The 57197-nt window shown below is 61.0% G+C and carries 50 protein-coding genes and 1 pseudogene (2 of these 51 only partly in view); 14 read left to right on the plus strand and 37 right to left on the minus strand.

Translation table 11 applies throughout. From position 1 onward, the window contains the following. The 16 genes from H6F58_RS03905 to H6F58_RS03980 form a co-directional block, all read right to left on the minus strand. On the minus strand, positions 1 to 193 hold the 5' portion of the coding sequence (locus H6F58_RS03905; RefSeq protein ID WP_309245032.1) for a CinA family protein. The gene continues 293 nt to the left of window position 1, outside the view; 193 of the gene's 486 nt are visible here — the first part of the coding sequence; its start codon is at positions 191 to 193; its stop codon lies off the left edge, out of view. Positions 194 to 203: 10 nt separating this feature from the next. Continuing rightward, entirely contained in the window at positions 204 to 806 is a 603-nt protein-coding gene (gene pgsA / locus H6F58_RS03910) for a CDP-diacylglycerol--glycerol-3-phosphate 3-phosphatidyltransferase (RefSeq protein WP_195181143.1), read from the minus strand. A gap of 5 nt (positions 807 to 811) precedes the next feature. Further along, complete coding sequence (locus tag H6F58_RS03915) at positions 812 to 3808, minus strand: DNA translocase FtsK (protein ID WP_195181144.1); 2997 nt, start codon at positions 3806 to 3808, stop codon at positions 812 to 814. A gap of 99 nt (positions 3809 to 3907) precedes the next feature. Next, the gene (locus H6F58_RS03920) at positions 3908 to 4159 is read right to left on the minus strand and encodes a hypothetical protein (protein ID WP_060701129.1); all 252 of its coding nucleotides are present in this window, start codon (positions 4157 to 4159) and stop codon (positions 3908 to 3910) included. A 173-nt stretch (positions 4160 to 4332) separates the two neighbouring features. Beyond that, positions 4333 to 5733 (minus strand): mycothione reductase, encoded by a 1401-nt coding sequence (mtr, locus tag H6F58_RS03925; RefSeq protein WP_195181145.1) that lies wholly within the window; start codon positions 5731 to 5733, stop codon positions 4333 to 4335. Positions 5734 to 5809: 76 nt separating this feature from the next. Beyond that, complete coding sequence (locus H6F58_RS03930; protein ID WP_195181146.1) at positions 5810 to 6607, minus strand: ABC transporter ATP-binding protein; 798 nt, start codon at positions 6605 to 6607, stop codon at positions 5810 to 5812. A gap of 28 nt (positions 6608 to 6635) precedes the next feature. Next, positions 6636 to 7742: an iron ABC transporter permease gene (locus H6F58_RS03935; protein WP_195181147.1), complete on the minus strand. Its 1107-nt coding sequence runs from the start codon at positions 7740 to 7742 to the stop codon at positions 6636 to 6638. Continuing rightward, positions 7739 to 9001, minus strand: coding sequence for an MFS transporter (locus H6F58_RS03940; RefSeq protein WP_244652307.1), 1263 nt, complete (start codon positions 8999 to 9001; stop codon positions 7739 to 7741). Before H6F58_RS03940 ends, H6F58_RS03935 begins: the two co-directional genes overlap by 4 nt. Beyond that, positions 8998 to 10293: an opine metallophore biosynthesis dehydrogenase gene (locus tag H6F58_RS03945; RefSeq protein WP_195181148.1), complete on the minus strand. Its 1296-nt coding sequence runs from the start codon at positions 10291 to 10293 to the stop codon at positions 8998 to 9000. The genes H6F58_RS03940 and H6F58_RS03945 overlap by 4 nt, the downstream gene beginning before the upstream one ends. Before the next feature lie 3 nt (positions 10294 to 10296). Further along, the gene (locus H6F58_RS03950) at positions 10297 to 11133 is read right to left on the minus strand and encodes a class I SAM-dependent methyltransferase (RefSeq protein WP_171919024.1); all 837 of its coding nucleotides are present in this window, start codon (positions 11131 to 11133) and stop codon (positions 10297 to 10299) included. Then, entirely contained in the window at positions 11126 to 12040 is a 915-nt protein-coding gene (locus tag H6F58_RS03955) for a diaminopimelate epimerase (RefSeq protein WP_146278057.1), read from the minus strand. Before H6F58_RS03955 ends, H6F58_RS03950 begins: the two co-directional genes overlap by 8 nt. Next, entirely contained in the window at positions 12037 to 13071 is a 1035-nt protein-coding gene (locus H6F58_RS03960; protein ID WP_195181149.1) for an ABC transporter substrate-binding protein, read from the minus strand. The genes H6F58_RS03955 and H6F58_RS03960 overlap by 4 nt, the downstream gene beginning before the upstream one ends. Positions 13072 to 13306: 235 nt before the next feature. Beyond that, entirely contained in the window at positions 13307 to 14209 is a 903-nt protein-coding gene (locus H6F58_RS03965) for an ABC transporter substrate-binding protein (protein WP_146278055.1), read from the minus strand. Continuing rightward, a complete protein-coding gene (locus H6F58_RS03970) occupies positions 14206 to 14937 on the minus strand; it encodes an ABC transporter permease subunit (protein ID WP_146278054.1) in 732 nt (243 codons plus the stop codon). The genes H6F58_RS03965 and H6F58_RS03970 overlap by 4 nt, the downstream gene beginning before the upstream one ends. Beyond that, the gene (locus H6F58_RS03975; protein WP_195181150.1) at positions 14934 to 15620 is read right to left on the minus strand and encodes an ABC transporter permease subunit; all 687 of its coding nucleotides are present in this window, start codon (positions 15618 to 15620) and stop codon (positions 14934 to 14936) included. The genes H6F58_RS03970 and H6F58_RS03975 overlap by 4 nt, the downstream gene beginning before the upstream one ends. Next, entirely contained in the window at positions 15617 to 16444 is an 828-nt protein-coding gene (locus tag H6F58_RS03980; protein ID WP_146278052.1) for an ATP-binding cassette domain-containing protein, read from the minus strand. The genes H6F58_RS03975 and H6F58_RS03980 overlap by 4 nt, the downstream gene beginning before the upstream one ends. Positions 16445 to 16726: 282 nt before the next feature. Between H6F58_RS03980 and H6F58_RS03985 the strand changes: the two genes are divergently transcribed. Next, on the plus strand, positions 16727 to 16948 hold the full coding sequence (locus H6F58_RS03985; protein WP_146278051.1) for a hypothetical protein: 222 nt from the start codon (positions 16727 to 16729) through the stop codon (positions 16946 to 16948). A 78-nt stretch (positions 16949 to 17026) separates the two neighbouring features. Here H6F58_RS03985 and H6F58_RS03990 read toward each other — a convergent pair whose 3' ends face one another. Further along, positions 17027 to 18733 (minus strand): ribonuclease J, encoded by a 1707-nt coding sequence (locus tag H6F58_RS03990; protein ID WP_146278050.1) that lies wholly within the window; start codon positions 18731 to 18733, stop codon positions 17027 to 17029. 19 nt (positions 18734 to 18752) lie between these two features. Continuing rightward, positions 18753 to 19664 carry a 4-hydroxy-tetrahydrodipicolinate synthase gene (gene dapA, locus H6F58_RS03995; RefSeq protein WP_195181151.1) on the minus strand — a complete coding sequence of 304 codons (912 nt, stop codon included), beginning with the start codon at positions 19662 to 19664 and terminating at the stop codon, positions 18753 to 18755. A 67-nt stretch (positions 19665 to 19731) separates the two neighbouring features. Between dapA and H6F58_RS04000 the strand changes: the two genes are divergently transcribed. Beyond that, positions 19732 to 20916, plus strand: coding sequence for a heparan-alpha-glucosaminide N-acetyltransferase domain-containing protein (locus tag H6F58_RS04000; RefSeq protein WP_195181152.1), 1185 nt, complete (start codon positions 19732 to 19734; stop codon positions 20914 to 20916). A 114-nt stretch (positions 20917 to 21030) separates the two neighbouring features. Here H6F58_RS04000 and H6F58_RS04005 read toward each other — a convergent pair whose 3' ends face one another. The 3 genes from H6F58_RS04005 to H6F58_RS04015 form a co-directional block, all read right to left on the minus strand. Continuing rightward, complete coding sequence (locus H6F58_RS04005; protein WP_195181153.1) at positions 21031 to 22035, minus strand: sugar phosphate isomerase/epimerase family protein; 1005 nt, start codon at positions 22033 to 22035, stop codon at positions 21031 to 21033. A 49-nt stretch (positions 22036 to 22084) separates the two neighbouring features. Further along, positions 22085 to 23233: a Gfo/Idh/MocA family oxidoreductase gene (locus tag H6F58_RS04010; RefSeq protein WP_195181154.1), complete on the minus strand. Its 1149-nt coding sequence runs from the start codon at positions 23231 to 23233 to the stop codon at positions 22085 to 22087. A 91-nt stretch (positions 23234 to 23324) separates the two neighbouring features. After that, the gene (locus tag H6F58_RS04015; RefSeq protein ID WP_060701110.1) at positions 23325 to 24368 is read right to left on the minus strand and encodes a substrate-binding domain-containing protein; all 1044 of its coding nucleotides are present in this window, start codon (positions 24366 to 24368) and stop codon (positions 23325 to 23327) included. 152 nt (positions 24369 to 24520) lie between these two features. Between H6F58_RS04015 and H6F58_RS04020 the strand changes: the two genes are divergently transcribed. The 4 genes from H6F58_RS04020 to H6F58_RS04035 all read left to right on the plus strand — a co-directional run bounded on the left by H6F58_RS04020 (position 24521) and on the right by H6F58_RS04035 (position 29555). After that, the gene (locus H6F58_RS04020; RefSeq protein ID WP_244652309.1) at positions 24521 to 26041 is read left to right on the plus strand and encodes a sugar ABC transporter ATP-binding protein; all 1521 of its coding nucleotides are present in this window, start codon (positions 24521 to 24523) and stop codon (positions 26039 to 26041) included. A 56-nt stretch (positions 26042 to 26097) separates the two neighbouring features. Then, on the plus strand, positions 26098 to 27126 hold the full coding sequence (locus H6F58_RS04025; RefSeq protein WP_348536373.1) for an ABC transporter permease: 1029 nt from the start codon (positions 26098 to 26100) through the stop codon (positions 27124 to 27126). Positions 27127 to 27135: 9 nt separating this feature from the next. Then, on the plus strand, positions 27136 to 28203 hold the full coding sequence (locus H6F58_RS04030; protein WP_195181155.1) for a polyprenyl synthetase family protein: 1068 nt from the start codon (positions 27136 to 27138) through the stop codon (positions 28201 to 28203). Between the two features lie 95 nt (positions 28204 to 28298). Beyond that, on the plus strand, positions 28299 to 29555 hold the full coding sequence (locus H6F58_RS04035) for an ROK family protein (protein ID WP_348536367.1): 1257 nt from the start codon (positions 28299 to 28301) through the stop codon (positions 29553 to 29555). Between the two features lie 117 nt (positions 29556 to 29672). Here the strand turns inward: H6F58_RS04035 and H6F58_RS04040 are convergent, their stop codons facing one another. The 8 genes from H6F58_RS04040 to H6F58_RS04075 all read right to left on the minus strand — a co-directional run bounded on the left by H6F58_RS04040 (position 29673) and on the right by H6F58_RS04075 (position 40342). Continuing rightward, on the minus strand, positions 29673 to 31799 hold the full coding sequence (locus tag H6F58_RS04040) for a PQQ-dependent sugar dehydrogenase (RefSeq protein WP_206693455.1): 2127 nt from the start codon (positions 31797 to 31799) through the stop codon (positions 29673 to 29675). Between the two features lie 303 nt (positions 31800 to 32102). Further along, entirely contained in the window at positions 32103 to 33521 is a 1419-nt protein-coding gene (locus H6F58_RS04045) for a nucleotide pyrophosphatase/phosphodiesterase family protein (RefSeq protein ID WP_146278042.1), read from the minus strand. A gap of 53 nt (positions 33522 to 33574) precedes the next feature. Further along, entirely contained in the window at positions 33575 to 34711 is a 1137-nt protein-coding gene (eboE, locus tag H6F58_RS04050; protein ID WP_195181157.1) for a metabolite traffic protein EboE, read from the minus strand. After that, a complete protein-coding gene (locus H6F58_RS04055; protein WP_195181158.1) occupies positions 34708 to 35589 on the minus strand; it encodes a TatD family hydrolase in 882 nt (293 codons plus the stop codon). Before H6F58_RS04055 ends, eboE begins: the two co-directional genes overlap by 4 nt. Before the next feature lie 11 nt (positions 35590 to 35600). Continuing rightward, positions 35601 to 37106: an EboA domain-containing protein gene (locus H6F58_RS04060; RefSeq protein ID WP_195181159.1), complete on the minus strand. Its 1506-nt coding sequence runs from the start codon at positions 37104 to 37106 to the stop codon at positions 35601 to 35603. After that, complete coding sequence (locus H6F58_RS04065) at positions 37103 to 38029, minus strand: SCO3242 family prenyltransferase (protein ID WP_195181160.1); 927 nt, start codon at positions 38027 to 38029, stop codon at positions 37103 to 37105. Before H6F58_RS04065 ends, H6F58_RS04060 begins: the two co-directional genes overlap by 4 nt. Further along, on the minus strand, positions 38026 to 39303 hold the full coding sequence (locus tag H6F58_RS04070; RefSeq protein ID WP_206693485.1) for an inositol-3-phosphate synthase: 1278 nt from the start codon (positions 39301 to 39303) through the stop codon (positions 38026 to 38028). The genes H6F58_RS04065 and H6F58_RS04070 overlap by 4 nt, the downstream gene beginning before the upstream one ends. An 88-nt stretch (positions 39304 to 39391) precedes the next feature. Continuing rightward, positions 39392 to 40342 carry a sugar phosphate isomerase/epimerase gene (locus H6F58_RS04075; RefSeq protein ID WP_195181161.1) on the minus strand — a complete coding sequence of 317 codons (951 nt, stop codon included), beginning with the start codon at positions 40340 to 40342 and terminating at the stop codon, positions 39392 to 39394. A 328-nt stretch (positions 40343 to 40670) separates the two neighbouring features. Here H6F58_RS04075 and H6F58_RS04080 point away from each other — a divergent pair, with 328 nt between their 5' ends. Both H6F58_RS04080 and H6F58_RS04085 read left to right on the plus strand, forming a co-directional pair. Continuing rightward, positions 40671 to 41870, plus strand: coding sequence for an ROK family transcriptional regulator (locus H6F58_RS04080; protein ID WP_060701101.1), 1200 nt, complete (start codon positions 40671 to 40673; stop codon positions 41868 to 41870). Positions 41871 to 42018: 148 nt separating this feature from the next. After that, complete coding sequence (locus H6F58_RS04085) at positions 42019 to 42951, plus strand: sugar phosphate isomerase/epimerase (RefSeq protein ID WP_195181162.1); 933 nt, start codon at positions 42019 to 42021, stop codon at positions 42949 to 42951. Positions 42952 to 43161: 210 nt separating this feature from the next. Here the strand turns inward: H6F58_RS04085 and H6F58_RS04090 are convergent, their stop codons facing one another. Then, entirely contained in the window at positions 43162 to 43614 is a 453-nt protein-coding gene (locus H6F58_RS04090; protein WP_195181163.1) for a tetratricopeptide repeat protein, read from the minus strand. Then, entirely contained in the window at positions 43611 to 44369 is a 759-nt protein-coding gene (dapB, locus tag H6F58_RS04095) for a 4-hydroxy-tetrahydrodipicolinate reductase (RefSeq protein ID WP_146278034.1), read from the minus strand. Before dapB ends, H6F58_RS04090 begins: the two co-directional genes overlap by 4 nt. A gap of 196 nt (positions 44370 to 44565) precedes the next feature. Here dapB and H6F58_RS04100 point away from each other — a divergent pair, with 196 nt between their 5' ends. Next, positions 44566 to 44976, plus strand: coding sequence for a hypothetical protein (locus H6F58_RS04100; protein ID WP_146278033.1), 411 nt, complete (start codon positions 44566 to 44568; stop codon positions 44974 to 44976). Between the two features lie 93 nt (positions 44977 to 45069). Continuing rightward, on the plus strand, positions 45070 to 45804 hold the full coding sequence (locus tag H6F58_RS04105; RefSeq protein ID WP_186468029.1) for an alpha/beta hydrolase: 735 nt from the start codon (positions 45070 to 45072) through the stop codon (positions 45802 to 45804). A gap of 69 nt (positions 45805 to 45873) precedes the next feature. On the opposite strand, the gene H6F58_RS04110 is transcribed toward H6F58_RS04105, so the two are convergent. From H6F58_RS04110 to H6F58_RS04125, 4 genes are all read right to left on the minus strand, one after another. Next, positions 45874 to 47238 carry a pitrilysin family protein gene (locus tag H6F58_RS04110; protein WP_244652344.1) on the minus strand — a complete coding sequence of 455 codons (1365 nt, stop codon included), beginning with the start codon at positions 47236 to 47238 and terminating at the stop codon, positions 45874 to 45876. A gap of 129 nt (positions 47239 to 47367) precedes the next feature. Further along, positions 47368 to 47571 (minus strand): helix-turn-helix domain-containing protein, encoded by a 204-nt coding sequence (locus H6F58_RS04115; protein WP_146278031.1) that lies wholly within the window; start codon positions 47569 to 47571, stop codon positions 47368 to 47370. Positions 47572 to 47811: 240 nt separating this feature from the next. Next, positions 47812 to 48195 carry a hypothetical protein gene (locus tag H6F58_RS04120; RefSeq protein WP_206693457.1) on the minus strand — a complete coding sequence of 128 codons (384 nt, stop codon included), beginning with the start codon at positions 48193 to 48195 and terminating at the stop codon, positions 47812 to 47814. 132 nt (positions 48196 to 48327) lie between these two features. After that, on the minus strand, positions 48328 to 48819 hold the full coding sequence (locus tag H6F58_RS04125; RefSeq protein ID WP_022875897.1) for an S-ribosylhomocysteine lyase: 492 nt from the start codon (positions 48817 to 48819) through the stop codon (positions 48328 to 48330). Positions 48820 to 48943: 124 nt separating this feature from the next. Here H6F58_RS04125 and H6F58_RS04130 point away from each other — a divergent pair, with 124 nt between their 5' ends. Both H6F58_RS04130 and H6F58_RS04135 read left to right on the plus strand, forming a co-directional pair. Further along, complete coding sequence (locus tag H6F58_RS04130) at positions 48944 to 49504, plus strand: purine-nucleoside phosphorylase (protein WP_195181165.1); 561 nt, start codon at positions 48944 to 48946, stop codon at positions 49502 to 49504. A gap of 270 nt (positions 49505 to 49774) precedes the next feature. Next, positions 49775 to 51095: pseudogene (locus tag H6F58_RS04135) on the plus strand (TIGR00366 family protein). Between the two features lie 81 nt (positions 51096 to 51176). On the opposite strand, the gene H6F58_RS04140 reads toward H6F58_RS04135, so the two are convergent. Further along, positions 51177 to 53408, minus strand: a complete 2232-nt coding sequence (locus tag H6F58_RS04140; RefSeq protein WP_146278028.1) for a polyribonucleotide nucleotidyltransferase — start codon at positions 53406 to 53408, stop codon at positions 51177 to 51179. Between the two features lie 346 nt (positions 53409 to 53754). Beyond that, the gene (locus H6F58_RS04145; protein WP_195181166.1) at positions 53755 to 54654 is read right to left on the minus strand and encodes a helix-turn-helix transcriptional regulator; all 900 of its coding nucleotides are present in this window, start codon (positions 54652 to 54654) and stop codon (positions 53755 to 53757) included. A gap of 133 nt (positions 54655 to 54787) precedes the next feature. Between H6F58_RS04145 and H6F58_RS04150 the strand changes: the two genes are divergently transcribed. Next, positions 54788 to 56038, plus strand: a complete 1251-nt coding sequence (locus H6F58_RS04150; protein ID WP_195181167.1) for an MFS transporter — start codon at positions 54788 to 54790, stop codon at positions 56036 to 56038. A gap of 244 nt (positions 56039 to 56282) precedes the next feature. After that, on the plus strand, positions 56283 to 57197 hold the 5' portion of the coding sequence (locus tag H6F58_RS04155; protein WP_195181168.1) for an NAD(P)-dependent alcohol dehydrogenase. Its footprint extends 132 nt past the window's final position; 915 of the gene's 1047 nt are visible here — the first part of the coding sequence; the start codon lies at positions 56283 to 56285; its stop codon lies beyond the right edge, outside the window.

A 57197-nucleotide genomic window follows, 5' to 3' on the forward strand; every position in this document is an offset into this window, starting at 1 on the left:
CATCCACCTTGAGCAGCTCTCGTTTCACATCAGAGGAATAGCTCACGACTCCCCCGCGCAATACGGCCGAGGCCCCGGGCACTTCAGCCAAGCGCGCGGCGATCATGCCGGCGGTGAGGGATTCTGCCGTGGCCAGCTGGACGCCTTGTCCGATGGCCGCGGCGATGACGGCGGGAGCCTGGGGCTTCATCATGCGCCGCGCCCTACTTCTGCTTCTTGGCGCTTGCGACCAGCTGGCCGGCCTTGATGAGGTATTCAACGCCCGTCACCACGGTCACGGCCACGGTCAGCAGCATCAGGTACCAGGCAACAGCGTGCAGCCATTCGATGGTGTGGGTGTATGGAAGCAGGTACAGGCCAATGACCACCGACTGCAGGACGGTCTTGATTTTGCCGCCCATGTTCGCGGCGATCACGCCATAGCGGATCACCACCACGCGCAGCAGCGTAATGCCCCATTCGCGAACCAGGATCACGATGGTCACCCACCACGGAAGCTCCGCCAAGATGGAGAAGCATACAAGGGCCGATCCGGTGAGCAGCTTGTCCGCAATCGGGTCGACGATCTTGCCGAAGTTGGTGATCAGCCCGCGGCTGCGGGCCAGGTCCCCGTCGAGCTTGTCGGTGTACATGGCCAGGACAAACAGCACCAGGGCAACCCAGCGCCACAGCCCCTGCTGCGAGCCATCGGCCAGCAGCGCCCAGACGAAGAAGGGCACCATGATGATGCGGATGCACGTGAGCACATTGGCGATGTTCAGTGTCGGAACCGGTGGCTGGGCGCCGTGGCCAGCTTGCTCGCTCATGGGTTCTAGTTTCTTCCTGTCAGGTCCCAGGCGTCTTCGCCCGGTTCGTCGGAGCCATCAAAGTAGTCAACGGCTTGCGGTCGATCATCCAGGTCCCTGGCCACCAGGTCTTCGGCGTATTCGGCCACTGGATCAGCGTGGTTCACGTTGGCTTCGGCCACCAGGGCCGCTTCGGTGGCCGATGGCGCGGTGGTTGCCGGGTCATCGCCGCGCATCGCGGCCAGAACCATTGGCAGGTCATCGGGCTGGATGAGCACATCGCGCGCCTTGGAGCCCTCGGAAGGGCCCACCACTCCGCGCGATTCCATCAAGTCCATCAGGCGGCCTGCCTTGGCGAAGCCAACACGCAGCTTGCGCTGGAGCATCGAGGTGGAACCGAACTGGCTGGTGACCACCAATTCGGTGGCCTGCAGCAGCAGGTCCAGATCGTCTCCGATATCCTCGTCGATCTGCTTCTTCTTTTCGGCGGCCGGAATCACGTCGTCGCGGTACTCCGGTGCCAGCTGCGTCTTGACGTGTTCGACCACGCGCTGGATCTCGGACTCGGTGACCCAGGCGCCCTGCACGCGCATCGGCTTGGAGGTGCCCATGGGCAGGAACAGCGCGTCACCCTGGCCCAGCAGCTTCTCGGCGCCGGGCTGGTCCAGGACCACGCGGGAGTCGGTGACCGAGGAGGTGGCGAAGGCCATGCGCGATGGCACGTTGGCCTTGATCAGGCCGGTGACCACGTCCACGGACGGGCGCTGGGTGGCCAGCACCAGGTGGATGCCGGCGGCACGGGCCAGCTGGGTGATGCGAACGATCGACTCTTCCACATCGCGCGGTGCGACCATCATCAAATCGGCGAGCTCGTCGACAATCACCAGCAGGTACGGGTACGGCTTGAGCACCCGCTGGGAGCCCTCCGGCGGATGGACCTTGCCGGCCTTCACCGCCTTGTTGAAGTCGTCGATGTGCTTGTAGCCGAAGTTGGCCAGGTCGTCGTAGCGGGTGTCCATTTCGCGGACCACCCAGCCCAGCGCCTCGGCGGCCTTCTTCGGGTTGGTGATGATCGGGGTGATCAGGTGCGGCACGCCCTCGTAGGCGGTGAGTTCCACGCGCTTGGGGTCAACCATGACCATGCGGACCTCATCGGGGGTGGCGCGCATCAGGATCGAGGTGATCATCGAGTTCACGAACGAGGACTTGCCGGCGCCGGTGGCGCCCGCCACCAGCAGGTGCGGCATCTTGGCGAGGTTGGCGACCACAAAGCCGCCTTCGACGTCCTTGCCGACGCCCATCACCATGGGGTGCTCGGTCTTGCGGGCGTTGTTGCTGCGCAGCACGTCGCCCAGGGCAACAACTTCCTTGTCGGTATTCGGAATTTCGATGCCGATGGCAGACTTGCCGGGGATCGGCGACAGGATGCGCACGTCGGAGGAAGCCACCGCGTAGGAGATGTTCTTGGCCAGCGCCGTGACCTTCTCCACCTTGGTGCCTGGCGACAGCTCGATTTCGTAGCGGGTCACCGTCGGCCCGCGCGAGAAGCCGGTCACCTGGGCGTCGACCTTGAACTGCTGCAGGGTGTTGGTCAGTGCGTCAACCACTACCTGGTTGGCCTCGGAAGCTTCCTTGGCTGGCGGGCCGGCCGGCAGGTAGCCGTCTTCTGGCAGGGTGTAGGTGACATCGCCGGAGAGCTGCAGCTGCTCGCTGCGCGCCGGGATCGGCGCCTGCGGGCTGGCCGAAAGTCCTGCGGCGCGTGAGGAAACCTGGTCCATGGCGGAGGTGGTCGCTTCCGGCTCGGCCTTCAAACCGATATTGGCCATGATCTCGGCCATTTCGCTTTCGGCCTTGGTGGGGCGCTTCACCCCGGGAGGCGGACCGGCAGGCACGGGCCTCGACGCGGCAGGCATGGCCTGGGTGGCGGCTTCGGCGGCATCGTGGTTCTCGAAGTCCGGACGCGCGATGGCCTGGGTGGCGGCTTCATCGGCATCAAAGATCTTGCCGGAGTTGCGGTTGCTCACCGGCAGCGACGTGGTCGAGGCCTCGGAGAATTCTTCGGGCTCGATGACGGCCTTGTCGTAGGCGACGTCGCCCGGGCGCTCGGCGCTTTCGCTTCCGTCCACGTCGTAGACTTCGGTCACCTGGCGGGCCGCGGCAGTGCGGCGTTCGAAGAATCCCGGCTTCTTCTTTTTAGGTGCAGGGGCAACCGGCTCGTCCTCCGGGTACAGGTAGGACTGGTCGTGTTCTTCGCGGCTTGGATCCAGTTCGGTTTGGGCCGGGTGGCGTGCCGGCTTGGCCGCGTCGGGGTCCTGGCCCAGCAGGCGGTTGTAGCCCGCGCGGATCCGCTGCGGAATCTGGGTAAAGGGCGTTGCGGTGACAATCAAGAGGGACATGAATGCCAGGAAGATGAAGACGGCCATGGCGCCGGGGACCGTGATCAGCAAGCCCAGTGGCGTTCCGAGGATGGAGCCGGCCATTCCGCCGGCGTTCCACAGCAGCTCGAAGTCATCGGTGACCGATGGCGAGCCTTGTGCCAGCGATGCGATGGACGAGCCGGAGAGCGTCATGATCAGCAGGCCAATGCCGATGCGGTTATTGGCGGTGACTTCTTCCGGGTAGCGGAAGAGCCGGAAGGCCCCGATGAACAAGATGACCGGCAGGAGCACGGCCATGAAGCCCAGGGTGCCGCCAGCTACGGCGTGCACGCCCTGTCCAAACCAGCCCGATTCGCGCAGCCCCCACCATTCGATGATGGCCACGGCAATCGAGATCAGGGCAAGGAAAAGCCCAGTGCCGTCGCGGCGCAGCTCGTAGTCAGGGCTCACCGTTCCGCCGATTCGGCGGAAGGCGCCACCAAAAATCCGGGCAATGCCCATCCATACGCTGCGCAGGGCGCGTAAGGGCAGGGCGAGTTCCTGTTCCGGATTCTCGGGCGTTTTCTTGGAGGACGAAGAGCTGGACGCCTTGGGTTTACGCGTCGCCGGCTTCTTCGTCCCCTGAGACTGGGTACGTGGGGCCATAGTTCTAGGGTATCGCCAACAGCTGTATGCGCCCCGAATTTACACGTCTGCACGGGGTTTGGCGGGAGCTAGAGATGGATCACGTGAAAGGCAGGCAAGCTATTTCGAGTAGTCGATCATCAGGGTGTAGCCTCCCGCGCTTTTCAGGCAGGCGTGGCCGCTGACGTCATAGCCGGAAGCCCTGAAGGCGTGGACTGTGGCGGTTTCCATTTTTGTGCAGGTACCGGCACTGGCCACTTCCTGCGTGTAGGTCTTGCCGCTGGCCTGGGCTGCCGGGATACCGCCCGCCCCCAGCGCCGCGGCCAGGATGCCAGCCGCTGCAGATGCGGCAAGATGGCTCTTCAACTTCATTTTTCCTCCTTGCTTTGCTTTGCATTCGGTGTTGCAGCCCCGGCCCCTGCTGCCGCAATGGCCACCGGCGCAATCTGCCTCCAGCCACCGATCCGCGAGCGCCTTGGCCGCACGCATCCCAGCGATTGCGCCAGGTGGCCAGGGCTGATCTGCACGCGCGCGGTGAATTGCGCCTAGGAGAAGTCCAAGCCGAGCAATGCGTTCTCGGTGACCTCCGGCAGCGCCGGGTGGATCCAGTACTGGTTGCTGGCCACCTCCCTCACATCCAGATCGAAGGCCATGACGGTGATCATCTGCTGGATCAGCGTGGAAGCCTGCGGCCCCATGTAGTGGGCGCCGAGCAGCTTGCCGGTCTTCTTGTCGGCGATGAGCTTGGCGATGCCGCTGCGATCCTCCATGGCCCAGCCATAGGCCACATCGGCGTACTTCTGCACCTTGACGGTGATCTCGTGCCCTGCCTCGCGGGCCTCTTCCTCGGTCATCCCCACATAGGCGATTTGCGGATGGGTGAAGACCGCGGCGGGAACATGCTCATGGGGCATCTTCCTCATGTTCTGCGGGTTCAGCAGGTTGTGGCGCACCGCGCGCATTTCCGCGTTGGCAACGTGCTTGAGCAGGTACGGGGAGGAAATGTCGCCCAGCGCCCACACGCCCGTCGCCGAAGTGGAGCGCCCGAATTCGTCAACGCTGATGCGCCCGTCCGTGGACTCGATGCCGGCCAGATCCAAGTCCAGTTCATCGCCGTTGGGAATGCGCCCGGTGGCCACCAGCAGGACTTCTGCACTGATCTCGGACCCGTCGTCGAGCGTCACGGTGACCTCGTTCCCTTGCTGGCTGGCCCCGGCAATATTCCGCCCCTGATGCACGTCGTAGCGCTGGGCGGCAAGCTCATTGAAGGGCTCGCGCAGGTCGGCATCCAGGTGCCGAAGCAATTCCGAGCGGGCGATGATGCTCACCTTGGTGCCCAGGGCCTCGAAGACGTGGGCAAATTCCATGGCGATATAGCCGCCGCCAACGATCACCATGGATTTTGGCTGCCGGGCCAAGCGCATGATGTCTTCATTGGTGTGGAAATGAATCCCGGACTGGGTGATCACCTCGGGGATGAAGGGACGCGAGCCTGCCGCCAGAACGATCTGGTCGGCGCTGATGGTCTTGGCCGCCGTGCCCTGGCCGGTGCGCAGCGTGCGTTCGGCAACAAACCGGGCATGCTGGTCATACACGTCGATGTTCGGCGTCTTTTCACCCCTGCGGTATTCCTCCCCGCCCTTAGCGATCAAATCGATCCGCTGGTCGAAGACGCGATTGACGATGCCCGGCCAATCCACGGAATTCACCTGGGCGTCGATGCCCAAGCGCGAAGACTCCCGGGTTTCCAAGGCGGTGTCGGCCGCGTAGACATACATCTTGGTCGGGATGCAGCCCACGTTCAGGCAGGTGCCACCAAAGGCCCCCTTTTCGATAATGGCAATGGACTTGCCATCGAACTCAGGTCCCGGAATCGAATTGCCCGAGCCGGTGCCGAGGATGATCAGGTCGTAGTGCTTGTCTACCGCATCCACATTGGAAGCCATGTTGTCAGGTCCCTTTCACGGTCTTGGCTTGGGACGGCAGGTCCTGGCCCTGCACGCTCCACCTACCGGGAGGCTATCATCTGGCGGCCCGCGCGCCCGCATCGTGCAGCCGCGGCTCGTCGGCGATGCTGAAGACCAATTGCAGGCAGCCCTGCACGTCCATCGGCTCGGCGCGAATGCCGTAGACATCCAGCAGCCGCTGCGCGGTGAGCACCTCTCGCGGGGTTCCGGCGGCGAGCGCCTGGCCGTCCTTGAGGATCACCAGCTTGTCGCAATACCGGGCGGCGAGGTTCAGGTCGTGGAGCACCACCACGGTGGTGACCCCCAATTGCCCGACCAGGCGCAGCAGTTCGTGCTGATAGCGGATGTCCAGGTGATTGGTTGGCTCATCGAGCAGCAAGTGGTCGGCCTGCTGGGCCAGGGTCCTGGCCACCAGCACCCGCTGCTTCTCGCCGCCCGAGAGGGTGGCGTAGCGGCGGTTGGCCAGGTCCCGGGCGCCGACCCGGGACAAGGCGGCCGCCACCGCTTGGTGGTCTTCGCGGGTGAAGGCGGCCAACGCCCTGCGCTGCGGGGCCCGGCCGAGCAGCACCATGTCAGCGACGCTGACCGGCAGATCCGAGGGCGATTCCTGGGCTACCACGGCCACCCGGCGGGCCAGCCGATTTCCGCGCAGCTCGCTGATCGGTTCATGGTCCAGGGCGACCAGCCCGGTTCGCGGGGGCAGGGCGGCGTACAGCGTGCGCAGGAACGTGGACTTGCCGCTGCCGTTGGGGCCGATCAGGCCGACCACTTCGCCGTGGTCCGCCTGCAGGCCGACCCCGCGAACCACCAGCCCTCCTCCGTAGCCGGCGGAAACATCGGTAGCTGTAATCATGATCTTGCCTTTCGAAGATGGCGGTGGCTCATTGGGCGGGGTTCAGCTTGCGCACCAGCATGAAGAGCAATGGCGCGCCAAGCAGCGCGGTGACAATTCCCAGGGGCAGCTCCTGCGGCGCCAAAGCGGTCCTGGCCAGGACGTCGGCCCAGAGCAGGAACAGCGCGCCCAGCAGCGCTGCCGCCGGAAGCAGCTGGCGGTGGGTCGACCCGACGCACAGCCGGGCGACGTGCGGGATGATCAGCCCCACAAAGCCGATGCCCCCGGAGGCCGCCACCAGCGCACCTACGCACAGCGCGGTCACGATCATCACCGCCGCCCGCAGTTTCGCAGGCTTGATCCCCAGTGTCTGGGCGGTGGCATCGCCGATGGCCAGGGCGTCCATCGGCCGGGACCAGTACATGAGGCATCCCAGCGTGCCCAGCACCACCAGCCACGTGACCAGGGCCGATTGGCCGGTGGCCTGGGCCAGCGACCCCAAGGTCCAGAACAGCACCGATCGGCCCGCATTGGGATCGTCGGAGGCAAAAATCAGCAGCGAGGTCAGTGCATGCAGGACATATCCGACCGAGACACCTGCCAGCACCAGCCGCGTGGAGGTCATCTGCGAGCCGACCCGCGCCAGCAGGAACACCGCGATGCCGGCGGCCAGGGCACCGGCAAAGGCGCTGGTGGCCAGCGAAGCCGTGCCGATTCCCGCGGTGGCGCCGAAGAGGATCGAGGCCGCGGACAGGGTGGAGGCGCCCGAGGTCACCCCGAGCAGGTAGGGTTCGGCCAGGATGTTGCGGGTCAGGGCCTGCAGCGCCACCCCGGCGAGCGCCAGGCCGGCGCCCACGGCCGCTCCCAGCAGCACCCGGGGCACGCGCAAGAGCAGCACAATGGATTGCTCCGAGGCGCTCCAGCCCCCTGCTTCCGGGCCAGCCCCGAAGTTTTGCGCGAGGATCTGCAGCACCGTGCCAGGCTCGATGGAGACCGGCCCGAGCCCCACCGCAATGGGCAGGGTCAGCAGCAGGGCCGCCAGCAGGCCGGCATTCCAGATCCAGGCGTGCCGGGTGCGCTGGTCATGTTCCAGGTCGTCGCCGGAGAAAACCAGGGGCTCGAAGCCGGGGCGCTCGCGTGTTGGACTGTGCGTCATGGCTGTTGCCCCTGGATCTGGCCGGTGGTTCTGGCAGGAACGGCCAGCGCGGCGCCAAGGGCCAGCAGGGTCAAGGCGCCGAGCACGGCGGCTGCGCCCAGGTAGCCGGCGGCGGCCAGCGCGGCCCCGGAGGCCGCCGTGCCCAGGAACAGCCCCAGGCTCATGCCAGCGGCGTTCATGCCCAGTGCGGTGCCGCGCACCTGGGTGCACCGGGCCACCAGCAAGGTTGTCACCGCGGCCGAGACCACGGCATGGCAGGCCGATAGCAGCGCGGTGCACAACAGGGCCAGCGGAAGCGCCGGTGCCAGGTAGACCCCGAGCAGGGCTGCCAAGGCGGTGCCGAGGCAGATGGCCATCACCGCGCGGGTGCGCCGTTCGGATACTTCGGCGTTGAACATCCTTCCGGCCAGCAGGTGGCCGAGGAAAAAGGCCCCGCCGCTTACGGACCAGGCAAAGGCGAACTCGCTGGCGCTCAGCTGGAACTTGTCGGCGTACAGCGGCGCGAGGAATGCCAAGTGCCCCATCAACGCTCCGGCCCGGCCGAAGGAAACCAGCAGCAGGGCCCGTGCCCCGGGCACCGCGCCCAAGGCCCGGAAGGCCTCGATATAGCCCATTCGCGCCGCCTGCCCGGATCCGCTGCCTGCGGCATCTTCGGTGCCGGCGCCATGGGCGCGGCCGTAGCGCACCACCGCGGGGATGAGCACCAGGCTCAACACGGCGATCGCGATCAGGTTCCCCTGCCACCCCCACCACAGGGCCGGGAGCACCAGCAGCGGCGCTCCGAGCGTGGAGGCCAAGGTCTGCGCCGTCATCACCAAGGTGGCCGCGCGCCCTGCGGCCGGGGTGGTGCCGAACCGGTCAGCTGCGGCGGTGGACAGCGCCGGGTAGAGCAGCGCATTGGATATGCCGGTGGCCAGGCAGAAGGCCGCCAATGCGGCCAGCCCGGAGAAGGTGCCCAGCACCGCGGCAACCCCCATGAGCCCCAGTGCGGCGGCGGCCACGGTGCCCGGGGCGATGCGGCCGATCAGCGGGGCGGCAGCCACGCCCGCCAGCACCGCGCCCACCCCGGCCAGGCCGCGCAGGGTGCCGGTCTCGGCCACTCCCGCTCCGGCCCAATCCGCGATCGGCACCAGGAAGGTGCTGAGCACGGTGAAGGGCAGCAGCCCCAGCGCCGAGGCCAGCAGGGCCGGCCAGATTTCGGCGATGATCCGGCGCTCGCTGGGCAGCGGCTGCGTGGAATTCATTTCTGCTTGCTTCATGCCGCGCTCCTTGACGGGGAGCCGATCATGTCCACGTGCTCGGTGAAATCCTCGACGCGGAACTGCGGCGAACACGGCTGGGGTTCCAGCTGCCGCGCCGCGTCTTCCAGTGCCCGCTCGTAATTTTCGAGCAACTGGTCGATCATCGGGCAGGGCACCGCGTGTTTTCGCGCCAGGCCCTGGATGATCTTGGTCCGGTAGTAATCCTCCTTGGGCATCCGCGGGATGTCCCACTGGCCCTGGTCGTTGATGAAGATCGGACGGAAGGCGATGGCGGAGAAGTCGAAGTAGCGCCCGTGCTCGTCGGGCTGCGAGTAGGGGTCGATCAGCAACGACGCGTAGCGGACGTAGAGCAGGTATTCCTGTTCTGCTGCCGGGAGCTTGTCAAAATTGGCTACCGCCTGCGGGGTGATGCTTTCGGGGCGCACCGGGTATCCGTCCTCCAGCATGAACTGCAGCAGATTGACGCCTTGGCCGCCCAGCGCCCCGGTGACAGCGTTCAGCTCCCGCCAGGCCTGCGCCATGGTGTGGATCAGGGCGGGGGCAACCGGGCCTTCGGGATAGAGCTTGTAGACGTATTTGGGGACCGGTCCCGGGGAGAATACCGCCTGCAGCGCCAGCTCGTTCATGAACAGTGCCGGGTGCACATACAGGGACATATTGCGGGCTTCAGCTTCCACCGGCGTGCTGGCAGCTTGCACGGCAGTACCTGCGGCTTCCAGTACTGCGGCCAGCCGGGCCGCCGCAGGGCTCTGGGTCCTTGTGCTCCCCAGATAAATCCGTTTTTTCACCCCCGCGGTGAGCACCTTGATTCCGCTGGTCCCGGCAATCTGGCGGCTATCTCCCAAATAGCTTGAGCAGCTGATGACTTCCGGATGCGCTGCCCTGCGCCGGGCATATTCGCCCACGAGCTTGGCCGAGCCAAGGGTGGGCGAGAGCAGCACGATCCTTTTCATGGCGGACAAGGTTTCCTCGGGCAGCGCGCGAAGCACCGGCAGATAGGCATCGGCGGGCACGGCCATCACCAAGGTGTCCCAGTCCGGGCGCACCCGGTGGTATCCGAGGTAGCGATGCGCCAGGCGCGCTTGGCCGGCCAGTGCACCGTGGGCCGGGTTCTGCACCTGGGCTTGCACGTGCTTGCCGTGGTGCTCCACGCTGGTGAAGAATTCGGCGGCCCGTGTCGAATCGCGGCCGGCGATTCCCAGTTCACCGGGCAATTGCGCGAGCAGCACCGCGCTCTGCACCGCAACTGGCCCGGTGCCGGCAATCAGGATATTTCCCAGTTCATCCATGGGCTAGTTGCCTTTCCTGTGGGGGCGCTGCTTGGAATACAGCGCGATATCGAATATCTGTTGCGGCTGCTCAATGGTTTCGGCCAAGTTCCAGCGCTGTGCATCCACCGGCTCCTTGGGATAGTTGAACAGCGATTTCAGGCCGTCGCCGTAGCGCATGGCCACCACCACGTCGTCGCGGGTTAATGGGTGCATCCGGTGCAGCATCTGGTACTTTGCCTGCACCGTGGAGCTGATGACCACATGCGTTGCCTCGTGCAAGAACTCCAGTTCTTCTATCGGCTCGCAGCTGAGCGTGATCTTCAGGTTGCCACCCAGCAGCTGGACTACTTGGCGGCCAAGATCAAGGGCTTCGGGATCAATATCGATGCCTGCTGTCGTGGCCCCGGTGCGCGAGGCAAGATTCAGCAGAGTCATCGGGAAGGAGCCTGAGCCGATCAACAGGACCTTTGACTGGGCCTTCGGAGCGACCGCCCCGAACTCTTCATCGATGCATGATTCGATGTTGGCGAAATAGCCGTCGGCCCCGGTCTTCCCGTTGAGCAGATGCAATGCCCGGTACTTCTCGAGGATCGCAACGCACCGGGCGGATTGGGCGCGCAATTGCCCTGCCAGCATGCTCCCGGACTCGGTGGCTGCCAGCCTGGCATATTCCGGTTCATTGCCCGGATCGGTGATCAAGGCCGAGTATGCGCCCAGCAGCGCTTCCAGGCGTTCTGCCTTGTGCGTGGATCCGTCGTAGTGGTGGGCGGCTTCGGTGAATTTGCCGAGATAGCCATGCAGCGTTGCGGACAGCGGTTGCCGCACGGCGTCGGTGGTGGCAAGCGGGAAATCAGTCATGGATATATGCCGTTCCTTGGGCGACGATTTGGATGTCGGTGCTGATCCACAGATCAGTGATGGCGGCCTTGCTGCAACGCGCCTTGACGTGCATGGTGCCACCGGGTTGCTTGATCTCGGCTGCAATATCGCTTCCGGCTTGTGCCGCCAGGTAGGCGCCGAGCGCAGCCGTTCCCGATCCGCAGCTGCTTTCCCAGACCAGGCTGCCCAGCGCCGGGACGTTCACCAGCGGGGCCAGCTCGCCCCGACTGGGGTCGTAGAGCATGATTCCGATGACTGAAGTGCCCTGGGTGCTTGCCATCTCCAGCGCCAATCTTCGCGCCCGGTGGCGTTCAGCGCGATCCGATGCTTGGCATTCGATGATCAGGTGCACAGCGTCGGGATACCGGACTAATGCGCAGCCGGCAGCTCCGGAGAGCGGGTACGGTTCAATCTGCTGCGGCAGGGGCAATTGCAGTTGGCATCGGTACCCCGCTTCCAGCCGCTGGGCTGTGGAATGGAGCGGTTGTTCTGCACCGGAAGTTTCAATGCGCAGGCTCAGCTTGCCGCGCCCGGTGCTGGTCGCCGCATGCAATGCCGCTAGCGACATGCAGGCGTTGGCGCAAAGTTCGTCCCCGGCCATGTGCAGCCGGGTTTGGGCGGAGGGGGCGCGAGGCGGAAGGACAAACCCGACTTGCTCAGCATGGACATGCTCGGTGCGCATCAGCTGGCGGGCTATCGATGGGTACAGGCTTTTCGCATGGCGGCTGGTCACCAGGAGGGTGGTATTCGATGCCGGGCTCAGTTTCACGAATTCAATTGGCCGTGCCCCGTGGACCAGTTCCTGGCTTGGACGGCGAGGCCGGGCATGCGCGGATCGATGCCGCGCAATCCCCGCTGTTCGAGGGCGCAGATCAGCGCGGGTCATCGCTGGGCCAGCTGCTTTGCCATGATTTCAACGCCGTCCACGGCCAGCGGCCCCGGCGAGGAATAGTAGTAGTTCAACGGCACGATAGCGTCTTTGTCCTGGAGAGCCGGCAGTCCTTTCAGCTCAGCGCGTTGGCGGACTTCGTCAAGCACTTGCTGATCTGTTTCCAGGCCGGAGGACCCAGTTGGCAGGTACATGGCGAAGAGCTTGTCGGCGGCACTGCTAACGAGTTCTTCGTTGGAGGGTTCGAAGTAGCGTTTCGGCACGTCGCTGAAGACGTTTTGCATGCCCAGCAGATCCAGCTGCTCATCGATCAATGATTCATGTCCGTAGGATCCCAGGGACCCCGAGGTCGGGACGTACAGCGGAAGCCCGCGTTGCCCGTCTTGCCCTTTGATGCCGCGTGCTGCCGCAGCTACGCGATCGCGCATCTGGTCGACTGATTCCTTGGCCATCTCTTCGGTGCCGAAAAGCTGGCCGTAGGATTCCACATCCTTGTAGATCTGCTCGAAGCCGCTGAGGCCTCCGGTCGAACGGTCCTCGAATCCGGCGCAATAGCCGCTGACGGTGAGCATCTTGACGCCGGCGCTTTCCAGGCGCTCGGCCAGCGAATTCAGATCGACTCCGGCAGCAATATCCGTCCCAATCACTACATCGGCTCCGGAATTCAGGATCATTTCATAGGAGACGTCATGGGAATCCTCGGTGATCCGCTCGGCATTCTCGACGATTGCCCTGGTCTGCTCGTCGAACGGGACGTTCAGGCTTCCCGCGTAATGCGTGAGCTTGTCGCCAGCCCCGGCGGCCATGAGCAAGGAAGGCGCTTCTGACCCTACGGCCAGGACGCTCGATGGCGCCTTGTCGAATTCGACGGACCTGCCGCAGCTATCCAGCGTGATGTTCTCCGTGCCGGTGCTGGTGCCAGTGCTTGCGGGCAGGCTGCCCGATCCCCCTGCCGGACTGCTGCAGCCAGTGGCAAAGGCGAAGACCACAGCAGGCATCGCCAGCATCCAAGGACTCATTCTCTTCATTGATCAGTGCTCCGTTCATTGCAGGCCATCTATCAGCACCGGATTTCGGCACCAATCCGGCCAACAAACCTAAACACTAATGCGAATCATTATCATTAGTCAAAACAAGCAAGCCTTGATCCAGGTGGCTATGAAAGAATTCCGCAGCTGGATACGGCAAACGGCCGCCATGCCAAGATTTCTCTTGTCATGGCGGCCGTTTGCGCAATAAGCGGCTCGTTGGACGGGCTACGAGTCAGAGCCCTTCAGAGGCCAACCACGCCTTGGCAATGTCGGCTGCTGATTTCTTCTCAACAGTGCTTTGCACGTTCAAGTCGATCAGGTCTTGGGCCGAAAGCTTCTCGCTGACCGGGTTCAAGACCTTCCCCAGCGTCGAGGACTGATCCGCTGTAACCACCGGCACCACGTTGGATGCGAGGAAGAGCGACTTGGGATCTTCGAGAACTACGAGATCTTCGGTCTTGATGCGCGGATCCGCGGTGAACACGTTGGCCACGTTGACCGTTCCTGCAACAAGATCTTCCACCGTGGTGTCTCCTGTCGCCGAGAAATCGGCCTTCACTCCGTAGGTGCTCTCCAGGCCCTTGGGCCCGTATGGGCGCTCGGCCAGTTCAGGTGGTCCGCCAAGGGTCAGCTGGTCCTCGACACGTGCGAGGTCTTCGATGCTCTTGAGATCATTGTCCTGAGCAAATTTGCGGGTGACCGTGTAGGAGTCCTGGTCAGAAGCTTCAGCCTCGTCCAAGACAGCCAGTGATTCAGGAAGCTGTTTCTCGAGCTCATTGTAGACATCGGCCGATGAGCGGGCCTCGGTGTCTTCCTTGAAGAACTGCAGCAGATTGCCCGTGTATTCAGGGAAGACGTTGATGCTTCCGTTCTCCAACTGGGGCATGTACGCGTCACGCTGTCCGATGTTGAACTGCCGTTCAACTTCCAGGCCGGAATTCTCCAGGGCCTGCGCGTAAATTTCAGCGACGATCTCGTTCGAATAGTAGGCCTGCGATCCTACAACGACTTTCCCCGATCCCGACTGCTCGGAACTGCTCTGCGTAGCCAGCGGATCCGAGCTGGAGCAACCGGCCAAGGCCAGAGTCCCTGCTGCAGCCACCGCTGCCACCCGTGTTGCCTGTTTTAATTTCATGTCAGTTCCTTATCTTGTTCTTGCAAGCGACCAGCATCTTGATTTTTTGGTGATGTTCTTTGGGAGCCCAATCCACGGGGAATCGCAGCTTTCTGCGCGAGAGCCAGGAGCAAATCGAGTACTAGCGCCAGGACCGCAACCATCACGGCGCCGCCGAGCACCATGTCAAAGCGCCGCAGATTCAATCCGGTAATAATCGGAAGCCCAAGTCCACCGAGATTCACATATGCGGCGATGGTCACCGTCGCAACGACTTGCAAGGCAGCTGCCCGGATCCCTCCGACCAGCAATGAAAGCCCCAGGGGGATTTCAACCTTCAACAAGATTTGCCATTCAGTCATTCCCATGGACCGGGCCGCATCAACGGTTTTGCGATCAATGGCTTCAAAACCGGTGTAGGCGCCGGCAAGGAGCGAAGGAATTGCGAGCACCACGAAGGCCACGAGCGCTGCTTCCGGCTTATGCGTGACTCCGAAAAGCAGCACCAGCAAAATCAGCAAGCCGAAGGAGGGCACTGCACGGGCAATGCCAGCAGCGGCCACCGCAATTTCGCGCCCCTTGCCGGTGTGGCCAATGGCCCAACCGGCGGGGATGGCGATGATTCCGGCAATGGCCACGGACAGCAAGGTGAAGAGCAAATGCTGTCCCAGCAGCACTTGAAGCCCGGTATTGCCTTCCCATTGCTCTGGAGCAACAAGCCATTTGAACGCTTCAACAAGCAAGTTCACGAGGACACCGCCTGCCTGCTGCCCGCAGCGCCGCGGGACTTTTGCTTTCGGCCCGTCCTGCTCCACGGCATGAGCCAGCGGCCCAGCAGGACAAGCAATATGTCGACGGCTAATGCAATGAGCGCCACAGCCAGCAGCCCTGAAAAAACCTCGGCGATGATGCGTCGCTGCAGGCCATTGGTGAACAAGTAGCCCAGGTTGGTGACACCTACCAGAATCCCGACCGTGGCCAGCGAAATCGTGCTGACCGCTGTCACCCTCAAGCCCGCCAGGATCACCGGTCCAGCCAATGGCAGGTCAACGGCATAAAACCGGCGGGCGCTGCCGTACCCCATGGCTGTGGCAGCAGAACGCGCTGCAGAATCAACAGAATCCAGGCCGTCAACGACCCCGCGCACCATAATCGCTACCGCATAGATGCTCAAGGCGACAATCAAGTTGGCTTCGCTGATGGCGCTCATGCCGGTGATCACCGGAAGAATCATCAGCAATGCCAGCGAGGGAATGGTGTAGAGCAAACCGGTCAGCGTGACCAATGGACCGCCCACGAGCTTATAGCGCCAGGCGATCCAGCCCAAGGGAATGGACAGCGCAAACCCGATCATGATCGCGATCAGCGATTGGCGCAGATGCTCGAGGGATAACGAGGCAATCAGTGCCAGGTTTTCTGAAATCCAGGTCATGGTTGGGCCCTGCCCTCGACGAGCCGGCCTTGGGTCCTGCCCTGGTCATCGACCAGCACCGGCCCTTGGGCTGTCTGCTTGACGCTCAGCGCCCTGGATCCGCGCTCGGCGCCGATGAAGGATGCAACAAAGTCATTGGCGGGATTTTCAATGATTTCGCTCGGGCTGCCCACCTGGAGCTTCTGGGCACCGGCAGCCAGGATGACGACTTGGTCCCCCAGCAAGAATGCTTCATCGATATCGTGGGTGACAAATACGATCGTCTTGTCCAGTTCCTTCTGCAATCGCAGCAGCTCAGTTTGCAGTTCTGCGCGGACGATCGGATCCACCGCGCCAAAGGGCTCATCCATGAGCAAGATGTTGGGGTCCGAAGCCAAGCCCCGGGCGACTCCGACGCGTTGCTGCTGGCCACCAGATAGCTGGTGCGGGTATCTGTCGGCCATGGTATCTGAAAGCCCAACAGTATCCATCAATTCCAGCGCCCTGCGGCGTGAGGACTTCCTTGGCTCCCCCATCAGCCGGGGAACGGTTGCGATATTCTCTGCCACGGTGAAGTGCGGAAGCAGTCCTGAGTTCTGCATGACGTATCCAATGCTGCGTCGCAGCTCCACAGCGTTCTTCTCCGAAATGTCCTCGCCGTCGATGCGCACCGAACCAGAGCTGGGGTCCACCATCCGGTTGATCATCCGCAGCAAGGTCGTCTTGCCGCAGCCGGAGGATCCGACAAAAACGGTTGAAGTATGTGCCGGGATCTCCAGGCTGAAGTCGCTGACAGCAACGGTGCCATCAGGATAGTGCTTGGAAATATTTTCGAATTCGATCACTTCTCGACTCCTCAAGACGGCTCTGAAGTCATTCTGCCCCATCGAAGTACTTCCCGATACACGGCACAGGCTCAACACTGCACCCAAGTGGCTGGGAATTTAAAGGCAAATTAATAGATCAACAGTAGGATTGGTTACAATGCCCGACACTCCTGGAGGAATATCGTGAAGCTTCGTACTCTGCTGGTTCTCTGCCCATCATTACTTGCCGCAACTCTGGCATTTGCCGCTGCCGCGTCGGCGAGTGAAGTTTTTCCTGCCCCATCGGATGATTGGAAATCCGTGAAACTGCTAGATGTGGGCACGGGCAAGGAACTGGGCCATTGGGTGCCCGCCCAGTCGGATACGGTGATCGAAATGGAAGTGGAAACCGGGCGCGTGCTGCGACGCATCCAGTGCGATGAGTGGCAGGATGCCAGTGCTCCAGAAGCTTGCGAGGGCCACGTAGTCGGCATGGTGCCGTATCGGCCCGCGCAGTTGCCCGGAGTTCAGGGACTGCTCTAGGCATAGCGGGCCAGACAAGCCCGGAGACAGCTAAAGCCCCAAACCAGGTTCTTGGTTTGGGGCTTTAGTTGCAGAAGCCTAGGCTTCGAGAACGACCGGAACGATCATTGGGCGGCGGCGCAGCTTGCGCGAAACCCACGAGCCGATCACGCGACGGGTGATCTGCTGCAGCTGGTGCGTGGAGTGGTTCGGGTTATTCGATACCGCTTCCACAATCGCGGCCGCGATCTTCGGCTTGATCTCGTTGAAGACCGAGTCTTCCTCCGCCACACCGCGAGCGTGGATGTCGGGGCCGGAGATGATGGTGCCATTCTGGCGGTTGATCACGGTGATCACCGAAATGAAACCTTCTTCGCCCAGGGTGACGCGGTCCTTGAGGTCATCATCGGTGATGGTGCCGACCTTGGAACCGTCAACGTAGACGTAGCCGCATTCAACCTGGCCAACCAGCTGGGCGACGCCATCCTTCATGTCGATGACGGAGCCGTCTTCTGCCAGCAGCACGTTTTCCTCCGGGACCCCGGACTGCGCGGCCAGGCGGCCGTTGGCAATCAGGTGGCGGGTTTCGCCGTGGACCGGAAGCACGTTCTTCGGGCGCAGGATGTTGTAGCAGTACAACAGCTCGCCGGCCGAGGCGTGGCCCGAGACGTGGACCTTGGCCATGCCCTTGTGGATGACCTCGGCGCCCAGGCGCATCAGGCCATTGATCACGCGGAAGACAGAGTTCTCGTTGCCCGGGATCAGGCTCGAGGCCAGGATGACGGTGTCGCCCGGGTTGATCTGCACCTTGTGCTCGCCATTGGCCATGCGCGAGAGCGCAGCCATTGGCTCACCCTGCGAACCGGTGGACATCAGCACGACCTTGTGGTCAGGCAGCGAGTCGATCTGCTTGAGGTCAACCAGCACGCCCTGCGGGATGTCCAGGTAGCCCAAGCGTTCGGCGATGCCCATATTGCGCACCATCGAGCGGCCGATGAAGGCCACCTTGCGGCCGTGCATCGCGGCGGCATCCAGGACCTGCTGCACGCGGTGAACGTGCGAGGAGAAGGAAGCGACGATGATGCGGCGGCGGGCACGGGCGAACTTGGCTTCAAGCACTGGGCCGATTTCGCGTTCTGCCACGGTGAAGCCGGGCACTTCGGCGTTGGTGGAGTCAGGCAGGAACAAGTCCACGCCTTCCTCGCCCAAGCGCGCGAAGTGGCGCAGGTCGGTGATGCGGCCATCGAGCGGCAGCTGGTCCATCTTGAAGTCGCCGGTGTGCAGCACGGTACCGGCTTCGGTCCGCAAGAACACGGCCAGGGCGTCCGGGATCGAGTGGTTCACGGCCACGAATTCGCATTCGAAGTTGCCGATCTGCGCGATCTCGCCTTCCACCACAATGTTGGTGTTGGCCTTGATCCGGTGTTCTGCCAGCTTTGCTTCCACGAAGGCCAAGGTCAGCTTCGACCCGTACAGTGGGATGTCTTCGCGCAGGCGCAGCAGGTAAGGGACGGCACCGATGTGATCCTCATGGCCGTGGGTGAGCACTACGCCCACCACATCTGCCAAGCGGTTCTTGATGTAGGAGAAGTCCGGCAGGATCAGATCCACGCCAGGCTGGTGCTCTTCGGGGAACAGCACACCGCAGTCAACGATCAACAGTTTCCCGTTGAGCTCGAAGACGGTCATGTTTCGGCCAACCTCGCCCAAGCCTCCGAGGGGAACAATGCGCATTGTCCCCTTCTTCAGCCGGGCCGGAGTCTGCAAGCGTGCAGAGTCGGCCTTGCCTACTGAACTCTCAGTCATATGTAGTTAGTCCCTTTCGTTACAGATCCCATCCGCCTTCACGTAGGTCCGCGCGGATGGCATCGAGCTCTGCGTCCGACGGTGCCACAAGCGGCAGCCGGACGACGGTGTTCGGCAGGACACCCTGCCAGTGAAGTCCATATTTTGCGGCCACGGCGCCCTGAATGTGGCCCATGATGCCGCGCTGGATCGCGTCCAGCTCAAAGTGTGTGGTGCGTGCAGTCGCCAAATCACCTGCATGCATTGCATTAACAAGCGTACGGTACTTCGCGGCTGCAACGTGAGCCGTGACGGAAACCACGCCGGCAGCACCGGCTGCCATCAATGGCAGGGTCAATCCATCGTCGCCCGAGTAGACGTGCAGATCGGTCTTGGCCAGCACCGTGGTGGTGGACTGGTAATCAGCCTTGGCATCCTTCAGCGCGATGACCTGTGGAATCTCGGCGAGTTCGATAATGGTTTCCGGTGCCAGTGCGATCCCGGTGCGCCCTGGGATGTCGTAGAGCATGATTGGCAGCTCGACGGCTTCGGCAATGGCCTTGACGTGCGCGATGACGCCGGCCTGGCTTGGCTTGTTGTAATACGGGGTGGTCAACAGCACACCGTCAACGCCAGCTTCCTTCGCTGCGAGCGAGAGCTTGATCGAGTGGCGGGTGTCGTTGGTCGTCGAACCGGCCAGCACCGCGGCGCGGTCGCCGACTGCCGCGACGACGGTGCGGAACATCTGGATGTTCTCTTCGTCGCTCAGCGTCGAGGTCTCGCCGGTGGTGCCGGTGACGACCAGACCGTCGCATCCATCATCGACGAGCTTCTGGGCCAATTTGGCTGCGAGCGCGTAGTCAACTTCCCCCTCTTCGGTGAAGGGGGTGATCATTGCAGTGAGCACGGTGCCAAATGGGTATGCCTGATTATCAATTGCACTTGTAGCCATGGCTTTAAATCTACACTTGCGCATGTTGCAATGGCATCCATCCCCACTTCCGTGGTGCGATGTTTCCATGGACATTTCGGGGACGCCACGACGCATTCTGGCGGTTGATGCAGCACGCCTTGTGGCCATCGTGGGGATGTTCGCGGCGCACATTTTCCCGCTCTATGAATACCGCGGCCCAGATGCCTACTCCCCTACATTTACCGGGGCTGTAGCCTCTGGGCGGGCCTCTGTTCTATTCATGGTTTTGGCCGGATTATCGCTGACGCTCATGACTGCTTCCCTGGCTCGCAGGGGCTTTTCCCACCCTAAGATTTACTCAGTCCTTGCCTTGAGAGCATTAATTATTGCCGTGCTCGGAATGGTAATTGGGACGATAAATGAAGGCATCGCAGTCATTCTTGTCCACTATGGGCTACTATTTCTGTTGCTTCTGCTGGTCCTCAGGCTCCCGAGAGCAACCATTTGGATAGTCTCAGTGCTTTGGCTGGTCCTCGCGCCACTGATCTGGCGACCCTTGGCTGCAGGCGCTTTGGGGCAGTCCCTCGGCCACAATCCGAGCTTTGGCGACCTGCTGTCCCCGGGGCCGTTGTTCCAGGATCTCACCGTCACCGGCTACTACCCGCTTCTGGTTTGGTTTGGATACGGGCTCTTGGGTGTCGCACTGGGACATTGCGATTTGGGGAGTAAAAAGACAGCCGCAGTGCTCACCATGTCCGGCGGTGCCATCGCAGCGATCAGCTACATCGCCGGCCGCGTTATGAGCCTGGGTTTCACCGGCCAAATTTCGGCGGCTTCCGGAGCGCTTCCGCCTCTTGTCCCCACGCTCATTACTACCGGTCGATTGCCGGGGACATCACTGGACCCATATCTGGCCAGTGCCGAGTACCTGTGGCTTCCAACTGGGCACAGCAACTCCTTGCTTGCCACCGTGCATTCGGCGAGCTGCGCTGTTGCAGTGCTTGGGGTCCTGTTGCTTCTTGTGCCTCGCCTTGGCGGGCTCGGCCGGGTACTTGCTGGCGCTGGGCGCGCTCCGCTCACCTTGTATGCCGGACATCTGGTTCTGCTCCCGCTGCTCGATGACGTCCTGGAGCCTTCAGCCATCTGGTGGATCTTGTGCGCGGCGACCGCCTGCTGCGGTATCTGGCTGGGATTCACCAGGGCTTCTGGGCCCTTGGAATTCTGCGTGCGGGTTCTCAGCGGAGCCGATGGCCAGCGAATGCCAAAAGCGGAGCCCGGTCCGAGGTTCTGATTTGCCTTGGTTCCAGCTTGGCCTTGCTGGCAGCGCACAGAGAAGATCCGCTGCCGGCCCCAGCCGGGAGCCAGTCCCGGCCGAAACCTGCAGCGGATCAAATCATCCTTGTTTTCACGCGTCCTGTTTGAAAGCCGCATCGAAGGAAGTCGACGAAGCAGGGAAATCCAGCCTCTTCAACGCCGCCAGCGCCTCGGGCGCGCCGTAGAGCCGATCCATGCCAGCGTCTTCCCATTCGATGGAAATCGGGCCTTCGTAACCGATCGCGGCGAGGGCCCTGAATGCATCTTCCCAAGGCACGTCCCCGCGGCCGGCCGAAACAAAATCCCATCCCCTGCGCGGGTCGCCCCATGGCAGGTGCGAGCCCAGGCCGCCATTGCGGCCGTTGCCCATCCGCATGCGGGTGTCCTTGCAATCCACGTGGTAGATCTTCTCGGCGAAGTCCGAAATGAAACCCACCGTGTCGATGCCTTGCCACACCATGTGGCTCGGGTCCCAGTTCAGCCCAAAAGCCTTGCGGTGCCCGATGGCCTCAAGGGTCTTGACCGTCGACCAGTAATCATAGGCAATCTCCGATGGATGGACTTCATGTGCAAAGCGCACACCGCATTCGTCAAAAACATCCAGGATCGGGTTCCAGCGGTCAGCAAAGTCTTGGTAACCAGCGTCGATGACCTCTGCCGGCACTGGCGGGAACATCGCGACATACTGCCAAATCGAGGATCCGGTAAAACCGACGACGGTTTCAACGCCTAGGCGCTTGGCCAGCCGTGCGGTGTTCTTCATTTCCTCGGCAGCCCGCTGGCGCACTCCCTCGGGGTCTCCATCTCCCCAGACCCTGTCTCCCACAATGGCCTGATGGCGGAAGTCGATCGGGTTGTCGCACACAGCCTGTCCCTTGAGGTGGTTGGAGATGGCCCAGACCTTCAAACCATATTTTTCCAGGATCCCCAGGCGCTCGGCGATGTAGTCGTCATCATCCCACCGCCACGCGTCGAGATGCTCACCGGAGACCGCGATCTCCAGGCCGTCATATCCCCAACCTGCTGCCAGACGTGCCACCTCCTCTAGGGGCAAGTCGGCCCATTGGCCGGTAAATAGGGTGAAATCGCGTGCCATCCGTTGGCTCCTTTTCGTTTGGTTCCCTCGTGCTGCCTTGGGGTGTTCCTTATGCTGTGGTGGTCCAGGTGCTGTTGCTGGCTGCGCTGCGCTGGACCGCGTCCAGGACGCACTGCACTTGATGCCCGTCATCGAATGACGGCTCTGGCTGCTGGCCAGCCCCGATGGCATCAATGAAATCCTTGGCCTGGTGCACAAATCCGTGCTCATACCCCAGCGTATGTCCGGTGGGCCACCAGGCAGAGATGTAGGGGTGCTCCGGCTCCGTCACCATGATTTGCGTAAATCCTTGGCGGGTGGCCGTTGCCGTTGCATCGTAGTAGCCCAGTGAATTGTAGTTCTCCAGGTCAAAGGAAATTGCCCCCTTGGAACCCGAGACCTCAATGCGCAATGAATTCTTGCGCCCGGTGGCCATGCGGGTCGCCTCGAATGTGCCGAGAATTCCCCCATCAAATCGAGCCGTGAACGCTGCAGCGTCATCCACGCTCACCGGACCCAGCTGCGTGGGTGCATCGAGCAACGGGCGTTCGTTGACAAAGGTCTGGAGCAGGCCGCTCACTCCAACAATCTTCTGGCCGGTGATGAATTGGGAGAGATCCACGGCATGGGCTCCGATGTCCCCCAGGGCGCCGGTGCCGGCGTGCTCCTTTTGCAGCCGCCAAGTCAACGGCGAACGATCATCGTGCAGCCAATCCTGCAGATAAGCGGCGCGCACCTGGCGCACCTGCCCGATCGCTCCGCTGGCCACCAGGTCACGGGCAAAGGTTGCAGCGGGCACCCTGCGGTAGGTAAATCCGACCATCGCCTGGATGCCCTTGTCCGCGTTGCGGGCTGCGGCGGCCATGGCTTCGGCTTCTTCAAGGGTGTTGGCCAAAGGCTTTTCGCACAGCACGTGCTTGCCGGCGGCCAGGGCGGCAATGGCTATTTCTGCGTGTGAATTCCCCGGCGTGACAATATCGACTACGTCGATGTCTTCGCGTTCTATGGCGGTGCGCCAGTCGGTTGACGTTTCAGACCAGCCCCATTTTTCCGCAGCAGCGTCGACGCCGGCGGCGTTGCGGCCAACCAGCAGCGTCATTTCTGGTTGAAACGGAAGATCAAAAAACCTTGGCGCGACTCGCCATCCTTGTGAATGCGCAGCACCCATGAATCCATGCCCGATGAGGGCAATTTTCAAGGCTGGTTTTTGGTTGGGCATGTGTTTCCTCCTGCTGTGGATCTTCATGGGATCGCGTTCGGGGCAGCTGAACCGCGCAAGGCAAGCCACCCCGAAACGCCTTGTGCTCGGTTTAGGAGCTGAACGCCGTCGGCAGGTACTGGTCGACGTTGTCCGAGGTGACAACCGGTGCATTCAAAACGATGCGCTTGGGCACCTCAACTTCGACCAGGTCGCTCATGGCCTTGTTCTGCGCGATCAGTCGAGCCAGGCGAACACCGTCTGCCGCCTGGGTGGATGGGTAGAGAACCGTGGCTTCCAGCACCGATTCACCGCCCTTGATCAGATCCATGGCGTTTTTGGAACCAGCGCCACCGACCATGAAGAATTCATCGCGGCCAGCGCTGTCGATGGCCGCGAGCACGCCATGGCCCTGGTCATCGTCGTGGTTCCAGATGGCATCAATCTTTGGCGCGGCCGCGAGCAGCTGCGAAGCGGCCGCTTCGCCGCCGGCGACGGTGAAGTCAGCGGGCACGCGGTTGTCGACATCCAGGCCACAGGTCTTCAGCGCGTCGGCGAACCCCTTGCTGCGGTCTTGAGTCAGCGGCAGGGAATCGACGCCCGGGATTTCCGCAACAACGGCATCGGGCTTGTCGCCGAGGCGCTCGCAGATGTATTCGCCGGCGCTACGGCCCATGCCGTAGTTATCGCCCAGAATGGTGGTGCGGGCGGCGGCAGGGCTGGAGAATTCGCGGTCCACATTGATGACTGGAATTCCCGCGTCCATGGCCTTGGTCGCCACGGCGGTCAGCGCAGCGCCATCGGTCGGCAGCAGAACGATCGCGTCTACCTTGTCGTTGATGAACTGCTCGACTTGGCTGATCTGCAAGTTGGCATCATTGGTGCCTTCGGCAACTCGCAAGTCGACATCCTCCAGCGAATCGCCTTGCGCGATGGCGGCCGAGTTGATTGCGCCGAGCCAGCCGTGGTCGGCAGCCGGGCCCGAGAATCCGATGACCACTTCGTCGCCCGCCGCGGCGTTGCCTTCGCTTGAGGCATTCGATGGCTGGGCGCTTCCGCCACCGGAATCCGATGAGCAGCCGGTGATCAGTGCGCCGACCGCTAGGAGGGCACCGGTAGTGATGAGCATTTTCCGTCCGGAAGGAACTGCAAGCATGTCTATCTCCTCAGTGAGTAAGGTGCAGCGCCGCCGCGTGCAAACCGAACTGTTCGGGCACCAGCGTGCGTGACTATTGTCACAATAACAGAAGTTCGGGGAAAATCGACGAACTTCTACCGATTGCCGACATAATGTGTTAGATTCATCACATGATGCAAGATGAAAATCCACGTCCGCTCCTCGAAGTGCGCGGGCTCACGAAGCAATTCGGAGCCGTTCAAGCGCTCAAGGGCGTTGACTTGTCCGTGCTCCCTGGTGAGGTCCATTGCGTCATGGGACAAAATGGCGCCGGCAAATCCACCTTGATCAAAACCCTCTCCGGCGTACACCAGCCAGACGAAGGCGAAATTTTCTGGGAAGGAGAACAGGTCGGCATCCCCTCTCCCACGGCTGCGCTGGGGCTCGGCATCGCCACCATGTACCAGGAACTCGATGTGGTCGATGGCCTGAGCATTGCCGAGAACATCTTCCTGGGCCACGAGCAGGCCACCGGAGGGGTTCTGCATGTGAAAAAGGCCAATGCCGTCGCGCGAACCCTTCTGCGCCGACTGGGGCACGGCAGCCTCTCACCAGCGCGCGAGGTCGGAACGCTCTCGGCCGCCAACAAGCAAATTGTCAGCATGGCCCGGGCGCTCTCCCGCGACACCAAGCTGATCATCATGGATGAGCCAAGCGCGATCCTCGACGTAGGAGAGGTGCAGAACCTGTTCCGCGTGGTCCGGGAATTGACGTCCCAAGGCATCGCCGTCGTCTACATTTCCCACCGCCTGGAAGAGATCCGCGAGATCGGCGACCGTATCTCCGTGATCAAGGATGGGCAAAGCACCGCCAATAACCTGGACGTGGCAGACACCCCCAAGGCCGAGCTCATCCGGAGGATGACCGGACGCGATGTCGCCAACGTCTTCCCTGAACGGACCGCCATCCCGGCCGATGCCCCAGTGGTTCTCGATGTCGCCGATCTGGAGCTGGCCGGCCACTTCGAAAAGCTCAGCTTCAGCGTGCGCGCCGGAGAAATCCTCGGCTTTGCAGGGCTTGTCGGCTCCCAGCGCTCGGAAATCGTGGAAACCATCTACGGTGCCCGGAAGGCCACCGGCGGGCAGGTCAGCGTGAAGGGAAAGAAGCTGACCGCCGGTTCGGTGACCTCCGCGGTGGACGCCGGCATCGGCCTGTCGCCGGAAGAGCGAAAGAGCCAGGGCCTGATCCTCGACGAGCCGATCTACAAGAACGTCACGCTCTCCACCTTCGAGCGCTTCGCGCGCACCGGATTGCTGGACGAATCGGCAGAGCGGCGCGCAGCCCGGGAGCAAATTGATGCCCTGGAACTGCGCCCCGCTGATCCGCAGCGACCGGCGGGAACCCTTTCCGGCGGAAATCAACAAAAGATCCTGCTGGCCCGCTGGCTGGTACACGGTACGACGGTGCTGCTGCTCGATGAGCCTACTCGTGGCGTCGACGTGGGAGCTCGTGCAGAAATCTATACGCTGATCCGCCGCTTGGCAGATGCCGGGACCGCCATCATCATCATTTCCAGCGAGATCGAAGAAGTCCTCGGCCTCTCCGACAATGTCCTGGTCATTGACGATGGACAGGTCCTGGCCCAGAAAACAGCAACTGAAATTGACGAGCACGGTGTGCTCGACCTAGTCATGAAGGGAAGTGCCGCGTGAGCAAGCAGAAGACCCAAGCTGCCGAGCAACTTGAACAGACCTCGGCCCAGAAGCCAATCGACCACCTCTCGGCAACCGGACGCTCCGGCGGCGTGCTGCAGAACCTGATGCACGGGCCAGCAGGGCGGAGCCTCGGCCTGGTTGTCGCCTTGGTCGTGCTGGTACTGATCGGCCTGGTCACCAGCGGTGATCGTTTCACGTCTTCGGAGAACATGCTTGTCATCCTGCGGCACGCTTCGATCATCGGAGTGTTGAGCATCGGCGTCACCTTTGTCATCACCGCTGGCGGCATCGATTTGTCGGTCGGATCCGTCTTGGGGCTGACCTCCGTGGTCGGCAGCTTGACGGCGGTCCAGGCTGCCGCGTCCGAGTCCACCTGGCTGCTGATGGTTGTCGTTTCGCTGCTCGTGGGCGCCGTGGCCGGCCTGATCAACGGCGTCATCATCGCCTACGGCAACGTGGTGGCGTTCATTGCCACCCTGGCCACGCTGGTGGCAGCCCGCGGGCTGGCCGAAATCATCTCGGAACGCCGGACCCTGCTGGTAACCAATACCGGCTTCACCAAGTTCATGCGCGCCGACTTCCTGGGAGTGCCGGTACTCGTGTGGATCTTCGCCTTGGCCGCGGCCGCCGGGTGGTTCTTGCTGAACCGGACCACCTTCGGACGCCGCACGGTAGCCATCGGCGGAAACCTCGAGGCGTCGCGCCTGGCCGGTATCAAGGTCAAGCGGCACATCGTCTCGCTTTACGTACTGGTCGGCATCGCCGCAGGCATTGCCGGGCTGATGATGATGGGACGCACGACCTCCGGGACCTCGACCCATGGCTATCTCTACGAGCTGGACGCAATTGCCGCGGTCGTTGTCGGCGGAACGCTGCTGGTCGGCGGCCGAGGAACCATCATGGGCACCGTTCTCGGCGTCCTGATCTTCAGCACCCTGACCAACGTGTTCACCCAGAACAACATGGACACCTCGGTCCAGGCACTGGCCAAGGGCGCGATCATCGTGCTGGCCGTCCTGCTGCAGCAGCGCTTCGCCTCCGGCAAAATGCGCAAGGCCAAAAAGCAACCTCTCAAGGCCTAGGAGCCACGCGTGGATCTCGATGTTGGCCTGGCGCTGGTCGAGCAGCGGCTGCACCGATTTTTCATGGAATCGAAACTTCGTGCAGCCGCTCAGGGGCCAAGCTACCTGCAACTGTGGGAAGCGCTCGAACGAACCTCGCGTGGAGGCTCCCGCTCCCGTCCACGCCTAGTGCTCCTTGCCTATTCCGGCCTCGGTGGCACTGCAGCCACCGAGGCGACCGGGGTGGCAGCCGCCTTCGAGCTGCTGCATAACGCCCTGCTGGTCCACGATGACGTCATCGACCGGGACCTACTGCGCCGCGGCGCGCCCAATGTCGCGGCCACCTACAGGAACGCAGCCCTGCAACGAGGTGCCAGCCCCGTCGCGGCCGATCATGCCGGGGCCTGCGCTGCAATCCTCGCCGGCGACCTGGCCCTGGCCGGCGTCTACCAGGTGATCCGGTCCTTGCCGGTCCCCGAGGCCCTCCACCGCGAGCTGCACTGCGTTGTGGACCAGGCGATTTTCGCTTCGGTGGGAGGCGAGTTATTCGATATTGAATCCAGCCTCGGACAGGACATGCCGCCGCTGGAAGAAATCTTGAACACTGCGCGCCACAAGACTTCCGCCTATTCATTCGAAGCCCCGCTGCACGCCGGAGCGATACTGGCTGGAGCCCCCGAACAGGCGAGATCCGCGCTGGCATCTTTTGGCCGGTTCGCCGGCATCGCCTATCAGATTGCCGACGATGTGCTGGGCGTGTTCGGCGAGCAAAGCCAAACCGGCAAATCCCGCTGGGGTGATCTGCGCGAAGGCAAGCGGACCATCCTGCTCTCCTACGCTGCGACCCAGCCACAGTGGGACAGCGTCGCCGGGCTCATTGGCACACCGCAAATGACTGCATCTGAAGCAGAAAAAATCCGCGCCATGCTTATTGCCTGCGGCGCCAAGGACTACGCCATCGCCTCAGCGGTTCAGCATGCCGAAAAAGCGCTGGGCTGCTTGGCCATTGACGAAATTCCCGATCGCCTGCGCGAGCGCCTGGGCAGCCTGCTCATGGCATCAGTCAATCGCGTCCACCTGTCCGCAACTGCAGTCTGAACCGCCGAGAGCACGAGCGTATTTATCGCTTTGGTGCAGATACGATGGTGGTGGGAGCAGGCGCAAAGGTCCTGCCAAGAAGGGACCATCCGGACGTGGAAAGCAATTCGAGGAAACCTGCGAGTGCCCGTGCAAGCGGTGCTGGGCTCGGCAGCAATCGCGACACTACCCGGCAGCATAATCTCTCCACCGTCTTGACACTGGTGCACTGCTCCGCGGGAATCTCCCGTGCTGAACTGACTCGGCTCACTGGCCTGAACCGCTCGACCATCGCCGCGCTCGTTGGCGAATTGGCGCAGCTGGGATTGGTACTTGAAAACGAACCGGATCAACGACAGCAGCACGGCCGCCCTTCCATCATGATCAGCCCCGGCCCCGGCGTGCTCGCCTTGGCCGTGAATCCTGATCTGGACGCCGTGAATGTCGCCTTGGTGGCCCTGGGCGGAAGCATCGTGAACCCGGTGCGCTTCCACACTGTTGCTCCCCCATCCACCGCCGAAGTAGTGAATATCGTTTCGGCAATCTACACCGGCATGGCCACGTCCTTGCCCGAGAATCGTCGAGTCGTCGGCGTCGGTGTTGCCGTGCCCGGTCTGGTGGATCCGGCCGACGGAACCGTTATCGAAGCCCCGCAGCTGGGATGGCAAGAAGAGCCCTTGGCCGCGCAGCTGTCCGCTGCGCTCAACCTGCCCGTCACATGCGCCAATGACGCAATTGTCGGGGCACGCGCGCAAGCAGCCTTCGGCGCGGGCCGCGACGTCTCGGATTTTGTATACCTCTACGGCGGCGCCAGCGGCATCGCAGGCGGCATCCTCAGCGGCGGCCAATTGCTGCAGGGGGCTACTGGTTTTGCCGGCCAGATCGGCCACCTTCTGGTACGCACCGATGGCGCCAGTTGTTCGTGCGGTTCTGCAGGCTGCCTGGAAGCAGAAGTGACCCGCGAGGAACTTCTGCGCGCGACCGGGGTTCCATCCGGACAAGCCGAAGATCTCGAATCCACGGTTCTCGGGCTCTTTGAATCGGGCAACGCCCCGGAAGCGCTGCTTGAAATTCTCCAAAGGCAGTCCCGCCTCCTGGCCGTAGCGCTGCGGGCCCTGGTGCATCAGATGAACCCATCGGTGTTTGTGCTCGGTGGATTCCTGCGCATCTTGGCCAGGACGATGCCCGCGCTGCTCGAAGACGCCGTCCGTGTCGGCGGGGCACGTTCAGCGCGGGAACAAGTTGCCATCGAGCTGGCGCCATTGGGTGACGATCCGGTTTTGGTCGGAGCGGCCGAGCTGGCGTTCACCGAGCTGCTGGCTGATCCAGCCCGCGTGCTTGGCACGGCATCACCGGCGCCCATCGATTCCTGAACTGCCAGCGCTGGACTAAAAACTCGCAGGCTGTATTGCACAGGCCAAAAAGGCGGTTGGCCCCTTCCCATCAGGGAACGGGCCAACCGCCTTTTGCCTGGATCAGCCAATTTGCTTCTAGTTGCTGGCCGCTTCCAGAACCACTTCGGCGGTACCGGTGAGCGGCTTCGAGCCGCCGTCGCCCTGGTCCGTGTACGTGGCATTGAATACTGCAGAAAGATCATCTACTGCAGGGTCGTGGCCCTCTGGCACCGTGGTGACGAAGGAGCCGGTGCAGCCCTTGGTTGTGGTCTGCGGATGTCCGTGGGTATGGTGGCCCAGGATGTAGCTCACTTCCACCAGCGAGCAATCAACTGGCTGGTCATCGGTAACCTTGACTTCGTAGCTGACGGTATCGCCAAATTGGAAGGCCTGGCCCGAAACCGGGGTGATGAACTCGATGACCGGCTGCTGGTTGCCCACTTCAATTTCTACTTCGGCTGAAGAATGGCGCCCGCGATGCTTGCCACCGAAGTCGGTTACGGTCAGCGTGGCAGTGTACTTGCCGTCTTCCTGGTAGGTGTAGGCCGGGGATGCCTCGGTGGAATCCACAACGCCATCGGAATCGAAGTCCCAGGCGTACCGCAGCTTGTCGTTGTCAGCGTCGGCGGTGCCTTCGCTGGAGAATTCAACAGTCAGCGGCGAAGTGCCAACAGTAGGCGTTCCCGAGGCCACTGCGACGGGACTGTGGTTGCCGCCCTCACCGATATAGTCGATGCGCGCGACCTGGGCATCCTCGTTTTCGCCGAAGTAGCCGTCGCCGTATTCGAGGATATACAGTGCACCGTTCGGGCCGAATTCCATATCGATCGGGTTGTCGGTCACAATCGAGGAAATCACGTTCTCGATGGAAACTAGTGAACCATCTTCAACCGTCATGCCCTTGATGTAGTCGCGAGTCCACTCGTAGAAGAGCGCTTTTCCGTCGAAGTAGGATGGCCAAGCCACCGGGCGTGGTCCGCGGGTTGCTTCTGCGTTGAATTCATAAGCTGGCCCTGCCATGGGGCCGATGCCTCCGGTGCCAAGCTCTGGGAACTGCTCCGACTGGCCGTAGGTGTACCAGAGGTCTGCAGTGGCCACGGGTGGCAGCTGCGTCAGGCCGGTATTGTTCGGTGACTCATTCACCGGTGCAGCGCAGTTGAATTTCTCGCCGGAAACGCCGGTGACAAAGTCATAGTCGTTGTACGGGAGGCTTTCGGTGGCGCAGTATGGCCATCCATAGTTGGCCGGTTCCGTGGCGATGAGCCACTTGCCGGTTCCGGCAGGTCCCCGGTCAGGGTTTGCGCTCCTGGCATCGGGCGAATAGTCGCCAACGTAAAGCTCTCCGGTGCTCTGATTGACGTCGATGCGGAATGGGTTGCGCAGGCCCATCAGGTAAATCTCCGGGCGGGCACCGTCGGTGCCTTCGTCGAACAGGTTGCCTTCGGGGATGGTGTAGCCGCCGCCATCCTTCGGGGTGATGCGCAGTACCTTGCCGCGCAAGTCGTTGGTGTTTGCCGCAGTGCGCTGGGCGTCGAAGCCCGGGTTAGATGCCGGGTTCTCGTCGATCGGAGTGTAGCCGCCGGACACGAACGGGTTGGTGTCATCGCCGGTCGAAAGGTACAGGTTGCCCTGGGCGTCGAAGACGATATCGCCACCGACGTGGCAGCACAGGCCGCGGGTTGCCGCGACATCGATGATCTGCTGTTCGCTGTCCAGATCGATCGAGGTGCCATCGAATTGGAACCGCGACAGCCGGCTGACGCCGTTGAAGGGCTCAAAGTCCGCTGCGGTGCCGCTGGTTGGCGCGTCGCCCTCGTTGATATCCGTGGTTTCAGGATCGTCGACCGGGGTGTTCATCGGCGGTGCGTAGTACAGATAAACCCAGTTGTTGCCATCGGTACCGAACTTGGGGTCCAAGGCGATGCTCTGCAATCCCTCTTCGTCGTGGCGGTATACGTCCAATTCGGCTGCCAAGGAGTTGACGCCGCTGGTGGCATCATTGAGCCACACTTCGCCACTGCGGGTGGTGTGCAGGACACTCCCATCGGGCAGGACTGCGAGATCCATCGGCTCGCCAGGAGTGTCATTGAGCGTTACCTTCTGGAAGGCCGAGTCCGCTGGCACAACCGGCACCGGGGACTTGGGCTGGGCAGAAGCCGGCACGCCGGCCAGGGCCGAGGCAAGCACAGCTGCTGTAGCAAGCCCGGCGCTCGCGCGCATCATATGTCGTTTGGAAAAGTGCGCGGAAACCACGCCGTGCGGAGCTCTGTCCGCGTTCCCTGTTCGGTTGACTTTCATGGTTCACTTCCTTGTCGCCATTGATTCGGAGCTGGTCGAATCGGGTCAATTGGAACGTTAGTGGCTTGTCTCACAATTTGCTAGTGGTTTCACAAAACAAAATCAGAAAAATCTAATATTTCCACTCATCCACATCTGCTAGATTACGCACAAAATCAAGGTCAAGAGGCAACCTTGACCTTGATTTTATTTTGTTGCATCAAACGCCAAAATACGTGTTGGTGGATATCAAACCGATGAAGCCACCGACGATTCGAGGCCCTGCGCGTGCAGGACCAGCGACTTCACCGACGCTGCCGGCACGGCTCGGCCCGACTCCAAAAGGGCCGAAATCTCGGTTGACACCGAGACATCCGAGCAGAGGATCAATGGCATATCCTGGGCAGATTCCGCCAGGCGCCCATGTGTGCCTTTTACGCAGGAAGGATCCAGCGGAACGGTGCTCATGGCATACCGCAAGCCCGCTTTCTTCTTGAGCAGGTTTACACCTGCCTTGGCCTTCGCCCAACGATCAGCTGGGTCAAAGAACAGCTCAGCCGGGTCGTAGCCTGGCTTGCGATGGATATCCACCCCGCGGGCATATTCTGGCGCGCGCGAGTCGTCCAGCCAGAAATAATAGGTGAACCACGCACCGGGTTCAGCCACAACAACCAGTTCCCCGGAGCGCTGGTGATCCAGCCCGTACCGGGCCTGCGCCTCCCGATCAAGCACTTCGTCAACCCCGTACAAGGCACGCAATATCGCCGCCACTCGTCCGATGTCGGCCTCGTTCTTCACGTAAACATGGGCGACTTGATGATCCGCGACGGCGAATGCCCTTGAGGTCCAGGGGTCCAGCTGCTCGCGTCCGTCTTGAACGTAGACTTCGAGCAGGCCCTCGCGCCGAAGCTCCCGATTGATGTCCACCGGCGTATGCGCATCTTCGATGCCGTATTCAGCGACCACCATCACGGTGTAGCCATCCGCTTCGGCCTCATCAATCAATGGGGCCAGTTCGGCATCCAGTTCGGCCGCCGCAGCGTCCGCCTTTGCCGAGCGCGGGCCGAAACGCTGCAGGTCATAATCCAGGTGCGGAAGGTAGGCAGTCACCAGGTGCGGTGCACGGGTACGAATTACATGCCTGGTCGAGTTGATGATCCATCGGCTGGAGGCTATGGACGCGGTCGGACCCCAATATTGGAACAGCGGGAATTCACCATGGGCATCGACCAATTCATCATGCAGCTCGGGCGGCCGCATGTATGCGTCAGGGGATTTGCGCCCGTCAGCATGATAGATAGGTCGCGGAGTCACGGTCAGGTCGGTGCTCATTCCCATCGCGTACCACCAGCAGATATTCGCCGAGGTGTAATCGGGTTTCTGCAGCCGGGCAGTCTCCCAAATGCTTTCGCCAGCCACCAGGCGATTGTGCTGGCGCCACAGGTGCACCTCCCCCAATTCCCTGAAATACCAGCCGTTGCCAACAATTCCATGCTCGGCCGGAGACAGGCCGGTCAGCATGGTCGCCTGGGCCGAGCAGGTGACGGCAGGCAAAACGGTGCCCAGCTTTGCCGACCAGCCTTGGTTGGCCAATTTCGCAAGCCGCGGCATGCGCGCCAGCGCCCGGGACGTCAATCCGACGACGTTAAGTAGCAGTACGGGTTTCACATTGCTCCTGTACAAAATTGGTAGGACGTACTCGATGCCATCAGTGGCACTATTCAGCTCGCATGCACCGGAGCCATCAGATTCTCTTCAGCCCATACCAGTTCGGCGGCGATTCCGTCGACGATGCCGACTTCCTCGGCATTGCCATGCTGCGGAAGCACGCTCCAGGTATAGGTTTCGACATCCAAATGAACCTCGTCCGCATAGGGAAGCTTGCCTGCCTCGCTCACCGTCGCTTGCAATACATCGGTGGTCGTTTGCAAGGGAGCGGCCGGAACATGGTGCAAAGGAATATGGAAGTGCACCCGCCACGGACCTGAACCAGGCAGTTCGGCGAGCGCGGTGTCCAGGTCATCGGCCGGAATCACTCCTGCAGCCGAGGATTCGCGCACCTGGTGCAGGTATTTCGGTTCAACAAAACTTTCCAGCGCGGCACGTGCCGTGCGGTCCTTCGGGTCGAGCACGTGCAGAGCTGCCGAAGCCTGGACCTTGACGACTCGCAAGCCCGCATTCTGGATCTGCGCGATGGCTCCGGCAGGATCAGCGAACGAGACAGCCAGGTGGCAGGTGTCAACGCAAACCCCGACAAACTCCGGATCGATTCCCCGTTCCAGCCGGGCACCGAGCCATTGGACAATGTCGCTGATGGTGTCGAGCACGCATCCCGGCTCTGGCTCGATGGCCACCCGCACAGTGCGGCCGGTACGTTCCTTGAGCTCGCGAAGCCCCTGGCTCAACTGCGCAAAAGCGTTGGTCGCTGCCTGGTCCTGGGCTTCATCCCATGGGTCGCGCCAAGCCAGCGGAAGCGTGGAAATCGATCCGACTTCCCCTTCCGGCAGCAGATCCGCGAGGATCTGCGCGCAGCGCAGCGTATATTCCAAGCGCGCTGGCTCGGCCCACGTAGGCAGATACACTGCATGCTTGACAACTTCATCGTGGAATCCGCCGTAGGGAAAAGCATTGATGGTGTGCAGCTGCAGGCCCTCAGCCTCTAGCACTTCGCGCAGGGCCTGGCGGTCCTGCTCGCTAGCTGCCAATCTCGTGGCCAGCACGGAGGGGATCCACAGCCCAACGCCGAGGACCTGCAGGCCGGCTCGACGCCGGATATTGCCGGCGTAGTGGCGCAACTGGGTGATGACGCCTTCCAAATCCTCTGCGGGATGGACGTTGGTGCAGTAGGACAGTCTCATGAGACTCTCTCCCCTCGTAGTACGGAATTCCCCTCAAAGCCAGCAGCAGGGTCAGGGAAAGCACTGCTTTCGAATCCGGGAATAGGATCAAGGATCAATTGGCCGCTTTGCCCGTAGAACTCCACCGGATTGCGCCATAGGACCTGGTCCACATCGTCTTCGCTGAATCCAGCGGCCAGCATCGCTTCTGCTGTGCGCCTGGTCTTTAATGGATCAGACCGTCCCCAGTCGGCAGCCGAGTTCACCAGGATGCGCTCGGTTCCATAGCGCTGCAGCAAGTCGACCATGCGCCGTTCATCCATCTTTGTGTCCGGGTATATGGAGAAGCCCATCCAGGAACCAGCCTCCTTGACCATTTCGATATTGGTTTCGTTGAGGTGATCCACCAGCACGGTGCCGGCTGCGATCCCGGATTCGCGCACCACATCCAGGGTGCGCCGGGTTCCGGCGAGCTTCTCGCGGTGCGGCGTGTGCACCAGGACCGGCAAGTCGTACTCGCGGGCCAATTGCAGCTGGGTCGCAAAGGCATGGTCCTCGGCGGGTGTCATGGAGTCGTAGCCGATTTCTCCGACCGCGACGGCACCCTCCTTCACCAGGTAGCGAGGCAGCTCCTCGAGCACGGGTACGCAACGAGGGTCGTTGGCTTCCTTGGGATTCAAGGCAATCGTGGCATGATGCCGAATTCCGAATTGGGCGGCCCTGAACCGTTCCCACCCGAGCAATGAGTCAAAATAATCCAAGAACGACTCAACGCTGGTGCGCGGCTGCCCCAGCCAGAACGCCGGTTCAACCAGAGCACGCACCCCCGAAGCAAACATTGCTTCATAGTCATTGGTGGTGCGGCTGCTCATGTGGATATGAGGGTCAAAGATGCGCATGCTTATCCTTCTTAGGGTCGTGAGGTGTGGCTGGCCAGGTCCTGAAGCAAGCCAACGTCTGTGGGAACAGGTCGGTGGGCGGCGCGGCGCTCTGCTGCGAAGTCCTCGGCCATTCGGGCTAGTTCAGCATCAGCACGGATTGACAGGTCGCTGACCGCGCTCAGGCTCACGCCCATGAAGATGAGCTTGAGCACCGCATGGCGCCAGGCATGCTGGTCAAGGTGCGATGCCGCAAAGGGTCCAACAGCCGCGGCAACCAGCGAGGTCTCGTTGGTGCGCAAGGCATCAGAGGTGAGTTCCAGCCCCGTGGCAATGATTCGGCCGTCCAGCTCGGGCATCGATTGCGCAAGCAAATTGATGCCACGCAATACGCCCCTTCGTTCAGCCGAATCTCCTCGGTAGTACAAATCCCTAATTTCCAGGGCGAATGGCCCGGGCTCTTGAATTCGGGACAGTTCACGGATCAGCCGGGCACGGGCCGTGTCATCCGCAGTCCCGTATAGGACCCCAGCGGGGTCGGCCTGCGGGGAATTTGGCGCCCTGCCCACACGGCGTCCGGCACTGGCGAAAATCCGAGGCAATGCGCTGGCATTTTCGGCCACAGCCGACAGGCATTCGCGCAGCCAAGCTTCGATTGTCCTTTGTGCTTCCGAAGCAGCCCATGCCTCGCGCAGGGCGGCCATGCTATCCAGGGCCAAAGCCGGCGCATCCCATGAATGGCGTGGCAATTCCACGGCAGCTATGCCCCGGTAATCCATATCGGCCAAGGTGTTCAGTGCCGCGGACAGGTCGACGATGCCCTGCCCAAACGGAAGGTGCTCGTGGGCGTGCGCCATCATGTCATCAAGCTGTACATTGGCCAGCAATTCCCCTGCTTGGCGCAATGCCGCTTCCACCCCATGCGGCTCAACCACGACGCAGTGCCCAATATCCACGGTGACGCGCAATCCCTGCGGGTTCCCCAACTCGGTGCGCAGTCGCAACGCGTCGGCCACGGTTTCCACGAGCATCCCCGGCTCAGGTTCGATGCTGAGCAGCACGCCGTTCGAAGCGGCATAGTCGACCAGCTGGCCAACGCGCGCAATCAAGCGCTGCCAGCCAAGTTGCGTCGATGTCCCTTCCGGCAGGATCCCCGAGAAAAAAGATACGCACTCGGCGTCCAAAGCTGCCGCGATGTCAATGGCGCGGCGCAGGAATTCAAGGCGGACTTCGGCATGTTCTTCAACAAGCGCCGGGCGATGCTTGTGCCGGGCATCAAGCAGGAACCGGGTTCCTGTTTCGATGACGACTCGCATTTGGTGTTTCTCAAGCAGGCTGCGGATTTCTGCGACCTGGTTTTGCACGTCCGGGGCAAACGGGTCCAGATGCGGGTGCCCCAAAGTCAAGGCCACCGCGGTGTAGCCCTGCTCAGCCAGCAGCCGCACCGCCACTGGCAACGGATGATCCGCCCAGCCGTTGGTTCCGTAGCCGATTGCGAAAGGAAAGTCCTGGGCTGGTTGTTGTTCAGCTGCGCTCATGATTCGCTGATCCTCTTCACTCTGCTGCCCGAACGCAGCACCTTGCCGACTACGTCCAGGGAACCGATAATCGCTCCGGCGACTGGACTGCCATGGCTTAGCGCCAACGCTGCCTGCAGCGGGATCATCGACCGGATGCCCGCTTTGGTGGCGTCCAAGGCGTTGCCCGCGCTCGGCTCGTGGATGGCACGCCATTGAGCTGAGCCGCAGCGGCTGGCATAGACCGCAATGGCTGCCGTGGTCGTGGCCAGGTGCCGAATCAGGATGCTGGCCTCGGAAGAAGTTCTCCCAGGCTTCTGGGCACCGGCGAGCGCTGCTCCAGCTAGCACACCGGCTGACACTACGACCGTGGTTGCTGTGGCGCCGGAGGCCACCGCGACGCTGGTGCCGCTGACTTCGCCGCGTGATAGAGCCGTGACGGCCACGGTATGTCCGCCCATGATCGCGGCCGCTGGCAATGCGGTGCGAACGCGATCCGATCCTGCCCCCATTAAGACGTCTAATGCCCGGCACAGCCCCATGGACAAGGCACCGGTCACCGGGTTCCGTTTAGCTACAAGGTCATAGGCCCAGATCGAGGCAGCCAAGGGCAGGCCGAGCGCTACCGCGCTTCGCCCGCCGCCGAAAGCGCTCAGGCCCAGGCCGGCCGCGGTAAGTCCCGCAGCAGTGGCCAAGGCTGCGCCGGGTGCTACCCGCCCTGAGGGAATGGGCCGCTCTGGTCGTTCAACGGCATCAAGGTCACGGTCGGCGTAGTCGTTGAGAGCCATCCCCGCTGCGTACAGGCAGGCACTGGCCAAGGGCAGTGCAATCCTTCGCCCAAACGGGGAACGATTTGCCGCGGCACCGCCGGCGAGGGTATCCCCTATTACGGTTAATACGGCTGGGGCACGCAGCAATTCCAGGTAGTCATTTGTACGGCTCATCGGGCTGCGGCACCCTGCGAAATGCGGCCGTCTGGCATGTGGGTCATGGCGGAAACCCGTGCACCTGCCTGCTGTGCCCAGTCCAAGAGAAGCCGGCTTTGCTCGGCAAAGGCATGCTCATCGCTGCCCCATGGATCCTTGAAGAAGAACCCGAGCTGGCCGACCTGCCCCTGTTGCCCAGCGGCATCGGCCAGGCCCATGAGCCTGGCGAGATCGAGGATCATCGGGGCTGCCAGCATTGAATCGTAAGCGCTCCACGTGGTCTGCAAGGTCAGACGGGATCCGAGGAATCCTTCCACATTAATGTGGTCCCAAGCGACTTTGGTTTCCCCGAGGTCCGGGACGTTGTCAATATGCAAAGGCGTAGTTGCGGCATTGGTTAGGGACTGGAGGCCACGGTTCTTGGATTGGAGCTTACCTGCCACAGCCTGCGGGTCAGCCAAAGTGGCGCCGTCTCCTCCTCCGAGCAAATTGGCACCAGCCCATGACAGGACCCGCAATCCGCGCGCGGCCAAGCCTGGCGCCAGTACCGAGCGCAGCCAGGTCTGCCCGGTTTTGCCATCCTGGCCCGCAGTTGGAATACCGCGCTCGGCGGCGAGCTGCGCCAGTGCCGGGATGTTCAGGGCAGGCGAGGGCGTGAAGCAGATATATGGCGCTTCGGCGAGAATCGCTGCATAGGCGCTGAGCGAGCTAGGGGGAAGGATCTCTTGTGCCGGATCCTCAAGAGCCGCCATGAGCAGGTCCAGATCATCAAATTCGGGCAGATGATCAATCGGTGCTTCCGTCGAGGACACATCGATCACAACTACCCGATCCAAGCCATGGCCATTCCGGAATTGGCGGATGTCTTCGGCAAGGCGGCGTGCTATCTCGGCCTGCGGTACACCCTCAGCGCCCGGAAAGTATCCGGGCCGGACCCGGGAATCGGCGTCTTCCAATTCGGCCTGAATGGCCTGAACCAAATGTTGCGGCAACATTCCGGTGCTGACCAAGTGCTCTGCTCGCTTGGCTATCGAAACGTCGCTAATATCATGACCGCCAATGACCAGGTCAGAGAATCTAGGTAGTGGAATAGTTGAAAATTCGTCCTGGCTGGTCACGCAGCCGACGGCCGGTGCCAGCCCAGCGCAGATCGCAGCGAGTCCGGTCGTGGCAGTGGTCGCCACGGATCCGCGGGCGCCGATGAGCCACAAGCCCACTCGGCCTACTTTGGATTCCCCTCGATCATGCTCTGGTGTGGCCATGGTTTCATCGAAAGTGCTGCCAGCTGGCATATCCACGTCTTTGTCCTTTCAGCTGTGGTGTATCGAGCACACGTGCTCTGTAATGGTGCTCAAGCGCTATGTTGTTGGAATTCTGAATTCAGCAGGTGTAGCAACTGAGGAATTCGAAGCTGTCACGCGCGAATTCCGCAGTGGATGGCGCAAGATCGCGTTCCACAATGAAGTACTTGACCTGTTTTTGGGCGGCGTCGAGAATCGGTGTCCACTCAAGTTCCCCTTCGCCCAAGTCAGTTGGAACCGCTCGCTCGTCGCCATTGAGGAAACCGTCTTTGACGTGCAATAGTTCAACCCTTTCGCCGTAGTCGCTCAAAAGCTGAACAACATCGACTCCCGCATCCGCTGCCCAGAGGACATCAAGTTCAAACGTCACGTATCTGGGGTCGGTGAACTCGGCCAGCAATTCCCACGCGCTGGTGAGCTCCCCCGTCCGAGGATGCGGAAACTGGCGAGTGAATTCCCCTTGATGGTTATGAACAAAGATTTTTCCCGTACCGGAATTTTTCGACTTTTCGCCCAAGCGATTGAGGGTTCTCGCAGTTTCGAGAGTGTCACGGAGCGTAGCTGTTCCAGGTGAGGCTGAGCCCCCTGACCCCGTGTACCGCTGCCCCACGGTTTTGGCGAAATCTATAGTCTCTGCGAAAGTTTTCTCGTCTGTGCTTCCATGAGCTGTTGGCGCATTTAGTCCGTGCCGTTCAAGAAGTTCGGAGAATTCCTTGGCTGTGCGGCCTTCGTAGCTTCCGTCAAAGGGCTCGACGTTTTCATATCCAATGGCGGCCAGCTCAGCAAAGATCTTCTCAGTGCCGATGACGTTCCCCCAGTTCGAATAGCTGAACATTTGGATCGAAATCTTATTTGCAGGTATGCCGCGCCCTTGGCAGTGATCGCTCCCTGCATTATCTGCAGCTCGATGGCGGCTCTCCGATTGGGTCGCACCATTTAGCGTGCCAGTCGCCAGCGTCAGCACAGCCACAGCACCCAGCGCGCGCAACGGCAACTGTTTCTTAGGTGTTGCCCGCGGGCGATTGGCCATGAGCTCCTCCTCGAGTGGTGGCGTGAAACGGCACTGGTCAGACGCGGTGTGCGATCGCAACAAGACGAATGAGATGCCGGTCACATGAACCTAGCACGGCTAATGACGACATTCAACGGATCTATGAAATTCACCGATATATGTCAGTGGAATTAGAGCTTTCTTTTGTTGCCAGACGCGGTAGTTGAGTTAACTCTCAACATATTGATGAAATCAAAAGCACTGCAGCAATGCACTCATCGTTGTTGATTCATCCAACAAAATGCTCGATACGACACCCTTTCTCGGTGGTAGCGCGTTCTGTCGATTTGTATGTTGTAATTAGTCGATGAATGACATAAGTAATTTCAGTGGCCTTAGCGGCTCCGGCGCCAGTGAACTTTTCCAAATCCTTCGAGACGGACGACCGCGAACCCGCACCGAATTGGCCGACCTCATGGGCCTGGCTCGCTCAACCATCACGTTGCGCATCGAAGCGCTAATGGACCTGGGGCTCGTTGGGTACGTGGATGACGCCATTTCCACCGGCGGTCGCCCTTCAACCCGCATTGCCCTCAAGGCCGGGAGCAAGGTCGTCCTTGGAATCGATATCGGCGCTTCTCACGTTCGAGTTGCCCTGACCGACCTGCTTGGGCACCGCCTGAAAGAGAACAGCCAGAGTATCGAAGTTTCCAAAGGGCCAGATGTCGTCTTGGAGTGTGCGGTCAACCTGGGCAAGGAGCTCCTCGAGTCAACCAATCATTCCCTGAGCGATCTGCTATCGGTGGGAGTTGGCGTGCCCGGACCCGTCGAGCATCGCACCGGTCGCCCATTCAACCCACCCATCATGCCTGGCTGGAACGGGTTTGACGTCCCCGGGCTTCTAAAAGATCACTTCAACGTTCCCGTTCTCGTGGATAACGATGTAAATATCATGGCCCTCGGCGAACGCAACGCCTCTTGGCCAGATGTAGACAACATGCTGTTCGTAAAAATCGCCACAGGCATTGGCTCAGGGATCATTTCAAACGGAAGACTGCAGCGTGGCGCAGACGGCGTCGCCGGGGATATCGGGCACATAAGAGTTCACAATGGCACCGGCACCCCTTGCCATTGCGGGAATCTGGACTGTCTGGAGGCAGTCGCCTCCGGACCGGCAGTCGCCAAAAAGTTGCGCGCCCTTGGACACGAGGCCAACAGCAGCGAGGACGTTATTGCCTTGGTCAGTTCCGGCAATGCGGAAGCCGTACACGCTGTCCGACAAGCAGGTCGAGACGTTGGCGAAGTCCTCTCCGCCTGCGTGAGCCTCATAAACCCCTCCGTCATTGTGATCGGAGGCTCCATGACCCTGACCGGCGAGCACTTCATTGCAGGCATCCGCGAAGTCGTGTACTCCCGCGCCATACCCGTCGCAACCCAGCACCTGCGAATCGTCCAGTCCGGATCGGGATTGGATGCGGGAGTGCTTGGAGCAAGCATGCTCGCCATCCACCACGCCATGTCACCAAAACATATTGATGCGTTGGTCAATGGCCTTAAGAGCGACTAAAGATGTCGCTTCGTCGACCTTTTGTCGATTTCCGACAACTTTTGCTTGACAGACAACAAAGTCCGAAAATAGTGTTGTGTCCGTCACATAACCAAAGCGCTGATGCTTCATGCATCTAGCGTTTGTCGCACGCTAGAAAGGCATCACTATGTGCTTCGGATTCAATGCTCCAGCCGCCCTCAAACGCTCGCTGGAGCAAAAAGAAGTCGGCCGACGAGGCTTCCTCAGTGGTGCCGCCGCTCTGGGCGCCACCATCGGACTGGCCGGAATGGGCGTTGCCCCAGCCATGGCGGCTCCAGCCGGCGTCCGCCCGGTGCCACCGGGACTGATCAGCATCCAGTTGTACACCCTTCGCTCGATCATGAACGGTGACGGAGTGGACCAAACCCTGGCCGCGCTGGCCAACTACGGTTACAGCAAGGTGGAATTGGCCGGCTTCTACGGACGCACCGCCGAGCAATTGCGTGCAACCCTCGATTCATTCGGCATCACCCCTTCCTCCAGCCACTCCGGACTCAGCGATTCACCCGCAGCCTTGGAAACCAAGCTGGCCGACGCGGTCACGCTGGGCCAAACCCACATCAACGTGCCCTACCTCGTCTCCAGCAACGGTGACGACTGGCGCCGCTGGGCTGACCAGATGAACGAAGAAGCAGCGGCAGCCAACGCTGCCGGTCTGAAGTACGGCTACCACAATCACGCCCACGAGTTCACGACGGATCTGGGCAACGGCGAAACCCCGTGGGACATTTTCACCAGCCGCTTGGATCCACGTCTCGTCCATCTCGAAGTTGACCTTTACTGGGCCGTCACCGGCGGCGTGGGTGTTGGCGCCGCGGATCCAATCCAGTTCGCCATCGACACCATCCAGCAGGCACCACAGAAGACCCTGCAGTACCATGTCAAGGACCGCGACGCAGCTGGTGACTTCGCAGACCTCGGTACCGGAGCCATCGATTTCTCGCGCATCTTCGCGGCCCACCGCCCGAAGGAATTCATCGTGGAGAATGACCGTCCGGACGTCACCCCGCTGCAGACTGCAGAGGTAGGCTTCAACTACCTGCGAAAGCTGCGTTTCTAGCCCGAGCTGAGCACGCGGTACAACGCAGCAAAGCTTCAAGAGATAAAAGTGCCGTGGCCAGACACGGCGGGTTCTAACGGTAGTCGCAACTCCTGATTGTTCAGGGTGTTGCGACGACCGCTAGAACCCGCCCACCATTTGGTGTCTGGCCACGGCACTTCTATCTCAAATCTCGCCCTGATCCACTTTCAAGGCGCAAATCGACGCGATCTACTTGCTGACTTTTTCGTCCTGAAGCCAGTAGCCGATTGCGGTGCGCATGGATTTGCGAGCGCGTGTCTTATCGCCACAGGCTTCATAGGCCAAGGCCAGCCGGTACCAGGACTTCCAAGATTCTGGATTTTCTTCCACGTCGTGCTGGTGAAGAGGAAAATCCTCATCGGCGGCTGCACGAACGAATCGACCCGAAGGCGTGCGAGGCAGATCCAGCGGGAGCTCGCCCGACGCAGCCAAGGACTTGCCCATCTTCTCCGTGCGAAGCCCGAAGAGCACTTCTCGAATCAAGATCCACGTGCAGAATGCTGGAATCACCAGGATGGCCACGCCCATGATCTGGGCGATCAGCGTGCCGGTGCTCATGAAGCGCACTGCTTGGGTGAAAGTCATCCCAATGTACAGGGCAAAGAGCAGAAGGATTCCGGCAACCCAAAGTTTGGTCTTCACTGGCCAAGCTCCAGGTAGCCATCCAGGCCATAGGTCAGGCCCGGGCGTGATGCCACGGTGCGCAAGCCCAGCAAAACGCCTGGCATGAACGAAGCACGGTCAAATGAATCATGGCGCAAGGTGAACTGCTCGCCGGGGCCACCCAAGAGAACTTCTTGATGAGCCACGAGCCCGCGAAGACGCACCGAGTGAACGTGGATTCCGTCAACCACGGAACCCCGTGCCCCTTCCAGCTGGGTTTCCGTCGCGTCGGGGCTGGCTGGCACGCCAGCAGCCTCGCGGGACTTGGCAACCAGTTCTGCGGTGCGCACGGCAGTGCCGCTCGGAGCATCGACCTTGTTAGGGTGGTGCAATTCGATAATTTCCACTGATTCAAAGTACTTTGCAGCAGTTGCCGCAAACGCGCTGGCCAAGACCGATCCCAAGGCGAAGTTAGGAGCAATCAAGACGCCAGCTTCCGGGTGATTGTCCAGAAGCGAGACAAGTTCGGCGCGACGATCATCGTCCCAGCCCGTCGTTCCCACCACTGCGTGAAGACCGTTTTCCACTGCAAACCGGACGTTGGCTTCTGTGGCTGCCGGAACCGAAAGGTCAACCACGTGGGTTGCTCCTGCTTCGAGAATCTGGGCGAGGTTGTCGCCTCGACCCAAGCTGGCCACCAATTCCATATCGGAAGCTTCGGAAACAGCTTTAACCGCTTCGGCTCCCATCCGTCCGGCCGCGCCGAGCACGGCTACCTTGATCTGTGCACTCATGGAGTTAAGCCTATCGTTCCGACAGGCCCCGACTTGCCAACGATGACGTGAAATCCGACCTGTTTGACCAGAGCATCCGGCCGGTGGTGAATGAATTATTTTGAATAGGTCATTGCGCTACGGCCAGTCCAGCTTGTATTGCCCTGCGACACGGGGAAAAATAAGTCCCAGGAGTCTCCAAATAGATAGCAGGGCCATGGGTCAGAAAATTGGGCGTTTCAGTCTGGGCATCAGTGTCATGCTTGCCGTCAGTTTTGCAGTCACGTCGTGTGGTTCGCAGACCGAACCCATTTCCTTATCAGACCAGGAATTAGCAGACGTTGTTAATGCCGTTCAGGATGACGGCACCGTAATTGACTCTGCTTCTTGCCAGGTAGAGGTCTTCCGGATCGATGGCTCAACGACATACGGCTGGGCCACCTGCGCTCCTTCAAGTGAAACCGCTTCGGATGCCGGCGCCCAGGCAGATGCCTTCCCATTCCGCCTTGACGGCCAAGACCTGCGCCGTCCGGATGAAGGCAAGAACTACCAGAAGGATATTGACGAACTCTTCCCCGAAGATTTGCGCTCAGCTATCAGCCAGCACACCACGGGGATGGCCAAGTAACACCCCGTCATCGGCCAGCCCTGCCATTTCCCAAGCTGGGCGCCACAATACCTATCGTTTTTAAGCGCACGTTTGGCGCAAGGAAAGGCCACCGTGCGCCACGAATATTTCGGGCAATTGCCTGAAACTCTAAAAACCCGCCTGTCTGTCCGCGTAGCTGGGCACGGACCAGATGTCGTTCTCATTCACGGGTTGGGCGCTTCCAGCCGCTACTTCACTCCCCTGGCCAACATCCTGGCCAAAAAGTATCGCGTCATCGTTCCGGAGCTCCCCGGACACGGCAAGAACCTGGATGATGGCCGTCCGGTAACAGTGCCGCGCTTTGCCCACGAGATCGCGCTGGCCTTGCGCGAGTTAAAGGTGGAGAGCGCCATCGTGCTGGGTCATTCCATGGGTGCCCAGGTTTCCATCGAGCTCGCACGCACGTGGCCGTCTCTGGTCAAACACCTTGTCATTGCCGCGCCGGCTGTTAATGACCGCGAGGCGACGCTGTTTCGCCAGGCGCGTCGGCTGATTCAGGACTTTCCCCATGAACTGAATTCTGTCAAAGCCATCCTGATGGTCGATTACCTTCGCTGTGGAATCCCGTGGTGGGCCAAAAGCTGCGAGCAAATGCTGGATTACTCCACCGTCGAATTGCTCAAAACCGTCCGTTGCCCCGTTGATGTTGTCTGCGGAACGCGTGACCCGCTCTCCCCTCCTGAATTCGGCCTTCGCCTGAGCGCAGGCATTGATCACGCGAAGCTCACGATCATGCAGCAAGGAGCCCACGGCTTCAATTTCTCCCATGCTCCGGAGCTGGCAGCATTGATTGATGCCGCCAGATAAACGGCGAGGATCCTTAAACTGAAAACCATGGCATCCCTTCATGGAATGCCACGGTTTCCCGATGCTCGCTTAAAGTCCCAGCGCTGCTTCGTTTTCGAACGGCCCGACCACGGTAATGACCCGATCTTGGGCCGCCAATTCCCGGGCAAGTTCTTGAACCTGCTTGATGGTCACAGAGTTGACTCGGTCAAGGGCTTCATCGATGTCCTGGAACTCCCCAGTCACCATTTCTGCCCGTCCAAGCCGCGACATGCGGCTTCCTGGATCCTCGAGGGCTAGCACGGTGCCTCCGGCCAGCTGCCCCTTGGCCTGGGCGAGTTCCTGCTCTGTAATGCCGTGGCTTGCAAGCCGGTCAAGCTCGGCACCGAGCAAGGCAATGACCTCGGCCGCCTTGGAAGGCGCGCAGCCTGCATACATGCCGAAGTAGCCAGCATCGGTATAGGCTGCGGAGAACGAATACGTGGAGTAAACCAATCCGCGCTTCTCCCGGATTTCCTGGAATAGGCGTGAGCTCATCCCGCCACCGAGTACGGCGTTGAGCACAGCCAGCACCTGGCGACGGTCATCATGTCCGGTGATGCCAACGCAACCCATGATGATATTCGCCTGCTCAACCGGGCGATTGATAACTTCGATGCCCGCCTTGGACGATATCTGGGCCGGTTCTCCTCCACGACGCGGCTGGGGCACCGCTAGCGGATCAAGATCCCACCCTGCCTCGGCTAGCGCTTTAAGAACCATCGAGCACAGCTGGTCATGTTCCAGTGAACCTGCAGCGGTAATGATCAGTTCGCTGGGGCGATAGTGGGCGCGATAGTGTTCCATCACCGCTTCGCGGCTGATCTTGTTAATCTCCTCCGGAGTGCCGCCGATTGGGCGTCCCAACGGGTGGTCTCCCAGTACCCGGGCGACAAAACGCTCGTGGGCCACATCCGTGGCATCGTCAGCGTCCATCGCGAGTTCTTCGATGATCACGCCGCGTTCCTGCTCCAGCTCCTGCGGGTCGATGACCGCAGATGTCACCATATCGGCAATGACATCCAACGCCATCGGCAAGTCGGTATCAAGCACGCGGGCGTAGTAGCAGGTCGATTCCTTGGCGGTAGCCGCATTCGACTCGCCACCCACCGCGTCAAAGGACTGCGCAATTTCCAAGGCCGAACGCTTCTTGGTTCCCTTGAACAACAAGTGCTCGAGGAAGTGGGTTGAGCCGTAGTGGCCGGCCTCCTCATCGCGGGAGCCTACTGGCACCCAAAAACCGACGGTCGTGGAGCGCTGTCCTGGCATGGCCTCGGTCAGGACGCGGACGCCCCCTGGCAAGATGCTGCGCCGGACTTCAGAGCCGCCTTCGCCGCGGTGGACCAGGGTGGGGTCCGCCGGATCGATCGGAGAGAACTGTGTCGTCTCCACCGAATGTAACGGCAATGGAATCATGGCCACGAAATACGTCCTTAGTTCTTCGGGGTTGAGCCGCTATTGGGCTCGGAACATTGTCCTCATTCTCCCACAGAACCGTTGCCGCAAGGCAACAGCCCAGTTTGCCGAAGAGGTTGGAATCTCGGGTCAATATGCGCCCGGCGAACTGCGGTTCAAGGCTTTTCGTGCCTCCCAGAATTCAGCCAAATCCTTGCTCGATTTGAGGTTTCTGCCCGTCAGCTGTTCGATCCGGCCGATTCGATAGCCAAGAGTTTGCCGGTGGGTGCCTAGCCGGGCCGACGCGGCGTTCCAGTTGCGGTTCTCATCCAGATAAGCGCAGAGCGTATCCATGAGTGCCTGCTTGGAGGCACGCGCCTGTTGAAGGGGGCCGAGAATGCGTCAGGCAATCTCCTTGGCTTGGCTCCCGGAGCGCGGGACGATGGCGTCATAGCCGGCAACGCCGGTATTAGTTCCGCCCCGCTTCAAGGGCCTACTGTGCCCGTCGGTCCGCACCGAGCACCTTTAAAGCGGGCAATTGTTTGAAGCTTGATGGACCGTTGTGTCCACAGTCAGCCAACGGTGATCAAAGTTCTAGGATTCATCGAGGTATCCGCGTTTTGCGGCATCAGCGCACACCGGGGTTGCGCGTTCGGAATCTACCGATGAACATGCCAAGTAGACGGAATTTGCTGCTTCTTCGAGGCTCAGTTCCTCGTATCCCACCGAACCCGGGTTGTACGAAACCGCTGTGCTCCATTCATCCAGATCCTTGCAATCTTTCAGGCCCTTGGTTTCGGCCTCCTGGATTTTGGATTCCGAAGCATCAGGGTCCGCCCAAGCTTCGTTTTGCTGTTGGATGGCCTTTTGGCAGGCGTCGCCAATCGTGGTTGTCCGCGCTGAGTCCAGATCAGCACATCCGCTGGTTGAACAAACAATGAAAGCTAGAACGGCGGCGGTGGAAATGGCTTTGCGCATATCAACCATGCTACCTAGGCCAGATATGGTTTTGCTGAGACCACCGTTATTGCTTCGCCAGCTTGTGCTTAATACGCAAGAGACCTCGCGCTTCGGTGTTGAAGCGCGAGGTCTCTTGTACCCGTTGGTTATTTAGGCGAGCTTGGAACGCTTAAAAGCGTCAAGGCTAATTCCCTGTTCCAAGATCACCTTGGCCCACTCGCGGGCCGAGTGCAGCGAGTGGTCACGGTAGTTGCCACAGCTCTTTGCCTCGGTGCCTGGGACGTCCTCCCAGGTAATGCGCTCGGCAATGTCCTCCAGGGAGCTTTTCACGGCAGCGGCAACCTCCGCGGGCTCTGGCTCGCCCCACAAAATCATGTGGAAGCCGGTGCGGCAGCCAAATGGCGAGAAATCAATCAGGCCGTCAATACGGGTGCGCAACAAGCCAGCCATCGTGTGCTCGATGGTGTGCAAACCAGCGGTTGGGATTTCGCCATGGTTAGGCTGCACAAAACGAATGTCATAGTTGGTGATGGCATCGCCCTTCGGACCACGCTCCACGCCAATCTTGCGTACATAAGGTGCCTTGACCTTGGTGTGGTCTAAGGCAAAGCTTTCAACTTCTGCAAGTTCGATATCACTCATGAATTAAGTGTATCGGTTGGGTCAACGGCGACTCGACGACTGTTAATGAGCCGTAACCGGTAGACTTCTTAGGACGTTCGGGCACAGTAGACTTCCCGAACTGACTTCTTTAGAGGGGAAATTCATGTCGGAACAGAAGTCTTTGCTCGTCTTTGCGCACGCAGACGAAGCGGTTGCCTTCGCAGATGTCGAGCACCTGGTTTCAGGGGTCGGCAAGATCAATGCATCGGTGGCTTTGGCAGGCGCGATTGCCGACGGAAATATCAAGAATGTCATCGTGCTCGGCACTGCTGGCGTGGTCGGCCACGCAGGAGAAGACCGCCCCAGCTTGGACACCATTTACCAGGTCACCAAGTTGATCCAGCACGATTTCCCGTTGCCATCTGCCGACGTGGATCCGACTGGCGAGGTCCTGCTTCATGATTACAAGGTCACCATGGCCACTGGCGATGTCTTCGTTTCGGATGACCAGCAGCGCGCCCACGTGCTGGGCCTCGGAGCATCATTGGTGGATATGGAAGGCTACGCCTATGCCAGCGTTTGCCAGCGCTTTAATGTGCCATTGCAGATCTTCAAGATCCCTTCTGACTATGCCGATGATTCGGCATCCATCGATGAGTGGGACGAAATCGCCAAGCAGAAGAGCGTTCAGTTGCGCGAGTTCTACGACAAGCACCTGGTCTGAGAAAAACCAACAGCTGACTAGCTGCTGAAGCAGCCTGCCAACGCCTGACCGTTAACCGGTCGGGCGTTTGGTTTTTCTCCAGCAGTTCTGCCATCCGCGACCCGCGAGCGAAGCACTGCACCTTGGATACCGAAACATCTGACTACTATGGGGCACGTCACCATACGACACTCGCAACCGTTGTATATCCCTAGTCAATGATGATGTGAGGTAGCAGAAAACATGAGTGTGCCTACAACCAAACGTGGCGGTACCGTCGCTTCCCGGGCAATGCGCCCGGTCAATAATCTCGTCGAAAAATTCATTCCGTCGGCATTGGTCTTCGCCATCGTGCTGACCTTCATTGTGGCGATTCTCGCGCTGTTGGCCACGGACTCCAATCCGGTGCTCATCGTGCAAAGCTGGGGAGATGGGCTGGCCGGGCTGCTGGGCTTCATCACCCAGATGGCCTTGGTTTTGATGCTTGGATTCATCCTGGCTAATACTCGCCCGGTGCGCAAATTGCTCCGTGCCCTGAGCCGGGTTCCCAAGAGCGCCCTATCCAGTTACGTCTTCGTTTTCCTGGTAGCGGCCATTGCCTCGCTGATCACGTGGGGACTTGGTCTCGTGGTGGGAGGACTGCTGGCCCGCGAAGTCGCGGCCCAGGCTCGTGAACGCAACGTGCGAATCCACTTCCCGCTGCTCGTCGCCTCCGGATTCGCCGGGTTCGTCATTTGGCACATGGGCTATTCCGGCTCCGGGCCGCTCACTGCCGCAACCCCTGACTCGTTTATCGCCAAGCAGCTCGGTGCACCGCTGCCAATCTCCGAAACGCTCTTCGCCCCGTGGAACCTCATCGCGATCGTGGCAACCATCGTGTTGGTGGGTTTGGCCTTGTACCTCGTTGCGCCACGAGGCGAAGACAAGATCTACGAGCTGCGCACCGATGCGCGAGAAAAGCTTGGTGGACATCGATGATGAAGTAAGCACCCCAGCCGATCGTGTGGATGCCAGCCGCCTGCCAACGCTACTGCTGGGACTGATGCTGCTGGCATATCTGGTCATCCATTTTGCCAAGGGCGGCAAGCTCACCTTGGATATCGTGAATTGGTCTTTCCTCTGCCTGATCCTGCTCTTGGTGCGCAATCCCTTCGAATTGATGGCCTTGACAAGGCATTCGGCATCAAATGTTGGCGAGATTCTCCTGCAATTCCCGCTCTACGCGGGAATCCTCGGCATCATGACAGGAACCGGCCTCATTGAGGTGATCTCGGAAGCCATGATCGCAGTGTCGACCCCGCAAACATTTGGCCTTCTTGCTTTCTTGTCGGCCGGAGTGGTCAACTTCTTCGTTCCTTCCGGGGGCGGCCAGTTCGCGGTGCAGGCGCCGATCATGCTCACCGCTGCCGCGCAGCTGGGTGTTGATCCATCAATTCCCATCATGGCAGTCGCCTACGGGGATCAATGGACGAACATGATCCAGCCGTTCTGGGCTTTGCCATTGCTGGCCATTGCGGGGTTGAAGATGCGCGACATCCTTGGCTACACCACCATGGTGCTGATCGCTTCAGGCATTGTTTTTGCCGCCACCATGGTTTTTGTGTCCTTGTAGGTTTGCACCGCCGAGTTTCTGGGTAGAAAAAACCCCGGTTCATCAATCGATGAACCGGGGTTTTCCGCAGGAATCTAAAGGCTACTCAGCAGCAACTGCTTCTTCGGCTTCTTCTTCCACGACTGGTGCCAGCGACAGCTTGCCGCGGTCATCAATCTTGGTGATCTCCACCTGCAGCTTCTGGCCAACGCCGACGACGTCTTCAACGTCTTCAACGCGCTTGCCATCGTTGATCTTGCGCAGCTCGGAGATGTGCAGCAGACCGTCCTTGCCAGGGGTCAGCGAAACGAACGCACCGAAGGTGGTCAGCTTCACGACGGTACCCAGGTAACGCTCGCCGACCTCAGGAACCTGAGGGTTAGCGATGGCGTTGATGGCCGAACGGGCAGCTTCAGCGGACTCGCCGTTGGTTGCGCCGATCAGCACCGTGCCGTCATCCTCGATCGAGATGTCAGCGCCGGTGTCTTCCTGGATCTGGTTGATCATCTTGCCCTTAGGGCCGATGACCTCGCCGATCTTATCCACTGGAATCTTCACGGAGATGATTCGCGGAGCGTTGACGTTCAGCTCATCCGGGGTGTCGATGGCCTGGTTCAGCACGTTCAGGATGTGCAGACGTGCTTCGCGAGCCTGGGTCAGCGCAGCGGCCAGAACCGAAGCTGGAATGCCATCCAGCTTGGTGTCCAGCTGGATCGCGGTAACGAACTCGGAGGTACCTGCAACCTTGAAGTCCATGTCGCCCATGGCATCTTCGGCGCCGAGGATATCGGTCAGGGCAGCGTAACGGGTTTCGCCGTCAACGGTGTCCGAAACCAGGCCCATGGCGATACCTGCAACGGCAGCCTTCAGCGGCACTCCGGCGTTCAGCAGCGACAGGGTCGATGCGCAAACCGAGCCCATGGAGGTCGAGCCGTTGGAGCCCAATGCCTCGGAGACCTGGCGGATTGCGTATGGGAATTCCTCGCGGCTTGGCAGCACTGGAACCAGTGCACGCTCGGCCAGCGCGCCGTGGCCGATTTCGCGGCGCTTAGGCGAACCAACACGGCCGGTTTCACCGGTCGAGTATGGAGGGAAGTTGTAGTTGTGCATGTAGCGCTTGGACTTCACTGGGGACAGCGAGTCGATCTGCTGCTCCATCTTCAGCATGTTCAAGGTGGTGACGCCCATGATCTGGGTTTCGCCGCGCTCGAAGATGGCCGAACCGTGAACGCGAGGCAGAACCTCGACCTCGGCGGAGAGCTGGCGGATGTCAGCCAGTCCACGTCCGTCGATGCGGACCTGGTCGGTCAGGATGCGCTGGCGCACGATGTGCTTGGTAACAGCGCCGAAAGCCTTGGAGATTTCACCTTCGCGGCCTTCGAAGGCGTTGCCTTCGCCAGCCAGCGAAGCAAGGACCTCGTCCTTGTAGGCGCCGGCAGCGTTGTCGCGCTCCTGCTTGTCAGCGATGGTGTAGATCTCTGCCAGGCGGGTCGAAGCAGCAGCCTCGACAGCGGCGAAGGCATCTTCTTCGTAATCGCGGAAGACTGGGAACTCAACGGTTTCCTTGGCAGCGCGGGAAGCCAGGTCAGCCTGGGCCTCGCACAGGACCTTGATGAATGGCTTGGCAGCCTCAAGGCCTTCTGCAACAACCTCTTCGGTTGGTGCCTGGGCGCCGCGTTCCTTGATCAGTTCCCAAGCGTTGTCGGTAGCTTCAGCTTCCACCATCATGATGGCAACGTCGTCGCCAGCGATGCGGCCGGCAACAACCATGTTGAAGACAGCGTTCTTCAGCTCGGAGTGGCGTGGGAAGGCAACCCACTGCGCGCCGTTTCCGTCGTCAACCAGTGCAACGCGAACGCCGCCGATTGGGCCGGAGAATGGCAGGCCCGAAAGCTGGGTGGACATCGAGGAAGCGTTGATTGCTACAACGTCGTACAGCTCATCTGGCTCGATGGACAGGACGGTGACGACAACCTGGACCTCGTTGCGCAGGCCCTTGACGAAGGCTGGGCGCAGCGGGCGGTCCATCAGGCGGCAAGCCAGGATGGCTTCGGTCGATGGGCGGCCTTCGCGGCGGAAGAAGCTGCCCGGGATGCGGCCGGCTGCGTACATGCGCTCTTCGACGTCCACGGTCAGTGGGAAGAAGTCGAAGCCCTCGCGCGGGTGCTTGCCTGCGGTGGTTGCCGAGAGCAGTGCGGTCTCGTCGTCGATGTAGACCATGGCCGAGCCAGCAGCCTGCTTGGCAAGGCGGCCGGTTTCGAAGCGGATGGTGCGGGTGCCGTAGCGACCGTTGTCGATCTGCGCTTCGGCGAATTGGATTTCTGGACCCTCCATTAAGGGGGTGCTCCTTTCGATCGCTCCCAGCTAGGTGGATGAGCGAACCGCGTGGCCCTACCCAGATCTGGTCTTCGATCGAGACCCGCGCTGGAACCCTGAATGGTCCTAGCGAAAGCCACTACCGAGGACCGCGAAACTGGCGGTCGGGACCAACGGTCAGTCAGCCCTGGGAGTTATTTTCATTCGGGACCGGCATAGAACATGCAGGCCCAGGTACTAGCCTACCGGGAATTGGCCAAAGGTGCAGATCCCGACTGGGCGGCGCTTGGCTGTGTCCCTCGGAATCTGCTGTTTTCACCGCTGCGCATCAAGAGCCCAAGACCCGCCAGCAGCGGGCCGGCGCCTAGGCTTTTGCCGTTGGCTCGGTGCTGGTTGTCAGCGCCCAGCTGGAGAGCATCTTGAGTCCTTCTTCACTTGGGCTTCCTGGCTGGGCAACATAGATGCTCATTTCGTGGCTGGCGCGCGGCACCTGGGTAATGTCGAAGGAACGATAGGCCAGATCCAGCCGGCCGACCACAGGATGCTGAATTCGCTTGGTGCCTTCATGGGTGAATCTGATGTTGTGGGTGGCCCACAGGGTACGAAAGTCTTCGCTGAGCGTGGAGAGCTCCCCGATCAGATCATGAAGCGCCTTGTCATTCGGTTCCCGCCCTGCCTCTGCGCGCAAGAGTGCCGCGGTAGCCGCCGCTCCGCCTTCCCAGTCAAGGAAGAAGTCCTTGGCTGCCGGATCTAGAAAGTGGAAGCGCGCAAAATTTGCATGCCCAGTGGCAACCGTGGTCGCGCTATTGAACATCGGCGCATGCAGTGCCCGGCCCAGCTCGTTCGACGCAACCACATCAAGGCGTCCGTTGCGCACAAATCCGGCCGAGAGCGTCGCCGAATCCAAGAACCATTGAACCGGCTCTGCAATGGGTCCGGCTTTCTTCCGCCGTGCCGGCTTTCGTGCACTGCCTTTGGCCGTGTGCGCCAGTTCGAAGAGATAGATGCGTTCTTCCTCATTCAGCTGAAGCGCAGAGGCCACTGCTGTCAGGACATCTTCCGAGACACCGGCGATATTGCCCTTTTCCAGCCGGGCGTACCATTCGGGGCTGACCCCGGCGAGCACAGCCACTTCTTCCCGGCGCAGTCCCGGCACTCTTCTGCGGTTGCCAGCCGGCAATCCGACTTCCTCCGGACGCAGCCTCGCGCGGCGGCTGGTCAAGAAATCTTTTATATTGCTGCGCTGGGCATCGGGTTCGGTCATGATTCCACGGTAAACGACGTTCACGGTTTTTCGGGGGTACAGATAATACCCCTATAAGCTCGCCCTTCTTAGCAGCTGGCAACCACGATGTAATTGAATTACATCCACGGCGAGTCCAGAGAACAGGAACTTGATGAACGTCGACGAACGTCGTCCTTCGGTGCCAACCGGCACCAGTAGGCGAGGCACCACCGGGCGGCCGATCCCGCTGGTGGTCTATATCCTTGCTGTTGGCACTTTTACGATGCTCACTACCGAGTTCATCGTTGCCGGAATCCTGACGCAGCTTGCGGCGGATTTGGAAGCCAGCGTTTCGCAGGCTGGCCTGCTGATCACCGTATTTGCCGCGGGCATGGTTATTGGCGCTCCGCTAATGGCGCTGCTCACCTTGCGGCTGCCCCAACGCCTGACGCTCATTTTGGCATTGGCAGTTTTTGCTGCCGGGCACGTCGTCGTTGCCTTGGGCACGAGCCTTCAGCTGTTGCTCGTGGCACGTTTCGCCACGGCTCTTGCCACGGGAGCTTTCTGGGCCATCGCAGGAGTCGTCGCTGCCAAAAGCGCAGGCCCTGGAATGGCTTCGCGAGCCTTGGGAATCATCAATGCTGGCGGCATGCTGGCCACGGTTCTGGGGGTGCCTTTGGGTGCCTTTGCTTCCCAATACTTTGGATGGCGCGGATCGTTCTGGGGCTTGGCGGGACTCGCGGTCATCTCGGCATTCCTCATTGCCCGGCATGTGCCTGGCAATTTGGCATCGCATTCCGCCGTATCAATACGCAAAGAAATTTCCGCGCTTCGCTCTGCGCGATTGTGGCTCGTCTTGGCCGCCTGCGCCACCACAACCGGCGGTGTATTAGCTGCCTATTCCTATATTTCTCCATTGCTCATTGACGGCACAGGATTCGGCGCGCCAGCCATTCCGCTGGTGCTGATCGGATTTGGCGTCGGTTCCCTGATTGGTTCCCTGGTTGGCGGCAGGCTAGGAGATGCGCACCCGCATCTGCTCACCTTGATTGCCCCTGCTGCTTCAACGGTGATCCTGCTGGCCATGTGCCTGCTCTCGGATCTGCAGTTGCCGATGATCATCTTGATTGCGCTGCTGGGGTTCTTCGGGCTCGGCGCCAACCCGATTCTTGCGTCCATGGCCATTGCCTATGGCAAGAATGCTCCAACACTGGCATCTTCGCTAACTGTCGCCGGCTTCAATGCTGGCACAGTGGTTGCCTCATGGGCTGGTGGCAAGGCTTTGGAGTCGTCATTGGGCAGCATTGGTCCAGTCCTGCTCGGAGCCAGCGTCGCAATACTGACCTTGATCCCGGTGATCGCCCTGTCAGTTATTGCTAAACGCGGCGCCCGCCAAGATTTGCTGCCAGCATCCGGCAGCTAGCCTGCCAGCTGCCAGCCCGCTGAGAATAAAATGCAAAAATCTCGTCCAGGTGGGATTATTTGCTGATCGACCGCTGTTGTCGCTAAAGGGAATTAGTCATATTTCTCCCGTTGGACGTCAGATCCCACAGGACCAGCCAGCGGCAATGCGCGAAAATCTGGATTCGCCAGCAACTGAATACCTCCGTGAACCGACATCGGTGAACGGTAACAAGTAAACAGAAAAACAAAGGAAGAACACTCCTATGACAACTATGGCAAACGCCTACGCAGCCCCATCAGCAACTGAGCCACTGGCTCCGATCCAGATCGAACGTCGCGAAGTCGGCCCGCACGATGTCTTGATTGACATCAAGTTCGCGGGCATCTGCCACTCCGACATCCATACCGTCCGCGGCGACTGGGGACCACAGTCCTACCCGCTGGCTCCAGGCCATGAAATTGCCGGCATCGTGGCGGAAGTTGGTTCCGAAGTCACCAAGCACAAGGTCGGCGACCGCGTCGGCGTGGGCTGCATGGTCAATTCCTGCGGCAAGTGCGAGCAGTGCCTCGAGGGCCTGGAACAGTTCTGTGTTGAGGGCATGGTCGGCACCTACGGCGCCATCGACCGCGACGGCACCGTAACCCAGGGCGGCTACACCACCAACGTGGTTGTGACCGAGGATTTTGTGTTGAGCATCCCGGACAGCATCGACCTTGACGTTGCCGCTCCCCTGCTCTGCGCCGGAATCACCACCTACTCGCCATTGCAGCACTGGGGCGCTGGTCCAGGCAAGAAGGTGGCCGTGATCGGCCTTGGCGGCTTGGGCCACATGGCAGTAAAGATTGCCAACGCGATGGGTGCCGACGTGACTGTCCTGTCGCAGTCGCTCAAGAAGAAGGAAGATGGTCTCAAGCTTGGTGCCAGCGACTACCGCGCGACCAGCGATGAGAGCACCTTCAAGGACCTGCACAAGAAGTTCGACCTGATCATCAACACGGTCAGTGCGTCCATCGATATCAGTGCCTTCCTGCAGCTGCTGCGCATTGATGGAACCTTGGTCAACGTTGGCGCACCAGCCGAGCCGCTTCCAGTCAACGCTTTTGCCCTGATCGGTGGCCGCCGCTCCTTCGCTGGATCGCAAATTGGTGGCATTCAGGAAACCCAGGACATGCTGGAC

The sequence above is a fragment of the Glutamicibacter sp. FBE19 genome, from assembly GCF_015524875.1.
Classification (GTDB): Bacteria; Actinomycetota; Actinomycetes; order Actinomycetales; family Micrococcaceae; genus Glutamicibacter; species Glutamicibacter halophytocola.

What these genes read in the sequence shown, in the direction of transcription:
- pgsA (WP_195181143.1), bottom strand. Translation starts at nt 806, where the DNA reads ATGAGCGAGCAAGCTGGCCACGGCGCCCAGCCACCGGTTCCGACACTG.
- H6F58_RS03915 (WP_195181144.1), bottom strand. Translation starts at nt 3,808, where the DNA reads ATGGCCCCACGTACCCAGTCTCAGGGGACGAAGAAGCCGGCGACGCGT.
- H6F58_RS03920 (WP_060701129.1), bottom strand. Translation starts at nt 4,159, where the DNA reads ATGAAGTTGAAGAGCCATCTTGCCGCATCTGCAGCGGCTGGCATCCTG.
- mtr (WP_195181145.1), bottom strand. Translation starts at nt 5,733, where the DNA reads ATGGCTTCCAATGTGGATGCGGTAGACAAGCACTACGACCTGATCATC.
- H6F58_RS03930 (WP_195181146.1), bottom strand. Translation starts at nt 6,607, where the DNA reads ATGATTACAGCTACCGATGTTTCCGCCGGCTACGGAGGAGGGCTGGTG.
- H6F58_RS03935 (WP_195181147.1), bottom strand. Translation starts at nt 7,742, where the DNA reads ATGACGCACAGTCCAACACGCGAGCGCCCCGGCTTCGAGCCCCTGGTT.
- H6F58_RS03940 (WP_244652307.1), bottom strand. Translation starts at nt 9,001, where the DNA reads ATGAAGCAAGCAGAAATGAATTCCACGCAGCCGCTGCCCAGCGAGCGC.
- H6F58_RS03945 (WP_195181148.1), bottom strand. Translation starts at nt 10,293, where the DNA reads ATGGATGAACTGGGAAATATCCTGATTGCCGGCACCGGGCCAGTTGCG.
- H6F58_RS03950 (WP_171919024.1), bottom strand. Translation starts at nt 11,133, where the DNA reads ATGACTGATTTCCCGCTTGCCACCACCGACGCCGTGCGGCAACCGCTG.
- H6F58_RS03955 (WP_146278057.1), bottom strand. Translation starts at nt 12,040, where the DNA reads ATGACCCGCGCTGATCTGCGCCCTCGAACAGCGGGGATTGCGCGGCAT.
- H6F58_RS03960 (WP_195181149.1), bottom strand. Translation starts at nt 13,071, where the DNA reads ATGAAGAGAATGAGTCCTTGGATGCTGGCGATGCCTGCTGTGGTCTTC.
- H6F58_RS03965 (WP_146278055.1), bottom strand. Translation starts at nt 14,209, where the DNA reads ATGAAATTAAAACAGGCAACACGGGTGGCAGCGGTGGCTGCAGCAGGG.
- H6F58_RS03975 (WP_195181150.1), bottom strand. Translation starts at nt 15,620, where the DNA reads ATGACCTGGATTTCAGAAAACCTGGCACTGATTGCCTCGTTATCCCTC.
- H6F58_RS03990 (WP_146278050.1), bottom strand. Translation starts at nt 18,733, where the DNA reads ATGACTGAGAGTTCAGTAGGCAAGGCCGACTCTGCACGCTTGCAGACT.
- dapA (WP_195181151.1), bottom strand. Translation starts at nt 19,664, where the DNA reads ATGGCTACAAGTGCAATTGATAATCAGGCATACCCATTTGGCACCGTG.
- H6F58_RS04000 (WP_195181152.1), top strand. Translation starts at nt 19,732, where the DNA reads ATGGACATTTCGGGGACGCCACGACGCATTCTGGCGGTTGATGCAGCA.
- H6F58_RS04005 (WP_195181153.1), bottom strand. Translation starts at nt 22,035, where the DNA reads ATGGCACGCGATTTCACCCTATTTACCGGCCAATGGGCCGACTTGCCC.
- H6F58_RS04010 (WP_195181154.1), bottom strand. Translation starts at nt 23,233, where the DNA reads ATGCCCAACCAAAAACCAGCCTTGAAAATTGCCCTCATCGGGCATGGA.
- H6F58_RS04015 (WP_060701110.1), bottom strand. Translation starts at nt 24,368, where the DNA reads ATGCTTGCAGTTCCTTCCGGACGGAAAATGCTCATCACTACCGGTGCC.
- H6F58_RS04020 (WP_244652309.1), top strand. Translation starts at nt 24,521, where the DNA reads ATGATGCAAGATGAAAATCCACGTCCGCTCCTCGAAGTGCGCGGGCTC.
- H6F58_RS04040 (WP_206693455.1), bottom strand. Translation starts at nt 31,799, where the DNA reads ATGATGCGCGCGAGCGCCGGGCTTGCTACAGCAGCTGTGCTTGCCTCG.
- eboE (WP_195181157.1), bottom strand. Translation starts at nt 34,711, where the DNA reads ATGAGACTGTCCTACTGCACCAACGTCCATCCCGCAGAGGATTTGGAA.
- H6F58_RS04055 (WP_195181158.1), bottom strand. Translation starts at nt 35,589, where the DNA reads ATGCGCATCTTTGACCCTCATATCCACATGAGCAGCCGCACCACCAAT.
- H6F58_RS04060 (WP_195181159.1), bottom strand. Translation starts at nt 37,106, where the DNA reads ATGAGCGCAGCTGAACAACAACCAGCCCAGGACTTTCCTTTCGCAATC.
- H6F58_RS04065 (WP_195181160.1), bottom strand. Translation starts at nt 38,029, where the DNA reads ATGAGCCGTACAAATGACTACCTGGAATTGCTGCGTGCCCCAGCCGTA.
- H6F58_RS04070 (WP_206693485.1), bottom strand. Translation starts at nt 39,303, where the DNA reads ATGCCAGCTGGCAGCACTTTCGATGAAACCATGGCCACACCAGAGCAT.
- H6F58_RS04075 (WP_195181161.1), bottom strand. Translation starts at nt 40,342, where the DNA reads ATGGCCAATCGCCCGCGGGCAACACCTAAGAAACAGTTGCCGTTGCGC.
- H6F58_RS04080 (WP_060701101.1), top strand. Translation starts at nt 40,671, where the DNA reads ATGAATGACATAAGTAATTTCAGTGGCCTTAGCGGCTCCGGCGCCAGT.
- H6F58_RS04085 (WP_195181162.1), top strand. Translation starts at nt 42,019, where the DNA reads ATGTGCTTCGGATTCAATGCTCCAGCCGCCCTCAAACGCTCGCTGGAG.
- dapB (WP_146278034.1), bottom strand. Translation starts at nt 44,369, where the DNA reads ATGAGTGCACAGATCAAGGTAGCCGTGCTCGGCGCGGCCGGACGGATG.
- H6F58_RS04100 (WP_146278033.1), top strand. Translation starts at nt 44,566, where the DNA reads ATGGGTCAGAAAATTGGGCGTTTCAGTCTGGGCATCAGTGTCATGCTT.
- H6F58_RS04110 (WP_244652344.1), bottom strand. Translation starts at nt 47,238, where the DNA reads ATGATTCCATTGCCGTTACATTCGGTGGAGACGACACAGTTCTCTCCG.
- H6F58_RS04115 (WP_146278031.1), bottom strand. Translation starts at nt 47,571, where the DNA reads ATGGATACGCTCTGCGCTTATCTGGATGAGAACCGCAACTGGAACGCC.
- H6F58_RS04120 (WP_206693457.1), bottom strand. Translation starts at nt 48,195, where the DNA reads ATGCGCAAAGCCATTTCCACCGCCGCCGTTCTAGCTTTCATTGTTTGT.
- H6F58_RS04125 (WP_022875897.1), bottom strand. Translation starts at nt 48,819, where the DNA reads ATGAGTGATATCGAACTTGCAGAAGTTGAAAGCTTTGCCTTAGACCAC.
- H6F58_RS04130 (WP_195181165.1), top strand. Translation starts at nt 48,944, where the DNA reads ATGTCGGAACAGAAGTCTTTGCTCGTCTTTGCGCACGCAGACGAAGCG.
- H6F58_RS04140 (WP_146278028.1), bottom strand. Translation starts at nt 53,408, where the DNA reads ATGGAGGGTCCAGAAATCCAATTCGCCGAAGCGCAGATCGACAACGGT.
- H6F58_RS04145 (WP_195181166.1), bottom strand. Translation starts at nt 54,654, where the DNA reads ATGACCGAACCCGATGCCCAGCGCAGCAATATAAAAGATTTCTTGACC.
- H6F58_RS04150 (WP_195181167.1), top strand. Translation starts at nt 54,788, where the DNA reads ATGAACGTCGACGAACGTCGTCCTTCGGTGCCAACCGGCACCAGTAGG.